The organism is Streptomyces sp. XH2 (assembly GCF_049725035.1).
Classification (GTDB): Bacteria; Actinomycetota; Actinomycetes; order Streptomycetales; family Streptomycetaceae; genus Streptomyces; species Streptomyces roseoverticillatus.
The window spans coordinates 327,094-381,342 of the sequence record NZ_JBMMMZ010000007.1 but is presented as its reverse complement, the minus strand read 5'-3'; the positions used below and the strand labels follow the sequence as shown (position 1 = coordinate 381,342).

Below are 54,249 nucleotides of genomic sequence, written 5' to 3'. Positions count from 1 at the left end.
ACCGAGCGCACCCCGACCATCGGCGACCCCGTCACCGACCACGTCGAGGGCTGGCGCCGGGCCATGCGGGAGGCCGGCAAGTCCCTGGAGGGCCGGCTCTTCCCGGCCCCGTACAACCGCTACGACGCCTACAAGGTCGCCTTGGAGCTGCTCTCCGGCCCCGACCGCCCCCCGGCCCTGCTCTGCGCCACGGACGACCAGGCCATCGGCGTGCTGCGCGCGGCCCGCGAGCTGCGCATCGACGTGCCGGGCGAGCTGGCGGTCGCCGGCTTCGACGACGTCAAGGAAGCCGCCCTGACCGACCCGCCGCTGACCACGGTCGCCTCCGACCGGCAGGCCATGGCCCGCTCGGCCGTGGACCTCGTCCTGGACGACTCGCTCCGGGTGTCGGGCACGCGCCGCGAGCGGCTCAAGCAGTTCCCGTCCGCGCTGGTGGTGCGGCGGTCCTGCGGCTGCGGCGGCGACTGACGCCGCAGGGGGCGTGCCGCGCCCGCCCGGGCCGGGGTTGACCTTCACACCGGTGTCAGGCCCTAGCGTCGGCGCGTGGGCAGCCGTTCCCGCGCTGCCGCCCGTACCGCAGGAGTGACACCCATGGCCTCTTCCGTCACCTCTTCAGACCCCTCTTCCCCCTCTTTCGCCGTCCAGCGCGACGGCCGCGCGGCGACCGTCGCGGACCTGGCGCCGCTCGCCTTCGCCGGATACGCCCACTTCACCGCGATGCAGGTGCGCGGGGGCCGGGTCCGGGGCCTCGACCTGCACCTGGACCGGCTGCGGTCCGCCTCGAAGGAGCTGTTCGGCCGGGCGCTGCCCGACGACCGGGTGCGGTCCTGCCTGCGGGCGGCCCTGGAAGGCGGCCCGGCCGACCTCTCGCTGACGGCCACGGTGTACTCGCCGGCGGGGGAGTTCACCGTGGCCGACCCGGAGGCGGAGCCCGAGGTGCTGGTCCGGACCGGTCCGGCCGCGTCCGGCCCGCGGGGCCCGCTGGCGCTGGCGCCCGTCGAGCACGAACGGTTCCTCCCGGCCGTGAAGCACGTGGGGGAGCCGGCCAAGACGCACCTCCTGCGCCGGGCCGCCGACGGGGGGTTCGACGACGCCGTCTTCGTCGACCGCCGGGGCCGGCTCAGCGAGGGCACGATCTGGAACCTGGCCTTCTGGGACGGTTCGGCGGTGGTGTGGCCCGCGGCCGAGATGCTGGCCGGCACGACGATGGGCATCCTCCGCCGGCAGCTGGACCGCCTCGGCGTCCCCCAGCGCGTCCGGGAGATCACCCCGGCCTGCCTGCCGGGGCTGGCCGGGGCCGTGGTCATGAACTCGTGGACGCCGGGTGTGGCGGTGCACCGGATCGGCCCGGTGGCCCTGCCGCCGGCACCGGCCTTCGTGGACCTGCTCCACCGGGCCTACGCGGCGGAGCCGCTCACTTCGCCCTGAGGGCGGGGGCGGGGCGGGCGCCGGCCGGGCCCCCGGCCCTCCGTCAGCTCTCCGTCCGGTACATCAGGTCCGTCTCGTGGATCTGGAAGCCCAGCCCCTCGTACACCGCCACCGCCGCCGCGTTGTCGGCGTCCACGTACAGCATCGCCGTGGGCAGGCCCTGGGCCGCCAGGTGGCGGAGGCCGAGCGTGGTGAGGGACTTGCCGAGGCCGCCGCCCTGGGCGCCGGGGGCCACGCCCAGGACGTAGACCTCGCCGAGGCCCTCCTCGGCGTGGACCTTCGTCCAGTGGAAGCCGATGACGCGGCCGTCCTTCTCGGCGAGGAAGAAGCCCTTGGGGTCGAACCAGTCCGCGGCCTTGCGGTCGTCGAGGTCCCGCTGGACGAGCGAGCCCTGCTCGGGGTGGTGGGCGAAGGCCGCCGCGTTCACGGCGAGCCACTCGGCGTCGTCCTCGCCGGGGCGGAAGGTCCGCACGGTCACGCCCGGGGGGAGCACCGGCTCGGGGAGGACGAGGTCGTGCAGGGGGCGGCGCATCTGGCGGAGCTCGCGGAAGAGGCTCATGCCCAGCACCTGCGCGAGGTGCCGCGCCGCCGGGTGCCCGCCGTGCGCCCACACCCGCAGCCGCTTGCCCGACTCGTGGAGCAGCGCCGAGCCGAGCGCCCGCCCGTGCCCGCGGCCCCGGTGCGAGGGGTGCACGACGAGCTCGCCCGCCGGCGCCTCGACGGGGTCGCTGTCCTCCAGCTGGCCGTAGCCCACGAGCAGTCCGTCGTCCGTCCGCAGCAGGACGTGCCGGACGCCGGGCCGGCGCCCCTTCAGCTGCAGCCGGCCCTGCTCGGAGACGGCGGGCTGCCCGTCGGTCTCCGCCGCTTCGGCGATCAGCCGCAGCACGTCCTGCGCCGGTCCGGGCCCGAGTTCGTCCAGGACCTCGACCGTCCGCTGCCCGTTCGCGTTGTTCGTGACGTCGCTCATGGTGCGAGCCTACGACGCGGGTGACGGCGAATCGGCACAGCCAACCCTCCTGACGTTCTACGCGGGTTGATCTACGCTGCGGCAGACCACTTCGTCCACCTCTCGTACGCAGACATGCACAAAGGGGAACACATGCACGCGACGCCGCCACGCAAGCGCCTGGCGAGACGGCTGACCGCGACCGCCGCCGCGCTCGCCGCCACCGCCGGTGTCCTGGCCACCGCCGTCCCGGCCGACGCCCGTACGCACGGCCGGACGGTTGACGTCCAGCTGCTCTCCTTCAACGACCTGCACGGCAACCTGGAGCCGCCGCAGGGCTCGTCGGGCACGGTCACCGAGGCCCGGCCCGACGGCACGACGAAGGCCATACCCGCCGGCGGCGTCGAGTACCTCGCCAACTCGCTGCGCACCGCCCGCAAGGGCCACGAGTACTCGATCACCGCGGCGGCCGGTGACCTCATCGGCGCCAGCCCGCTGATGACCGGCCTCTTCCACGACGAGCCGACCATCGAGGCGATGAACAGGATCGGCCTCGACGCCACCTCCGTCGGCAACCACGAGTTCGACGAGGGCCGCGCCGAGCTGACGCGCATGCAGCGCGGCGGCTGCCACCCGAAGGACGGCTGCGCCGAGCCGGGCAAGACCTTCAAGGGCGCCCGCTTCCCCTACCTCGCCGCGAACGTCCTGGACGAGAAGACCGGCAAGCCGATCCTCAAGCCGTACACGGTCTGGCAGCACAAGGGCGTGAAGATCGGCATCATCGGCCTCACCCTGGAGGGCACGCCGGACGTCGTCACCGCCGAGGGCGTCAAGGGCCTGAAGTTCGCCGACGAGGTCGAGACGATCGACAAGTACGCCAAGGAGCTCGACCGCCAGGGCGTGAAGTCGATCATCACCCTGGTCCACGAGGGCGGCATGCCGGCCTCCGGCGCGTACAACTTCGACTGCGACACCCCGGGCGCGGGCGCGGGCATCTCCGGCCCGATCGTGGAGATCGCCAAGAAGGTGACGCCCAAGGTCGACGCCTTCGTCACCGGCCACACCCACCAGGCCTACGCCTGCACCATCCCGGACCCGTCCGGCGCCCCGCGCACGGTCACCTCGGCCGCCTCCTTCGGCCGCCTGTACACCGACACCACGCTCACCTACGACCGGCGCACCAAGGACATCGTCCGCACCCCGGTCAAGAAGAGCGCGTACGGCAAGCCCGCCGCGAACAACCCGCGCACCGCGAACCACGTCGTGGACCGCAACCAGTCCAAGGCCGCGGACATGACCGCGCTCATCGACCACTGGAAGAAGCTCGCGGCGCCCGTCGCCGACAAGCCCGTCGGCTACATCACCGCCGACATCAACGGCCGCGGCTCCGAGGAGTACGAGAAGCCGCTCGGCGACGTCATCACCGACGCCCAGCTGGAGGCCCTCGCCCCGGCCGACAAGGGCGGCGCCCAGATCGCGTTCATGAACCCCGGCGGCATCCGCTCCGACCTGGCCTTCAAGGCGTCGGGCGGCGAGGGCGACGGCGTCGTGACGTACGGCGAGGCGTTCACCGTCCAGCCCTTCACCAACATGATGCAGAGCAAGGACCTGACCGGCGCGCAGGTCATCGCGGCGCTGCAGCAGCAGGTCAGCGGCCCGAACGAGGCCCAGCCGAAGATCCTGCAGATCAGCAAGGGGCTGACCTACACCCTGGACCTGACGAAGAAGGGCGCCGACCGCGTCGTGGCCTCGTCGGTCAAGCTGAACGGCACCGCCATCGACCCGGCGAAGACCTACCGCGTCGCGGGCAACGAGTTCCTGATGGGCGGCGGCGACGGCTTCCCCGCCTTCAAGGAGGGCACGAACAAGCGCGTCGGCGCGTCCGACCTGGACGTCTTCAACGCCTACCTGACGGCCCACTCGTCGAAGACCGCCCCGCTGGCCCCGCCGGCGGCCGACCGCATCACGGTCATCAAGTAACCCGCAGGGAGGAGACGGCCCCGGAGTGCGCCGGGGCCGTCCGTCCGTTCCTTCACGACTGCTGCCGGATCAGGTCCTCCAGGGACCCCTCGGGGACCTCACCCGCCGGCGTCAGCTTGTCGACCGCCTGCGGCAGCGTCCGCGCCAGCTCGTCCGCCGCTTCCTCCGGGCTCACGCCCGCCTGCTGCGCCACGTGGTCGAGCGCCTGATAGGGCAGCGCCTGGGCGACCTCGGGCCCGCTGACCTCCTGGTTGGCCCCCTTGCCGACCCACGAGTCGGTCTTCTCCCCGAGGCCGCCCTCCTTGAGCGTGTCCAGCAGCGCGCCGAGCGGATTGCTGCCCGCGCCGTGCGTCCCGGCACCGCCGAGCGAGGTGAGCAGCGCCCCCAGCAGGCTGCCGCCCTTGCCGGCCTCCCCGCCGCCGAGCAGCCCGCCCAGCAGACTCCCCAGGTCATTGCCCATCGCCGCCTCCTCCTCGATCGCCTCGGTCACCTCGGTACGAGAGCCTTACCCCCGGATGTCCGCCCCAGGGGCGCGGCCCCGTAGATTCACCCGTTCACCTGCCCTCCAGCCCGCGGACGATGCCCAGGATCAGGTCCCGGGACGGCGCCTCGCCGAGGGCGACGGACTCCATGCGGTCGAGCACCATGCGGTAGCGGTCCAACTGGGCGGCGGCGTCGACCAGTTCCGAGCCGTGCTCGCGGTCGACGTGCACGGTGTCCAGCTGCGGCACCGGGCCCACCGCGAACAGCGTCGACTGCCCGGAGCCGGGGAACGCGCCCGCGTCGAAGGGGATCACCAGCACCTTGATGTGCTCGCGCTCGCTCATGCCGAGGATGTGCCGCAGCTGCGCCCGTGCGACCGCGGGCCCGCCGAAGCGCATCCGCAGCGCGGCCTCGTGGACGATGGCCGTGTACGGGGTGGGGCGTTCGCGGTAGAGGACGGCCTGCCGCTTGATGCGGTGCGAGACGCGGTGCTCGACCTCCGGCGGGCTCAGGGGCGGCACCACCTGGCGGAAGATCTCGCGGCAGTGCTCGGCCGTCTGCAGCAGCCCGGGCAGGTGGGCGACGTACGAGGCGCGCAGGGCCACGGCGTGGTGTTCCAGTTCGGCGAGGTCCAGCAGCCCGGCCGGGAGGATCTCGCGGTACTCCTCCCACCAGCCGCGTTTGCGCTCGCCGGCCATGTCGATGAGGGCGGCGACGAGGGCCTCGTCGGAGCACGAGTAGTTGCGCGCGAGGGCGCGCAGGCGCTCGGCGCTCACTCCGTAGCGGCTCGCCTCGATGTTGCTGATCTGGGCCTGGTTGGTGCCCAGGAGCCGTCCGGCCTCGGTCGATGTGAGCCCCGCGCGCTCGCGCAGCTTGCGCAGCTCGGCACCGAGCCGGAGCTGACGCGCCGTCGGGCTGTTCCTCACCGGCATCTCTCGCCTCTCCCGCGCGTCACCCACACGGGTGCTTGCTGAAGTAGTTCTGCCGACGCCGCTAAATACCTTTGGCCGAACGGCGTACGGTGGTGAGCCGCGCCACTCACCCGCTCGCCCCCGCTTCGCTCGTCAGAGGAGCCGGCATGGCCACGGTATCGCCGCAGACCCCTTGGTCGTACACGCTCGACCTGCCCGACGACCCGCGGTCCGCCGCCGTCGCGCAGTCCGCCGTCCGCGCCGTCCTGGAGGCGTACGCCCTGGCGGAACTGGCCGATGAAACCGCGGGGTTGGTGGCGAAGCTGCTCGCCCCGGGCCGCCCGGGCTACCGGAGCCCGGGCGCACCCACGTCGCTGCGGCTCACGCAGGTGCCGCCGCTCGGGGTGGGGATCACGGTGTCGTACGGCCGGGGGCGGGAGGTCACCACGGTCGCGTGGTCGTCGTCCCGGTTTCGCGGAGCGCATGACATGCCGACCACGCTAGACGGCCCGCTTGCCCCCACAGGGGCGAAGGATCCGGGAACCGCCGGAAATGATGGTGACCGCACCGGTATTGACGGGCAGGGCCACGCAATCGTGTGTTCATCGGGACTTCATGCAACGCAACCGTAAAAGTGAAGGCCGAAAATTCAATCTACCTTGCAAAAACATGACAGAGGGACAGGTCACACCCTGATCCATTGAACAGACCGTACGGTATGTGCTTGTGTGTGCAACGGCTGCCGTGCCGCGGAGGGGAGCACGGCGGCCCCGCCGACCCGAGGAAACCGTACGGTCATGCAGTCCGCCATGAATGCCGCCATGAAGTCCGCCCTGGCATCCCGGGCGCTCGGCAGCGCCGCGTACTACGTGATCTCGCCGTTCCTCGCCATCTGGCTGCACGGCACCCTCGGGATCCCCGTCGGGGTCGCGGCGGCCGCCGTCGGCGTGCACCTGCTGAGCATGCGGGCCGGCGCGGTCTACATGCAGTTCGTCGTCGTGCGCTTCCGCCTCCGGGCCGTCCTCGTGGGCGGCTATCTGGTGGCGGGCGCGGTCATGCTCGTGCCCGCGGCGCTGCGCCTCGACGACGCCGCGTCCTGGCTCGCCGTCCTGGCCGTGAACGGCACCGCCGTCTCGTGCGCCAACGTCGGCACCAAGGCGCTCATCGCGGGCGGGTGCGACGAGACCACCCGCCTCGCCGCGTTCGGCCGGCTGAACGCGGCGATCAACGGCGGGGCGGCGCTCGGACCCGTGGCCGGAGGCTGGCTGATGTCCGCCACCGGCCGCGCGTTCCCGCTGATCCCGGCCGGAGCGTTCGCCGTGGCTGCCCTGCTGGCCGCCCGCGCGCCGGGCGACGTGACGGCCGCACCGCCGGAGAAGGGCGCGGCACGCTTCGGGCTGCCCAGCCGGCAGGTGCTGCTGTGGTCGTGCGTGACGGCGACGCTGTGGCTCGCGTACGCGCAGTTCGCCAACGTGCTGCCGATGTACGTCGGGACGTCCGTCTCGCCGCGCGTCATCAGCATGCTGTTCCTCGTCAACGCGGTCCTGATCGTGCTGTTCCAGGGCGTCGTGGCCCGGCGCATGCAGAGCCTCGCGAGCCGGCGCGGCGACCGGGCCGTCATCGCGCTCGGCATGGTGCTGCTGGCGGCCGGGCTCGTGCTGTTCGTGCCCGGCCGGGGGCCGGCCTGGCCCGTCGTCTTCGTGGGCGCGGCCGTGTTCACGTTCTCCGAACTCGTGTGGTCGCCCGCGGCGGACAGCATCATGGCCCGCAAGGCCGAGGGGAACAGCTTCGCCGCGTTCGGCTTCGCCGGGCTGGTGTGGGGCATCGCCGAGTCCGCCGGCGGCGCCGTCGGCACGGCCGTGGCGGGCGGCTCGGACAGCGCCTGGACCGGCGGAGCGCCGTTCCTCGTGGCCGCGGCCCTCACGTTGATCACAGCAGTGGCCGTGGCGGCGGCCCCGCGCAGCCGCACGCCCCTTCCAGCGGACCCGACCGTCCGCACCGTCCAACCCCGCCGTACCGATCGAGCCGATCGTGCCGATCACACCGACCCCGTCAAGAAATGAGACCGGCACCATGGCCGATCGAGCAGACCACATCGTCATCGTCGAAGCCCTCACCAGCGGCACCGGCCTGCGCCTCGTCGAGGCCGCCGTCCGCCGCGCCGCCCGCGTCACCTTCGTCACCCGCGACAAGGGCCGCTACGCGAACGACCCGCTGCGCCACCTCCTGGACTCGGGCCCGATCGAGGTCCACGTCCGCGAGACGCGCTCCACGGAGGAGCTGACCGAGCTCTTCCAGGAGCTGCGCGGCAGCGGCGAGTTCACGCTGATCGCCCCCAACGAGCAGTACCTGCTGCCCGCCGCCACCGCGGCCGAGAAGCTGGGCATACCCTTCCTGCCCACCGCCTCCGTACTGCTGACGCAGGACAAGCACGCGTTCCGGCAGGCCTGCGCCGCCGAGTCCGTCCCGGCGCCGCGCAGCACCGCCGCCCCGGACGTCGACAGCGCCCTCGCCGCGGCCGAGGCCACCGGCTACCCCGTCGTCCTCAAGCCCTCCATCAGCACCGGCAGTTACGGCGTGGTCTCCGCCGCGGACGCCGACGAGCTGCGCTGGCACTTCCCCGAGGTGCGCGACGAGTCCGACGGGCAGGGCGGCGTGCCGCTCGTCGAGGAGTTCCTCATCGGCCCGGTGGTCAGCGCCGAGGTGCTCTACTCCGGCGGCGTCCCGCACGTCCTCGGCATCAGCGACCGCATCATGAGCGAGCTGCCGTACTTCATGGAGCTCGCCATCCGCTTCCCGGTCGACCTCTCCCCGGAGGCCCACGAGCGGATCGAGCGGATCTGCGCCGACCTGGCCCGCCTCATGTCCTACGAGAACGGCCCCGCGCACATCGAGTTCGCGCTCACCGCCGACGGCCCCAAGGTCGTCGAGTTCAACCCGCGCTTCGCGGGCCGCAACGTCTCCACGATGGTCTCCGCCGCGCTCGACTGGAATGTCTTCGACGGCGTCATCGCCTCGTACCTGGGCGAGCCCGTCAACGCCCCCGCGCCCGTCGGCGCCGCCGCCGAACAGGCCCTGTACGCCAAGCGCGGCGGCCGCTTCGAGGACGTCGCGGGCCGCGAGCTGGCCGACCGGGTCCCCGGGCTCCGGGACATCCGGATCACCGCGCGGGCCGGCGACGTCCTGCCGGACGCCAAGGACCAGCGGAGCGAGTACGGAACGCTCTGGTGCACCGGCGCCACCGCCGACGAGGCGGGCATCCGCGCGGCGTCGGCCGCGGGGTACCTCCGGCCGGTCTTCGGAGACGACGCGTAACGCCTGACCGGCGGAGCGCGGGATGCACGGCCCCGGACTCCGCCGGACCTCGCCGCAGTACGCGGAAACCGCACGGCCCCACACTCCCGTCGCATCCCTGACGGGTCGTTCCACCGGCGCACACCCCCGCGCCGTCACTCACAGTAACCGCCATCTCGCACGACGAAATGAGTACGTACGTGAGCACCTCCCAGCGCCCCCTCATCGACCTCTACAGCGACACCATCACGCTCCCGACCGCCGCCATGCGCACCTTCATGGCCGAGGCCCCGGTCGGTGACGAGCAGAAGGGGGAGGACCCCAGCGTCAACGAACTCACCGCCGTGGCCGCCGGGCTCCTCGGCAAGGAAGCCGCCGTCTTCCTGCCCTCCGGCACCATGTGCAACGAGATCGCGCTGGCCGTCCACTCCCGGCCCGGCGACGAGATCCTCGCCGACGCGACCGCGCACATCATCAACTACGAGGTCGGCGGCCCGGCCGCGCTCAGTGGCATCAACGTCCGCGCGCTGGAGGGCGAGCGCGGCGTGTTCACGGCCGAGCAGTTCCGCGCGGCCATCCGCACGCCCAGCCGCTACGCGCCCGCGACGACCGGCGTCGTCATCGAGCAGACCTCCAACGCGGGCGGCGGCACGGTCTGGCCGCTGGAGCGCATCGAGGAGATCACGGGCATCGCCCGCGAGCGCGGCATGTGGACCCACATGGACGGCGCCCGCCTGCTCAACGCGTCGGTGGCGAGCGGCATCCCGGCCCAGACGTACGCGCAGCACTTCGACTCGGTCTTCATCGACCTGAGCAAGGGCCTCGGCGCTCCGGTCGGCGGACTCCTCGCCGGCACGAAGGAGTTCATCGACAGCGCGTGGCGGCTCAAGCAGCGCTGGGGCGGCGCCATGCGCCAGGCCGGCGTCATCGCCTCGGCGGGCGTCTACGCGCTCCGCCACCACGTGGACCGGCTGGCCGACGACCACGCCAACGCCCGCCTCCTCGCGACCGAGCTCGCGAAGATCGAGGGCCTGGTCGTCCACCCGGAGCACGTGGAGACGAACATCGTCCTCTTCGACGTGTCGGCCACCGGCCTGACGGCGGCGGAGTTCGGGGCGCGCACGATCGAGGAGCACGGCGTACGGGTGTCGGTCTTCGGCCCGACGACGGTCCGCGTGGTGACGCACCTGGACGTGACGGCGGAGCAGATCCCGGCGGCGGTGAAGGCGATAGCCGAGGTCACGGCGAGCGCGCTCGCGGCCTAGCGACGGCAGGGTCCTACAGCGCCGGCGGAGCCACCGGCGCCCCGGGGAGGCGGACGGACGCGACCGTTCCGCCTCCCTGCGCCGGCCGCAGCGCCACCTCCCCACCCGCCTGCCGCACCGTACGCGCGACGATCGACAGCCCCAGCCCGCTGCCCGGCATGCTGCGGGCGGACGGGGACCGCCAGAAGCGGTCGAAGACGTGGGGGAGCTCGTCCGGCGCGATGCCGGGCCCGTGGTCGCGAACGGTGAGCTCGCCGGTGGTGCCGGAGAGGGCGACCTCGACCGCTCCGCCGGGCGGACTGAACTTCACGGCGTTGTCGAGCAGGTTGACCAGGGCGCGTTCCAGCGCAGCCGGCTCGGCCCGCACGTACCAGCTCTCCAGCCGCACTCGGAACGACAGTCCGGCCCCCCGCAGCCGGGCCCGCTCGACGGCCCGCTCCGCGGCCTCGTGCAGGGCGATGACCTGCACGGGCTCCGTGCCGGGCCCCGCGTCGGGCCGGGAGAGTTCCTGCAGGTCGCCGATGAGGGCGGCCAGCTCGGCCATCTGGGCCCGCACGCTGGCGAGCAGCTCCTTGCGGTCCTCCGGCGGGATCGCGCGCCCGGTCTCCTCGCTCCGCACCAGCAGGTCGATGTTGGTGCGCAGGGAGGTGAGCGGGGTGCGCAGCTCGTGCCCGGCGTCGGCGATGAGCTGCTGCTGCCGGTCGCGGGAAGAGGCGAGGGCGGCGGTCATGGCGTTGAAGGAGCGCGAGAGGCGGGCGATCTCGTCCTCGCCCTCGACGGGGATGCGGACCGCCAGGTCCTCCGTGCGGGCGATGTGCTCGACGGCGCCGGTGAGCCGGTCGACGGGCCGCAGTCCGGCGCGGGCGATCCAGGCGCCGGCGGTGGCGGCGAGGAGGACGCCGACGCCGGCGGTGATCGCGAGGACGACGGCGAGGGAGCCGAGGGGCCGGTCGATCTCGCTGCGGGGCTGGGCGATGGAGACGGCGGTGCCGGGCCGGGGCCCGGGCGAGGTCGCGACGCGCATCTCCGTGCCGTCCTGGGCCTGGGCGTCGTGCAGGGCCTGCCCTTGCTGCCGCTGGGCGACCAGCAGGTCCTCGGTCTCCACCTTGATGGGCGACTTGCCGATCGTGGAGCAGACGAAGCCTTCGCCGGTGATGATCTGCACGGTGTAGGGGCGGAAGAGGGTGGAGGGCCCGCTGGGGACGGATCCGCAGTTGCGCAGCAGCGTCATCACGGTGGCGTCGTCCGCGCGGACGTTCGTCAGGGTGGTGTCGCGCTGGTGCTCCAGTTCCTGCCGGGTGACCAGCCAGCAGGCGGCGGCCGCGGCGGCGACGGCGACGGCGACGGCGGCCGCGGTGAGCAGGGCCAGCCGGGAGCGGAGCGGCAGCCGCTGGAATCTCGCGATCACTGGAATCTCACGATCATTCGGCGCTGTCCGTGCGCAGGACGTAGCCCACGCCGCGCACGGTGTGGACCAGGCGCGGTTCGCCGCCGGCCTCGGTCTTGCGGCGCAGGTACATGACGTACACGTCGAGGGAGTTGGACGAGGGCTCGAACTCGAAGCCCCAGACGGTCTTGAGGATCTGCTCGCGGGTGAGGACCTGCCGGGGGTGGGCGAGGAACAGCTCCAGGAGCGTGAACTCCGTGCGGGTCAGTTCGACGGCCCGGTCGCCGCGCGTGACCTCGCGCGTGTCGAGGTTCATGCGCAGGTCGGCGAAGGAGAGGGTGGCGGAGGCGGCGGTGGGCGCGGCCGTGGCGTAGGAGCTGCGGCGCAGGAGGGCCCGGATGCGGGCGAGCAGCTCGTCGAGCTCGAAGGGCTTGACGAGGTAGTCGTCGGCTCCGGCGTCGAGGCCGGTGACGCGATCGCCGACGGTGTCGCGGGCGGTCAGCATGAGGATGGGCACGGTGACGCCTGAGGCGCGCAGGCGGCGGGCGGCGGTGAGGCCGTCCATGCGCGGCATGAGGACGTCCAGCACGATCAGCTCCGGGTCGTACGAGGCGACCTTCGTGACCGCGTCGAGCCCGTCGACGGCCAGCTCGGTGGCGTACCCCTCGAAGGCGAGGCTGCGGCGCAGGGCCTCGCGGACGGCGGGCTCGTCGTCCACGATCAGGATGCGGGCGGGCTGGTCGCCGTGGTCGGCGGGGCTCATCGGCGGTACCTCACGGGTGCGGTCTTGCTTCGGTCAGGGCGCTTCTCGGCCTTCAGCGTCGCACGGCCGTGTGCTCAGCCGTTGCCGCCACCCGCGCCTCCGGCCCGGAGCTTGGCGAGGTCCGCCTTGACGGTGTCGACGGGGATGGCGAAGCCCAGGCCGACGCTGCCCGCGGACTCACCGGTCCCGCCGCCGGAAGCGGGCGCGTACATCGCCGAGTTGATGCCGATGATCTCGCCGTTCATGTTGATGAGCGCGCCGCCGGAGTTGCCGGGGTTGAGGGAGGCGTCGGTCTGGATGGCCTTGTAGGTGGTCTTGGAGGAGCCGGTGTCGCCGTTGTACTGGTTGCCGCCGAACTCGAAGGGCCACTGCGGGACGCCGCGCTCGCGCTGCTGCCCGCCGCGTCCCTCTTCCTTGGAGACGGTCACGTCGCGGTCGAGGGCGGAGACGATGCCGCTGGTGACGGTGCCGGTGAGGCCCTCGGGGGAGCCGATCGCGACGACCTCGTCGCCGACCTTGACGCTGCCGGAGCTGCCCAGGGTGGCCGCCTTCAGGCCGCTCGCGCCCTGCACCTTGATCAGGGCGAGGTCCTTGTCGGGGTCGGTGCCGACGACCTTGGCGGTCTTCTTGCTGCCGTCGCTGAAGGCGACCTGCACGGTGTCGGCGCCCGCGATGACGTGGTTGTTGGTGATGATCTCGCCGTCGCCGGTGATGACGACGCCGGAGCCGGTGGACTGCCCGCTGGTGGTCGACGCCTTGATCTCCACGATGCTGGGGCTCACGGCCTTCGCGACGGCGGCGACGCCGCCCGCGCTCTTGGACGAGGCGTTCTGGACGGGCGTGGAGTGGCTGGTGCTGTCGCCGCGGCTGGTCAGCTCGCTCACCAGGGCGGCGGACCCGCCGCCCACGATCGCGGCGACGATCGCCACGGCGGCGAGCAGCGTGCCGGTCCTGCGGGCGCGGGGTGCGCCGCCGCGGCCGGGCTCCGGGGCCCCCGGCTGCGGCTCGGAGAACCCGGCGTAGCGGCTCCCGCCGCCGTTGCCACCTCCGGACCCGTCTCCGTCCCCGGGCCAGACGGTCACACCACTGGCCGTGGTGACCGGCTGCCGCGGCGGGTACGCGGGGGGCTGCGGATACGCGTAGGGCTGCTGCGGCTGGGGTTCCTGGGCGCCGTAGGGGCGAGTGTCGTCCGTCATGCCGACGACTCTGGGGCCCGTACATGAAAACTGTCTGAGGGAGCACTGAAAACGGGCCGAGAAGTCTGTTCGGTCGGTATAAGGCTCTCGCGGCGGTTCAGGCCGGCAGCGCCCAGCCCGGCCCGTCCGGTGACCCGAGCCAGACCCGCTGATGGCGGGGCGTGACAGTCAGCCCGAACTCGTCCTGCGGTGGCTCCCCGGCCTTCCGCCACGTGCCGATCGCCTCTTCGACGGCGTCCCACAGCCGCAGCGGGCCGCCCTGGCGGACGAGGTAGCCGTCCTGCCCGTCCGGTACGAGCGTGGCGAACGACTTGCCCGAAAGGTCGACCAGGTGGTCCAGCATCGGGCCGTCGTCCGTGGCCATGCCCAGGTACTGGGCGCCGGGGACGGCGAGCTGAGCGACGAACTGAGGTGTCCAGTCGCTCAGCACCTCGGGCCCGACGCGTGCCGGCCTTTCCTCGGCGGCCTGGACGAGGAGGCCGGAGACCCCGGTGAGCGAGGGCGCGGCCTGCGAGCGGGCGATCATGAATGACACCGTGCCGGGCAGGAACCGGCCCTCGGCCCTGCCGCCGTCGCCGACGGTCAGCCGGACCAGGCCGGAGCCGTACAGCCACCCGGACACGGTCGTCACGATGGTGCCCCCGGGGCGGACCTGCTCCAGCCATGCCTCCGGGATGCTGCGCACCGAGCAGAACGCGATGAGCTTGTTGTAGGGCGCGTTGCCCGGGCAGCCGAGCAGGCCGTCTCCCGTGATGACGGCGGGGTCGTACCCGGCGGCCTTGATCCCGGCGCGGGCGCGTTCGGCGGCGGCCTCGTCGGTCTCGATGCCGGTGACCTGCTCGCTGCTCAGCCGCTCGCACACCAGGGCCGTCGAGTAGCCGGTGCCCACGCCCACGACCAGGACCCGGTCGCCGTTCCGGGGGTCCAGGTCCTGGAGCATGCGCACGAGCAGGCTCGGCAGGGTGGACGACGAGGTCGGGTCACCGAGGACCGGGCCTTCGACGTCCCCGGGGTGCACGTGGCCGTCGAGCTGGGTCACGAGCGTGTGATCGGTGTAGACCTCGTGCAGCCACGCATCCGCCTCGCCGGGTCCGGGGACGACCGGGGCCCACAGGGTGCCCTGGGGCGTCTCGGCGCGGCGGAAGAACGCGCGGGTGAATTCGTGCCGGGGGACGGTCTCGACGACCGCCCGCCAGGCCGCCGACCGCAGGTGCCCGCCGCGTTGCAGCTGCTCGGCCAGCTTCTTGCGCTGCTCGGCGGCGCGGACCTCGTCCACCGCGACGGGGGCGTGCTCGGTCATGCGGGGGTTCCCTTCTCCAGCAGGTCGGCCAGGGCGGCGGTAATGGCCCCGGTCGTGTGGTCATCGACGAACGCCCACTGTCCGTTGGGGTTGCACTCGTAGAAGCGCCACACCCCGTCCCGGCCGAGGGCGAAGTCGAACGCGCCGAAGGCCAGCCCGAAGGCGTGCAGGTAGGTGCGGATGCCGGTCCGGACCGGGCCCGGCACGTCGATGGGGTCGTAGGTGATCCGGTCGTAGTCCCATCGCCAGTCCAGGTGATCGCCGTCGATGGTGATGCGGGTGGCGAACAGCTCGTCGCCGACGGCGGCTATCCGTACGTCGGCGGTCTTGCCGACGACCTGCTGGAACAGGTGGGGGCAGGCGGCCACGCCGTCGCCGATCTCGCCGGCGTCGACGGGACGCACCCAGATCGTGCGCAGCTCGCCGCCCTGGCGGTACTCGGTGGAGCGCAGCGGCTTGTACACCACCGGGCCGTGCTCCTTCGCGAAGGCGCGGGCGGCGCCGGGGTCGTTCGTGATCAGGGTCGGGGGGACTTCGAGTCCGGCCCGCAGGGCGGTGGTGATCTGGCGGGGCTTGTACTCGGCGCCGGAGTTGCGGTGCGGGTGATTGACGTACAGGCAGTGGGGGAGGGCCGCCAGGAGGCCGCCGAGACCGTGCCGGACCTGGGCGGCAGCGAATTCCCGGTCTTGGCCGTCCAGGCCGCCGGGGGCCGTGTAGCGGGACGGGCGCCGGTGGTAGACGGCCCTGGCGTCCCCCAGTTCCAGGAAACGAGTCGGGGTGCTGAGCGGGCCGTGCCAGGTACGGCCGGTGCCCGCGTGGGCGGAGAACGTCACGTCGCCCGGCCTGCCGGGGTCGAGCCGCACGACCGGGACATCCCGGCCGTGCAGCTCGGTGATGACGTGGTCCGCCGTCAGGTCGTCCAAGGCGGTGAGGACGACGACCGGACGAGGAGAGGCCATCGGTCAGTCCTGGTCGCTTTCCTGGTCGTGGCCCTCGTCGCTGTTCGACGGGCCGCTCCCGTCGCCCTGGCTGGTGCGGGTCTTGGTCTCCTTGCCGGTGCCGGTCCCGTGCTTGCCCATCTCCGCGGCCCGTCCTTGGGCGTCCCGGTAGACGGTGGTCTGCGAGATGGGGTCCAGGGCCACGGCAGTGCCGGCGGCGGGGACCAGCGTCGGGTAGGGCTCCATGCGGGTCAGGCCCCACGGCCGGACGGTGCTGTCCATGAGCGCTTCCTTTCCTCGATCGCTTGCGGACTGGTGTCCGTCCCGGTCCTGATCGCGCAAAATCTGTGCGCCTGCCGGGCCGGTACGGCGGGATGTGGCTGATGTTTCCCTGCGGCGGCGCGAGGCCCGTCACTCATACCAAGTCAGCGGGACCACCGGGTTGATCGGCCGCGCTGCGAGCCGCGGGGAGTTGACCCTGACCGACGCACTCAGCCGCTCCGCGTCCGTCGCGGGCCGTACGACCTCCGGGGCGGCTTCCCACTCGCACCCGCCGCGGGGCGGGCGGAGCTGGAGCCGCGGGCCCTCGTGGCCCATCACCTGACCGACTTTGCCCCAGCGGGTGTCGACTACGAACGTGCCCGTCCGGGGTACGTGACCGTCGGAGCGGTCGGATGCGGTCATCGGCGCACCTCGCAGCCATGGGGCCGGGTGAAGAGGTCGTGCATTGCTGGCGCTCCTTGTCCGTGTCGGCCATGCCCGCGAAGCGATTGCGCGGTGCCCGAGTACTTGCACCGTAGAGGCGCTATAACGGTGCGTAGGCACGCGGATTGCGTGCGTTGCGGACCTGAATCGCGAGGGCCGGATGGATACGAGGGGCATCGGTCGGCGCATCGCCTACTGGCGTGGTCGTAGAAACCTGACGCAGACCGACTTCGGCGCGCTCATGGGCCAGTCACGCCGCTGGGTACAAGATCTCGAAGGCGGCCAGCGGCAGCAGGACCCGAGGCTGTCGGTGGTGGAGCGCGCGGCCCAAGTGCTGCGAGTCCCGCTGGAGCTCTTGTTGTCCGATGAGGCCGTCGGCGGTGGCGCGTGCGCCGATGCGGAGGAGATCGAGGCGATCAGAGAGGTTCTTCAACGCCACGAGGTCATCACCGGCACCTGTGCGGACGACGGGCGGGAGCCCTTGCCTGTTGAGGTGCTGCACCGGAACCTGGCCTACGGCCGCGCGGCGTTTCAGGCGGGGCACTTCGCGAGTCTGGGGCGTCTGGTCCCGGAGCTTCTGGCCGACGCGAACCGGGCAGCTGCTCGGCATGAAGGGAGCGAGCAACTTGCCGCCTTCGCCGTGCTGTCACTGTCTCTGGAGCTGGCCGAGGCCGTGGCCGTGAAGTACGGCGACGGAGCCCTGGCGTGGCTGGCCGGACATCAGGCGGTCGCAGCGGCCGAACGGTCCGGTGCGCCGGTCATCATGGCCTCGGCGGCACGGCACCTCGCAGATGCAATGACCCACCATGGGCAAGCGCGAGCGGCCGCTGCGTTCGCGGTGGCCGCGGCCGACCGATTGGAGGCGGAACTCCTCGTCCGCGGACCGGATGGGCTGAGCGTGCTCGGCATGCTGTACCTCAAAGCAGCGATGGCGCTCGCCGCGGCCGGTGAATCCGCCGACCGAGACTCCGCATCGGCAGCCGCGGCTGTTCCCTCGTTGCTCGACCAGGCAGACGAACATGCCGCGCAGCTGGGCAACGACGGCAACGCCGTCTGGACCGCTTTCGGGCCGACCAACGTCCGCCTCTACCGGGTCGCCGCGCACGTCCGTCTGTCCCAGGGGGCCGAAGCGGTGGCTGTTGCACACGGCATCCCCGGCCCGGCTCGGGCAGCTCTTCCGCGTGAGCGCCGTGCCCACCATCTCGCCGATCTCGCCCGCGGCTACACCCAGGCCGGCCGTCGGGAAGAGGCGGTGAACACACTTCTGGAGGCGGAGCAGGAGGCGCCCGAGGAGGTCCGCTGCCGTCCGCACTCCCACGCGCTCGTCGAGGATCTGCGGCTTCTCGGAGCCGGGTCGGCCGAGGGGCGCTTGCGAGCGCTGGCCGGACGTTGTGGACTGCCGGAATGACGAATCGGACGCTCTATCTGATCGCTTGTGCCGCCCCGCCCGCCCGGCGTCTCGACGTCGCCGTCCGGGCCGCCCAGGCCGCCGGCTGGGATGTCTGCCTGATCCTCACCCCGTCTGCCCACCGGTGGGTCACGGAAGACGCCCAGGGAGAATTCGAACGGCTCGGTGAGCTGACCGGCCACCCCATCCGCCACCAGTACAAGTTGCCTTCGCAAGAGGATGTCCTGCCTGCGCCCGACGCGTTGCTCGTCGCTCCGCTGACCGCCAACACCTTCAACAAGTGGGCAGCCGGAATCAGCGACACCCTGGCTTTGGGCCTCATCACCGAGGGGATTGGGCTCGGTCTCCCCATCGTTGCGCTTCCGCACTGGAACGATGCCCAAGGGCGGCACCCTGCTGTCGCTCGTAACGTCGAGACACTGCGGGCGGCCGGTGTCACCGTGCTTCTCGGCGAGGGTGGCTTCGTCCCCCACAAGCCGAAGCAGGGAAACCTCGATGCCTACCCGTGGCAGGCTGCCATCGATGCCCTTCCGGCCTAGCTGCCCGGCAGGGGCGTCAGCAGCGCGCAGCGTAAGGGATGGGCGGAGCGGAACGCCCTGACCAGCAACGTGATTCACCCGGTGGGGGCGGTAGTTGGCCGCAGTGGCGTGTTCGTGCGTGTTTGCGGGCTACGGTGCGCGCATCGGGTTGCTTCGTCAGGAACCGAGGCGACCCCCGGCGGTGCAGCAACACCGGCTCGGGGGTCTACACCCGCAAGGAGAAAGCCGCTCCTAGGAATGCTCAAGCATGCTATCCCTCCTGCGTCCTTCTTCACGCAGGTCTCCAACGAAATCCTCCGCCACCCCCGGCTGTCCTCCGACGCCGTCCGCCTCCTGACCTGGCAGTTATCGCTGCCGGACGGTGCGAACGAACCACTGTCGAAGACCGCGGAGCGCGCAGGGATCAAGAAGATTGCGTTCCTTCGGGCGAAGCGCCAACTCCTCGGCGAGGGTTACCTGCACGAGTGGCGGCTGCAGGGTGAGGGTGGGCGGTGGTCGACCACGCAGCTGGTGTCGAGCGTGCCGTTGTCCGCGGAGGAGGCGCTGGCCGTGCGGGACGGAGGGCGGCGGCCGACGGGCGGGATTCCGGCCGCCGGTGAGCCGACCGGTCGGGCCGTCGGCCGTTCCCCGGAAGACAACAACGGTGAGGACAACTGCCACCCTCCCTCCCCGGCGGTGGAGGAGGCGGCTGAGGGGGCGGTCGAGGCGCGAGGAGCCCGCGCGCTGGCCGCGGTCGTCCGGAACGAGCGGCGGCTGAGGTTGTCGGCGCCGGACGTGGCCCGGCTGGCGCCGCTGGCGGGGGAGTGGTTCCGGCGGGGCGTGCCGATGGCGGAGTTCCGGGAGGCGCTGACCGCTCACCTGCCGCAGGTGGTGCACCACCCGGCGGGCCTGGTCAGGGACCGGTTGCTCCGTAAGATGCCGCAGCCCCCGACGTTCGCCGAGCAGCGTGCCTCGATGCCCCAGGGCGCCGGAGCGGCGCCGTCCCGGGTGGCCGGGATGCGGGAGTGCGGCGGCGATCACGTCCAGCCGAGGCTGTTCCGGCCGGTGGCGGACGAGACCTTGTGCCGGGAATGCTGCCGTGCCGCGGCTGATACGGCAGACCCCGCGGTCGCGGCGGCGCTCCGGGGAGCGGGCGCCGTGCGGGCGGCCCTGCGTGAGGGTGGTGCTCCGGCAGCAGTGAGCCGGGCTCCGTCTGGCAGGCCGTGCCCTGGAGGACCAAGGTGAGCGGGCAGCTGAGCGGCTCCCACGGCCCGCTGATCCCGATGCCGGAGCTGACGCCCGATGCCCTGCGGGCCGCGGTCTCCGAGATCGCCCCCAGTCGTGTCCCCGCCCTGACGCGGCACTTGTTCGAGGCCGCCATCAACGCCCAGAAGACCGGCAGCCTCGCCCCGTTGCGGGCCTTCGTCCACTCCTGGGCCGTATTCGTCGCCATCGAGCGGCAGCCCGAGCGCGCTGCCAGGCTCCGCGAACTGGAGCGGATCGTGGACGAGGGAGAAGCCGACCCCGCCGAGGCGCTCGCCGGGGTCCAAGCCATCCGCGAGACGGCCGAGAGGGAAGCCGGGCTGTGAACGACTGGCGCGTACAGTCGGCTCTCCCAGCCTCCCCGTACGCCGCACAGGCTCCGTTTGACAGGCCGCCGCCCCGTCCCGCACCCTTTCACTAGTCAAGTAGTGAAAGGGGCCCGCGTGGTCGAGTTCCGCATCGACCGGCGCAGTGGGGTCGCCACGTACCTGCAGATCGTCCAGCAGGTCAAACAGGCCCTCCGGCTGGGGCTGCTCGCGCCCGGGGACAAGTTGCCCACGGCCAAGGAGGTCGTCGCGGCCACGGCGATCAACCCCAACACCGTCCTGAAGGCCTACCGCGAGCTCGACCGCGAGGGGCTCGTCGAGGCGCGCCCGGGGCTCGGGACGTTCGTGCGGCGGTCGCTCGCCCGGCCGCAGGCCGCCGCCGGGTCGCCGCTGCGGGCCGAGCTCGCGGACTGGATGCACCGCGCCCGCGAAGCCGGCCTCGAACGGGAGGACGTAGCCGCGCTGCTCGCCTCCGTCCTGGAGGAGGGGTACGAGGAGAAGGACGGCGGGGCCGCGGGGACAGCAGAGCGCGAAGTGAAGTAGCGAGACCAAGTGGGGGAGCGCATGACCGGTCTGACCTTCCAACCCGAGCGGACCGCCCTGGAGGCCGTGGGCCTCGGCGTGCGGTTCCGGCGCCGCTGGGCGCTGCGGGACTGTTCCTTCCGGCTGCCCGCGGGCCGGGTCTGCGCGCTCGTCGGGCCCAACGGCGCGGGCAAGTCCACGCTGCTGTCGCTCGCCGCGGGGCTGCGCCGCCCCACCGAGGGCTCGTTCACCGTCTTCGGCGGCCGTCCCGGCGCCGCGGACGTGCGCCCGCGCGTCGCCTACCTCTCCCAGGACAAGCCGCTCTACCCGCGGTTCACGATCGCCGACACCCTCCGCATGGGCCGCGAGCTGAACCCCGGCCGCTGGGACCAGGCCGCCGCCGAGCGCACGGTCGCCGACGGCGGGCTGTCGTCCGGGGCCCGCATCGGCGACCTCTCCGGCGGTCAGCGCACCCGCGTGGCCCTGGCCCTCGCCTTCGGCAAGCGCCCCGAAGTCCTGCTGCTGGACGAGCCGATGGCCGACCTCGACCCGCTCGTGCGGCACGAGATGACGGCGGCCCTCATGACCCAGGCCGCCGAGCACGCCACCACCGTCGTGATCGCCTCCCACGTCCTCGCCGAGCTCGAAGGGGTCTGCGACTACCTGCTGCTGATAGCCGACGGCCGGGTGAGGCTCGCGGGCGAGGTCGAGGACCTGCTCGCCGCGCACACCGTCCTCGTGGGCCGGCACGAAGGGCCGGACCTGCCGCGGGAGTTCGCCATGCACACCGTCGTCGAGGCCCGCGCCACGGGGCGGCAGCTGACCGCCCTCATCCGGCCCGACGGCCCGGTCGCCGGGCAGTGGCGGGCCGCCGAGCCCTCCCTGGAAGAGCTCCTCCTCGCCCACCTGCGCACCCCCGGCGCGCCCCCGCTCCTCGCCCCCAGCGCCGAACCGCGCCGCGCGCTCGGGACGGCGGCGTGAGCGCCACGACCACCGGCCGTCCCCGTCCTGCCACCGCGTCCGCATCCGCATCCGCGAGCGCCTCGGCCGTACGCCCGCCCCGGGCCCTCGGGCTCGCCTGGGTCGTCTGGCGGCAGCACCGCACCGCCGCCCGGATCGCCCTCGCCGTCCTCGCCGCGCTCTGCGCCGAACTCCTCTGGCTGCGCGGCGCGATGACCGGGTACGTCGCGGAGCACGGCCTGTCCGCCCCCTGCCCCGCCGAGGGCGACTGCACCGCGTACGCGGCCGCCGTCGACGGCTTCAAGCTCCGCTACGGCGACTTCCTCGGCTGCAACGCCCTCCTGCTGGAGTTCCTGCCGCTCTTCGCCGGCATGTTCGTGGCCGGTCCCGTGATCGCACGCGAGCTGGAGAGCGGCACGTACAAGGTGGCGTGGACGCAGTCCGTCTCGCCGCTGCGCTGGTTCGCCGCGAAGCTCGGCCTGCCGGTCGCCGCCCTGCTCGCGGGGGCGTCGGTGCTGTCCGCCGTGTTCACCTGGACCTGGCGGCCCGTGGGGCACCTCGACGACGGCTGGCTGGTGGACGGCACGCGCTGGTACGAGGCGTTCGACGCGCTCGGCCCCGCGCCCGTCGCGGGCGTGCTGTTCGGCGCCGCGCTCGGGGCGCTCGCCGGCCTGCTGGTCAAGCGCACGCTGCCGGCCATGGCCGTGACGGCCCTCGCGTGCCTGCTGCTGTCCTGGCCGCTGACAGCCGTCCGTCCGCATCTGGCGGATCCGCTGACGGAGACCCGGACGTCGTACCTGGAGGTCCGCCCGTTCGCCGGCAAGGACTCCTGGGGTTACGAGCGCGGGACGATCACCGCCTCGGGCAGGCGTCTGCCGGAGGACACGGACTGCCACATGGCCCCCGTGCCCACGGACTGCCTCGCCCGGCACGGTGCTGCCGGCTACTACCTCGACTACCACCCGCCCGCCCACTTCCGGCGCCTGGCATGGACCCAGGCGGGGCTCGTGGCGGCCGCGGCGGGCGCGTGCGCGGCGGGGGCGCTGTGGCGCGTGCGGCGGCTCTGCCCGTGAGGCGGGGCCCCTGAGGTGGGGCTCAGCCCTTGCGCGGCGGCGCCGCGCTCCTGACGCCAGGGGCGCTGCCCCGACACGACGGCTCCGCCGCCCCCGAAGCCGGGCCCTGCCGCCCGCGCCCAGGCGCACTCCCGCCCCATCGGGTGCCCGCGATCCGCCCGCGATCCGCCCGCAATCCGCCCGCAATCCGCCCGCAGTCCGCCGGACAGGACGCCCACACGCCATGTGGACGTTACCCATGATTCAACCGCGGTTGCGAGCCTTGCGGAATGCAGCCCGCTGTGCCCCCCGCACCCGCTCGAAGGCTCCGCGCCGCCCCCGACGCGCCCGGCGTCGACGCGCCCGGCCCGCCTCCGGCGCGGCACCATGGGAACATGACCCAGTCGTCCCGCGCACAGGCTCACGACCAGCAGCACGGCGACCGCAGCGACGACGTCACCGGCCGCCGTGCCCGCACCGGCCGCAGCGACCGCACCGTCCCCGCCGACCGTCTCGCCGAGGCGTACGGGAACCCGCAGCCTTCCGTCGGCTCCATCGCCGCGCACCGGCCCTTCGCCGTCGCCGGCCCCACCGCCTCCCCGGGCCTGGAGCCCGACCTGGACGCCGACCTCGGTCCGTACCCGTACGGCCACGACGTGTACGACGACGACGGCTACGGGCACGACGGTTACGGCCACGACGGCTACGGGCACGACGGCTACGGCTCCCGCCCGGCCCGCGAGCCCGGCCAGGGGGACGCCGGCGACGGCCCCCAGGGCGACGGGCCCCTCCCGCAGGGCCGCTTCCTGGACCGCGAGCGCAGCTGGCTGGCGTTCAACGAGCGCGTCCTGGAGCTGGCGGAGGACCCGGACACGCCCCTCCTCGAACGCGCCAACTTCCTCGCGATCTTCGCGAGCAACCTGGACGAGTTCTTCATGGTGCGCGTCGCCGGCCTCAAGCGCCGCATCGCCACCGGCGTGGCCACCCGCTCCGCCTCCGGGCTGCAGCCCCGCGAGGTGCTGGAGCTGATCTGGACCCGCTCCCGCGAGCTCATGGCCCGGCACGCCGCCTGCTACCAGCAGGACGTCGCCCCCGCGCTCGCGGAGGAGGGCATCCACCTCATCCGCTGGAACGAGCTGACCGACAAGGAGCAGGGCCGCCTCTTCACCCTCTTCCGGCAGCAGATCTTCCCCGTGCTGACGCCGCTGGCCGTCGACCCCGCGCACCCCTTCCCGTACATCTCGGGGCTCTCCCTCAACCTGGCCGTGGTCGTCCGCAACCCGGTCAGCGGGCACGACCACTTCGCGCGGGTCAAGGTGCCGCCGATCCTCTCCCGCTTCCTGGAGGCCTCCCCGCAGCGCTACGTCCCCCTGGAGGACGTGATCGCCGCGCACCTGGAGGAGCTCTTCCCCGGCATGGAGGTGCTCGCGCACCACATGTTCCGCGTGACGCGCAACGAGGACCTGGAGGTCGAGGAGGACGACGCGGAGAACCTGCTGCAGGCCCTGGAGAAGGAGCTCATGCGGCGCCGCTTCGGCCCGCCCGTACGGCTGGAGGTCGAGGAGACCATCGACCCGTACGTGCTCGACCTCCTCGTCCGCGAGCTGAAGATCTCCGACGCCGAGGTCTACCCGCTGCCCGGCCCGCTCGACCTCACCGCGCTCTTCCGCATCGCCGCCCTGGACCGGCCCGAGCTCAAGTACCCCAAGTTCGTGGCCGGCACCCACCGTGACCTCGCCGAGGTCGAGTCGGCCTCCGCGCCCGACATCTTCGCCGCCCTGCGCGAGCGGGACGTGCTCCTGCACCACCCCTACGACTCGTTCTCCACCTCCGTGCAGGCGTTCCTGGAGCAGGCCGCCGCCGACCCGGACGTCCTCGCCATCAAGCAGACGCTCTACCGCACCTCGGGCGACTCGCCCATCGTCGACGCCCTGATAGACGCGGCCGAGTCGGGCAAGCAGGTGCTCGTCCTCGTCGAGATCAAGGCGCGCTTCGACGAGCAGGCCAACATCAAGTGGGCGCGCAAGCTGGAGGAGGCGGGCTGCCACGTCGTGTACGGGCTCGTGGGCCTGAAGACGCACTGCAAGCTGTCCCTGGTCGTGCGGCAGGAGGGCGACACCCTGCGCCGCTACTCGCACGTCGGCACCGGCAACTACCACCCCAAGACCGCCCGGCTGTACGAGGACCTCGGCCTGCTCACCGCCGACCCGCAGGTCGGCGCCGACCTCTCCGACCTCTTCAACCGGCTCTCCGGCTACTCGCGCCGCGAGACCTACCGGCGGCTGCTCGTCGCCCCCAGATCGCTGCGGGACGGGCTCGTCGCCCGGATCGCCAAGGAGGTCGCGCACCACGGCGCCGGGCGCCCCGCGTCCATCCGCATCAAGGTCAACTCGATGGTCGACGAGACCGTCATCGACGCCCTCTACCGCGCCGCCCGCGCCGGCGTGCCGGTCGACGTGTGGGTGCGCGGCATCTGCGCCCTGCGGCCCGGCGTGCCCGGCCTCTCGGAGAACATCCGCGTCCGCAGCGTCCTCGGACGCTTCCTGGAGCACTCGCGGGTCTTCGCCTTCGGCAACGGCGGCGAGCCCGAGGTGTGGCTCGGCAGCGCCGACATGATGCACCGCAACCTCGACCGCCGCATCGAGACGCTCGTCCGCGTCACCGACCCCGCGCACCGGGCCTCGCTCAGCCGCCTGCTGGAGACCGGCATGTCCGACTCCACCGCCTCCTGGCACCTCGGCCCCGACGGCGGCTGGACCCGGCACGCGACCGACAGCGACGGGCAGCCGCTGCGGAACGTCCAGGAGATGCTCATAGACGCCCGGAGGCGCCGGCGTGGCTCAGCGACCCCATGACCCGGCGCCCACGGACACGAGCGCGGATACGGACACGGGCACAGACACAGACACAGACACAGATGTTGACGCGCTTGCCGCGTCCGACGCGCTTACCGCGCTCACGAACACCGCCGCCGGGGGGCAGGACACGATGACGACGAAGTACCCGGCCGTGCGCACCGCCGCCGGTTCAGCCGGCTCAGCCGGTCCGGCCGGTTCAGCTGTTTCCACCGCGACCGGTCCCGCCGGCCCCGCGGGCTCCGCCGACACGGCGACCGCCGGGGACGTCCTGGCCGGCTACCTGCACGGCCAGGCGGTGGAGTTCCTGCGCAGCCTGCGCCTCCACGGCGAGAGCGGCTCCGACGCCGACGAGGCGGGCGAGGCGGCCCGGCTGCTGCGCCGCTCCGCCCGGCGCATCGCCGGCGCCCTCTACGTCTACCGCCCGCTGACGGACACCGACTGGACGGACCAGATCCGTACGGAGCTGGTGTGGCTGTCGGAGCTGCTGGGCCGGGAGCACGCCTACGCGGCGCGGCTGGCCCGGCTGCGGGGGGCGCTGCACCGGCTGTCCGGGCCGGAGGGCGGCGGGGGAACGGGCGCAGGCCTGACGGTCGGGGCCGCCCGGGCCGGCGCCCTGCTGGAACGGCAGCTCACGCTCGCCCGGACGCGCGCCCACTCCGCGGCCCTGCAGGCGCTCGGCACCTCGCGCTTCCACGCCGTCGCCGACGCCGCGGCCCTGCTCGCCTCCGAGGTGCCCCTCGACCCCGGTGCGCGCGGCATTCCGGCCCGCGAGGCCCTGCCCCGGCTCGCCGAGCAGACCCAGCGGCGGCTGGCCGAGGCCGCGGACGCGCTCCCGCTGTCCGTCGCGGGCCACCCGTACAACGCCGAGGCCCTCGCCCACGGCCTCGCCGCCGCCCCGAGCCCCGACGGGCCGCCCGCCGAGGGGCGGCAGGACGCGCCCTGGCACCAGGTGCGGCGGCTCGTACGGCTGCGGCGGTACGCGCAGGAAGTGCTCGACGAGCACCTCCAGACCGAGACCGAGCCCTCCCTCTCCGTACGCCTGCTCAGCGCCGGTCAGGCCCTCGACCGGCACCGCGACGCCGCGGAGGCCGCCGCGGCCGCCGCCGCGGCCGCCCGCACCCCCCGCATCGCCCCGGCCACCGCCTACGCCCTCGGCATCCTCCACGCCGACCAGCGCCACGAGGTGGAGGCGGCGCGCTTCGCCTTCGGGCGGGTCTGGCAGCGGGTCACGGTGGCGGCGCCGTCATGACGACGGAAGCGCCGCTGTACGCGGCGGGCTGCGTGCTGTGGCGGCGGGGACAGGGCGCCGGCCTGGAGATCGCCCTGGTCCACCGGCCGAAATACGGCGAATCGTAGCATCGTCAACTCACGTGCACTACGGTCGAGTTCATGCTGGACACTCGCAATCCGTCGCGCCCGTCCAAGACCTTCTCCCGCTCGTACGTCGCTCCCGCCCTCCAGGCCCATCTGGATGCCGGCGGGAGCGTCGACGAATGGCTCGCCGGACGGACGCCCATCGCATCCATGGCCCGCATCTCCGCGGACAGGCTCACGGGCGACGCGATCGGCGTCGGCCGCCAACACAAGAACAACACCCGTAATGCCGCATTACACAACTGCGCGGTGGTCGTGCATTACGAGGACAACAATCTGACCGCCGCCAAGAGGGAGGTCGAACGTCCCGCATTCCTGCAGATGGTCAAGGACATCACGCACGGCCACGAGGAAGAGACAGGGATCCCGCTGCGCGGATGCATTGCAGTCGAGAGGGAGCGGGTGTACCGCCTTCCTCGGGATTTCATCGCCTTCCAGGACGCGCTGGTCATGGTTGGTGACGGAATCTTCATCGAAGGCAGTCAGATCCTGGATCTGGTCAACGATGACGGGACGTTCATTGCGGGTCTGGTGACTTCCGGGACCGGTGAGCAGGAAGTAAAGAAAATCCGCAAGCGCACCGTGAGGAATGCTGCTGACAGGGCGGAGGAGGGGAAGTCTTATGGCGGTCCCCGCCGGTTCGGCTGGCTCGGGGCGTCCAAGGATCCGTACCGCCTGGGGAACAAACATCGGAATGATGAGGAGTGGCCCTACCTCGTCGAGATGGTCAAGCTTCGCTATGGCGGGACATCGTGGCGGAGTATCACGGCGACGATGAGGAGGAAGGGGGTCAAGACTGCTCGGGGCGGTAACTTTTCGGAGCAGGGGGTGAAGTTCCTGGTCACCAACCCGGCATGGTGGGGCGGGAGGGTCCTGAACGGCGAACTGGTGACGGACGAGTCGGGGGAACCGGTCATCGGTGAATGGGACCACGCCCGTGAGGAGGACGGATGCACGTACGAGATGTGGAAGAGCATCATGGCTGACGTCCGTGCCAACCGGCTCCACCGGGGCATGAAATCAGCCGAGAGCATCACGCCCCCGGCCGAGGAACTCCGCACGCGGTCGTACAAATTCTCCGGATTCCTGCGATGCGGTCGCATCAACGAGCTGGATGAGGTCTGCTACTCCAAGCTCTCCGGGAACAAGGCCACCGGGAAAAACGCCAAATACGGTGACTACTATCGGTGTGGCGATCCGAACTGTAAAGGTGTCGGCCGAAGGGTCGCGCCGGTCGATAAATACCTTGAGGGGCTGATTCTGGCCTACCTGGACAAACACTTCTCCGGCACGACCCCCAAGGTGATTCCGTGGCGCGGTGCGGGGAAGCTGGAGGGTCTGCGCAACCAGCGCAAGAGCATCAAGGATTCGGTCGTGTCCGGGGAGGCTGAATGGGGCGACGTGCACGATATCCTGACGCGCCTGGAGCGGAATATCAAAACCCTCGAAAACGAGGAGCGCCAGCACCTGAAGGCAGAGGCGAAGCGAAACCTGCTGCGCGGCTGGAGCCGCGAGAAGTGGGAGGGAATGGAGTTGGAGGACCGCCGGGCAGTGATTGCCCAGGTCATCACTTCCGTAGTTGTGCTGCCTATCCCGGAGGGTGTCAGCGACAAGGCCCCGTTCAACCCCAACCTGCTCAAGATCTCGTGGCGCAAGGAAAGGCCTGCTACGACTGAGGATCAAGCTCCAGCAGGTGAGCCAGGGTCCGACGCTGCCTGACGCCGATCTCCGGGGCTGAGGCCAGTTGAGCCTCTATCCAGTCGCTCAACGAGACGGTCACCGGCCCGTTCCACGCCTCCGGCTGTGTGCCGGGGGCGTTGGCGTTCCCGCCCTCTTTCAGCGCCACTCCGCCTCGCTTTCCGCGGCCTCCCTGGAGAGGCACCGGTTCTGGGCGAGGTCTTCAGCGATGCCTGCGGCGAGGAGGGCGGCGCCGGGGGTGTGGCCGGAGCCGACGTATCGCCACAGGGCCTCGGTGTCGCCGTCCGGGGTGTCGGCGAGCGGCCCGCGTTGATGGTTGGCACGTTCGGTGCGGAGTGCTGTGTAGGTGGTGGAGTAGGTGCGGGATTTGGTGAGGATGTGGCCGCGATAGCCGAGGGTGTGGGTCCAGGCGCGGAGGCAGAGGGGTGCGAGTTCGGGGAGGCAGCCGAGGCGCCAGCAGGTGTGCATGAGGGTGCGGACGTGCGGGGGCGCGGGTATCGCGTCGATGTCGTCCGGGGTGCGGAGTCGATGGTCGGCGCCGGCTGCGGTGTCGGTGGCGCTCTTGGTGACGTACTTCGCGACGTAGGCGGCTATGGCGTCGTCGGCCAGGCCGTCGGCGTCGTCGAGGGCGGCGCGTAGGGGGCGGGTGTCGAGCTGGGTGCCCCAGCGGAGGTCATGTTCCCCGAGCATCGGGCTGTAGGGCGTCTGGACGGCGATGGAGGCGGCTGCGGTGTGCACGGCGGTCGTGAGTGCCTCGGTCGTGCCCCAGGGCGGGGGTGGGGTGTGAGGTCCGTCGGGTCCGTCGAGGCGTACGACGGCGTGGACGTGGACGGCGGCGCGGCGCTGGTATTCGGCGACTTTGGCGAAGGAAAGCCGGGCGTGCCTCGGAAAGTGAGACTGCGGGATGCCGGCGATGGTGGCGAGGTGTCGGCGGGTGGCGCGGGCGAAGCGGTCCCAGAGCTGTCCGGCGTGCGCGTGCCACAGGACGTGCCCCACATAGTCGTAGCAGGCGGGGCACAGGGGCTGGCCGACGAGGGGTTCGTCTCCGGTGTGGTGGGCGGTGCAGCTCAGGGGCGCCCCGTGGGGGCAGGAACCGGCGTCGCGGCGAGGACGGCAGCGCTCACCGTCGGCGGTGGCTCGGTGGACGGGGCCGAAGCTGGGGGCGGTGAGGGTGACGAAGAGCCGGGGGCGGTCACGTACGTCTTGGGGAACGGTTTTGCCGCCGGTGAGGCCTGCGCGGACGAGGTGGAAGGTGTCGCCGGCGTGGAGGCGGGAGCAGGGCGGGCAGACGGAGGCGCGGCGGTTGCGGCAGCGGACCAGGAGCCGCTCCCCGGGCTCGGTGCGGGTGTCGTAGTGGTGGAGGATCTCGCCGGTCGTGGCGTTGCGGGTGGTGGTGTGGCCGGTGAGGTGGACGGGGTGGGCGCAGCCGCCGGTGGAGGTGATCTGCTCCAGCAGGCGGGGCAAGAGCGGGTCTCCTGCGAGGCGGATGACGTCTTGGTCGACGGTGGGGAGGTGACGTAGGCGCGCCGCAGTGTCGAGTGCGGCGCGCCGGTCAGCGGGGGTGGTGAGGTCGGCGCGGATGGTGGGGGCCTCCCGGGGTGAGCCGCCGAAGCGGCAGGGCGAATGGGGCGTGGTGGGCCGGTGTCGTCCATGGCGTTGGCCTTTCTGCCGGGGGTGGGTGGTTCAGCGGATGGTGCCGGTGCCGCGGCAGCAGCGGCAGCGGCGCCGGCGGCCGGTGCAGGTCTTCTCGTAGCGCTCGCCCTTGCAGGCGGGGCAGCGCACGGGGCGCATGGGCATGGGCGGGGGTTCTCCTGGGGCTAGGTGCGGGTGAAGCCGGAGAGGAACCAGTTCAGGAGGCCGTTGATGGTGAGGATCACCGGGGTCTGTCCGATGTAGATGCCGAAGACGGCGATCAGGACGGCCTGCCACCAGCGCACGTCGCGGGAGCGGACGAGTAGCACGGTGATGGCACCGAAGATCAGGGCGAGGAAGAGCGCGGAGCCTTCACTGACCTCCATCGCGCCCCACCCCCAGCTCGTAGAGGGCCTTGTGGACGTCGAGGAGTTCGGGCGTGAGGTGAGCGTGGGTGACTGCGGCCTTGCGGGCTTCTTCGACCGTGGTCAGGTGCGAGCGCGCACGATCCCACCCGCCATCCGGCCCGGTGCACACAGCCACGCCCTTCTCCTCCGGAGTGATCGATTGAGCAACGGCGACGGCGTCCTTGTTGAGATCGCCGAGGGTCATCTCGGCGGTGCCGGGGTCGTTGACCCGGTGACAGATCCGGCCCGACAGCTGGGCACGTAGGGCGGTAACGCCGGGGCCGAGGTCGGAGCCCATCCGTTGCCCGGCAACGATCAGGTAGAGGCCGAGGGCCGCGCCGAGCTGAGCGATCCGCAGCAGCAGCACCGAGCACCGCTCCGCCTCCGCCTTCCCCTCCCGCGTGCCGTCCGACAGGTACAGCTCGGCGAGCTCATCGACCAGGGTCACGATGGGCACCGGCCGGACCTTCTCCGGGAGTTCCCAGATCGAGCGGACGCCGTGGCTGCGGCAGGCCTCCATGCGGAGCTGCATCCGGGCCACCAGGGCGTCGAGTACGGCGATGGCTTCCTTGCGGTTGGTGGCGAGGGCGGAGAGGCGGACGTCGAACAGGCCGAGCTCCATGCCGCCCTTGCAGTCGATGCCGACCAGGGCGACGGGTTGTGGGGCGAGTTGCGTCACGATCCGCGCAAGGAGGGTGGACTTCCCGGACTGCGTGGCCCCCACGATCAGCCAGTGGGGCACCGTGCGGAGGTTCATCACCCAGGCTCTGCCGGATTCGCAGATGCCCAGCAGCGCTGACAGCAGCGGCACTCGGGCCGAGGCGAGACCAGGCTTCTGCAACGGGTCGCCGGCCGTGGCCAGGAGGTGGACCAGGCCACGCTCCGGTGACGTGACCCGCACGGCGTGCACGCGCCAGGCGTGAGCCAGGGCGTCTGCGGCTTGGATGAACGGGGTTGGTGTCTGGCCCGGGTGGAGCCGGACGATCAGGCTCAAGCCGGTGCGGGTGGCTTTGGGGAAGGAGATCCTTGGTGCCACCGGCCGCAAGGCTTCGCCCTTGACGATCAGGTCACCGACCAGGCCGCGGGCCGGGCGGGGCGAGACGGCCAGGTCGTTGAGGACAGCGACCTTCCGCCAGGTCCGCACGACGCGTAATGCGGTGACCGGGTAGCCGGTGAGGTACCAGAACCACACCGGGTACCGCTCCCGCGCGTACGCCCCGACGACCACGGCCCAGGCGAGGGCGGCGAGGAGGAACGCGAGGGTGAACGGTCCCATCACGCACCGCCCGTCTTGCTCGTCGAGGTGCTCGTAGTGGCCGGTGCTGCGGCGGGGGCGGGGGTGATGGCGGCGGCGCGGAAGGCGATCCCGTGCCGGTCACCCATCGCCCAGGCGAACGCCTCCAGCCCGGTCAGCCGCACTTCGACGCCTTCCACGACGCCCTTCGGTTCGCCGGCCACGGCGACCTCGATCACGGAGACGCGGCGGCCGTCCTGGCGGACCATGACGCCGACGGTGTAGATCGTGTTGCCCTCCCGGTCGCGCTTGACCTCCCTCTTCTCCTCCAGGCCGGTCATCTTCGGCTCGGGTGCGACCGCGCATCGCAGTACGCCGAGCCGGGTTGTGTCCACAGGTATGGACTGCATGGGTTGGGCCTCCTAGGCCACTCAGGGACGCCCCTCGCGATCACGAGAGGACGTCACTCGTCCTTACGAGCTATGAGTGTGGAGCCCTATCGGCCCGCAGCGCAAGTACTTATGCTGACGAGTGATGACGCTCGTGTGATGTCGCTAGCAGGATGAGACGAAAGGCTCGTATATGTCGGAGATTCAGCGCCCCGGGGCGCTCTACCAGCAGGTGGCAGCAGCCATCCGGGACGCGATCCTTGCCGGGGAGTTCCCGCCCGGGGCCCCGCTTCCCTCCGAGGCCCAGCTCATCGAGCGGTACAAGGTCTCGCGCCCGACCGTCCGCAACGCCGTCGCCGCCCTCCGGGCCGAGGGCCTGATCGACGTCCAGCACGGCAAGGGCAGCTTTGTCCGCGCCACCGCCCAGCCCGTCCTGACCGTCGAGCGCCGCATCACCCGCACCAGCGCCGGGCACTTCGCCACGCACGACGGGGCGGAGTGGGAGCAGGCGCAGGAGCCGAGCGTTCACCGCACGCAGACCACCGCCGCCACCGGCCGGATGCTGGGGTTGGGGGAGGGGGAGGAGATGTTCGGGTGCGACCGGACCCTGACCGACCCCGCCACCGGAACCCGCGCGCTACACCGGGTGCTGATCCCGCTCGCCACCGCCGAAGGCACTCCCCTGGCTCAGGCCCCGGACACCGAGCCGGCCGCCGCCTACGAGCTCCTCGCCGAGGCCGGGCACACGCTGACGTGGACCGAAACCGTCCAGGCACGGATGCCCCTGCCCGATGAGCGCGCCGCGCTGCAGATCCCCGACGCGACCCCGATCCTGCACACCACCCGCATCACCCACGGCACCGACAACCAGCCCTTGCTCCTGGAGGAGCTGCGCGTCAGCGCCGACCGCGCCCAGGTCGCCTACCGCATCACTGCCGACAAGACGCCCGCACGCCGCGCCCGCGGGTGACCCGTTGAGGGGGATCGGTCGAAATCTTCTTCACTTCCTCAAGGGCGCGCCGTTGGCGCGCCGGGCGGCCGGGGGCGCCCCGGCGGGCTGCGGCCTGGCGGCCGGTCCCGCCGGACGCGCCACCGCCCACGCACACCACAGACCCGCCACGGCGTGAAGAGACGGCGAGCACCCCGGGCCCGGCGGCACGACGCCGGGCAATTCGACTTCCCGACGGTTACCAGCCGCGGTCAGCAGGGGCAGACCGGGAGCCGGCCGATCGTCGGCTGCGGACCGCGGGGGCTTCATGGTCGGTGGCTTGGCTCGCTTCGCGTGACACCGCCGTCGCTGTCTGCGGGAGGGGGACAGCAGCATCGCCGCGGAGTCTCGGGCGGTACTGGCCGTGACGTGGGAAAAAAAGACATCGGTAGCTTGGCTGAGACCGGGATATGGCGCAGGTGCACACGTGGCGGGTGATCGTCCGGCCGCCCCGCCATCGTGGCTGACTGTCGGTGGTGCAGGCCGACATGGGCCACGGCAGACGATGTCTTATTGGCATGCATGCTGGGCGCGGCTGCCCTAGGTCAAGGCTACTTTCGGCGGCATGCACCCCTGGTTCATTGGGGCCGGTTCGTCTCTCGGAAGTGGTCGAGACGAAGCCCCGGGCCGGTCTCGGCCGGGGCTTCGAGTCCGCTGGGGTCAGCGGCGGGCGAGGGTGCAGTCGCTGCCGGCGTTCGCCGGGCTGACGTCGGCGGCTTGGGTGAGCAGGAGGTTGCAGGCCGCCTCGCTGACCGTCGGGAGGCCGGTTGCGCCGACCCTGCAGGCGAGGTCCCCGACGCTGGTGTTGCGGGCGGGGGTGGCGGCTGCGAGCGAGTTGGAGCAGTCGGTGCCGCTGGCATGGGCGGCCGGGGCTGCGATGACCGCTCCTCCGGCGGCCAGGACCAGGGTGCCGAGAGCGGCGGCGAGACGGGTGCGGATGCTTACGGCCATGGGGGTGTCCTCACTGAAGTGGGGGCGAGTCCGGAGCAGGTGGCCGGACTGCAGGGCGATCGGTCACGTCCCGGTGGAGTGACGGCAAGGCAACTGTTGTCGCCTCGGGTGGCGAGCGGTGACTCGGTCCGAGCTGCGTTCCGGACGCCTCATCACGTGGGCATGGGCCGGAACAGCACTGACCGGAAGTGCAGATCCTCGCCCTCGCTTTCTCCGGGCTTGAGGGTGACGAGCTTGGCTTCCTTGCAGTCGTCATCCGGGTAGAGATCGGCATAGGTTTGGGTGCCGACGTTCTCCGGGGAGAACCCATAGTTGGTCGATTCGGCTCCGAGGATGTCGAGGAAGACGCACTCGTTCAGATCCCGTTCCTGAATGTTTGTCGAGTGGTTGCCGTCCTTGTCGTGGTAAGAGAACGAAATGCCGGTCTGGGGCGCCGCGTGCGCGGAACCGGGGACGGAGAAGACCAGGGCGAGAGCGCTCGCGAGGGCGAGCAGCGTGGGACGCGCACGCATGGGGGTTCCCTTCGGCGGTGGGCGCGGGCTGCGCCAGGTCCATGGTGCTGGCATCCAGACCGGAAATAGGCCGATAGGGCCGTTCGGGGGATCAATCCACCCGCCAGCGTGAACCTGGGGAGCGTCGAGTCGCGTTGACGTCGCAGAACGCTGGCCATGGCACAGCGCTGTGTACGCCCGTCGGCCTCGGCGGCCCGGGGGGGGGGCACCCGACCGCCAGCGTTGAGGCGCCTTATAAGCCATCCACCTCCACCCGGCCTCGCCGACTGCAGCCCGCTGGGTGGCACGGCTACGCGCAGCGGCATACATGGCGGGTGATCGGCCGACCGTCGGCTTCGTCGTTGCGCGCGTTAAGGAGGCTGGTAGCGGGGGGAGAGGTGGGGGGCGCGGCTTCGGTGGTCGAGCTGTGCGGCCGGTGGGAGGCCGGGCGCCGTACTCGCGCCGTCGCGGATGCGGGAGCGTGAGGAGACCGCGCCTTCCGGCCGTGGCTGATGGGTCGCGGCAGCTGCCGCGATGTGGCTGAGCCCGGCATGGGCGCATTCGCTCAGCTGATCACCATCGCGGCTGAGCGTCCGGCTGCCCTTGGCCGGTGGCTGAGGCTCAAGCCGCCAGCGGTTCCGGACCGTCCCCGCGCACGAGCTCCGCCACCGCGCGCACGGTTTCCGCCGACCACACCAGCCGGACCACCCCCGACCCGTCCGCGGCCGAACGCGCCGTAGCCCGCGCGCCGTCCAGCGGCACCCCAGCCGCGGTCAGCACCGCCACTAAGTCCGCCGCCGCGTCCGTCGCCTCACGCCAGCCGGCTACGTAGTCCACCCCGCGCACCCACGTCACGTCATCCGGGTCGAACTCCTCGACGTCGAACCCCATCTGACCCATATCCCTTCATTGCGAACTGGACTGGCACCACGAGGGGTTCATCGCACTGACACACGGCGACCACCCCGGTACCATCGGCACCGGGGATCTTGATTGGTCTCCTGCCGGACCACCTCAATGCTTTCCAGGCGCGGGGGTGGTCCGGTTTTGCGTTGTGCGGTTGTTGTGCGCGGCCCTGCTCCGGTTGGTCGCTGACAGTGGAGCAGGGCCGCGGGCGGTGAGGCGACCAGCACCGCCTCCCCTCGGGGTGTGGGGGGAGCCGCAGCGCCCACAGCGGACCGGCGAGATCGCCGTGCGCGCCGTCCCCGAGGGAATCAGAGGGCGAAGGCTGCCGGACCCTCCCGAGGTGAGGCAGCCCCCGCCCCGTCTATGGGGGCGCCCGCCCTTCCCGCTCGCCCCGGCCGTTCACGGAGCATCCCGGTACATGTCATCGGCCACGCCGGGATCAACATGGAACTTGATCAAGGCCCATTGGTAGAACCAGTACCAGCTCTCATCCACCCGTCGAAAGACGCGCAGTGCGACCCTTCGGGCTGTCGATGTCAGTGTCATTACGGCCTTCTCCACGTGTAGCCCGTCGCGTGCGGTCCGGCCCTGGCTGCGTACGTCGCTCAAGGCCGGACCACCGGCAGCGGCTGAAGCAGGCAACCGCCTCCGAACCCATCCGAGGCGAGGAAGCCCGCGCCCCGTCTACGGGGGTGCTTGCCCGCCCCGTTGTCGCCGAACTACGCGATCAAGGATCCGCCGCAGCGCGGCTTCGCTCTCCTCCCGCGTCACCGGAGGCAGGCGCAGACGAAGGCCTTTCAGCGTCTCGTCCAGCCCCGGCTCCAAGAGGCGCCTCCGGGCCGCCTTCATCGCCTCAACTGACGCCAGTACGGCGACGTCTCGACTTCGTCCGTCGGCTGCAGGCGCAGGGGAGATCCGGTCTTGAAGACCAGCACGAACTCCGTACCGCGCGACGTCTCCAAGCTGCGGATGTCCTTGATCTCGCGGATGTCGCCGCTGAGGCTCACCATGTCGCCGCACTGCAGCTGCGTCGCCTTCAAGCGTGCCATCATTCGCCCCTCTCGTGAGTGCCGTTGCCGAGGTCGTCAGAGTCGAGATCGAAGCGGCAGACCACGGTCTTCCCGCCCTGCTCCCCGGGCGCCCACCACAGGGCGTCAGCCAGGTTCTGAACCATCAGCAGGCCTCGCCCCGAGTCGGGAAGCACAGCCTCAGGGAGGTCTCCCACCAGCGCAGGGGAGAAGACCTCCCCCATGGGGAGCAGAGGGGGGCTGGAGTCCTCATCGGTCACTTCGATGAAGGTCCACTTGGGCCAACCCCGGAAGGCGACGTCTACGCGCCTCGGGGCACCGGGCTTGGCAAGGCACTCGTCCGGGGTGGTGTGCTGGACGACGTTGGCGATGAGCTCCGAGACGACCGACCTGGCGTCATCCGCCCGGCTGTGCAGCCCCCAGTCCTGGAAGGTGGTCCGCGCCATGTCGCGCGCCGCCTTCGCTGCATCGGGGGACTCGGCGAAGAGCGTCAGCGCCCGGAAGCGCTGCGCGAGTGCGACTGATCTTGTCTCGTTCGAATCGAGTACCGGGAGGGCCCTCGCCGAACGGGACAGCCGTGTTGGGTCCATCACTGGCCTCCGAAGTCACGGAAGTTCGACTGATGGGACCGTAGGACCGGAGGCCTTGAAATGACCCGGAAAAAAATTCCGGGTTAATCGATTAACTTGCCCTGCTCGCCTACTCCTTGACCACGCCGAGCTTCACGGCCAGCTCTCGCATGTCTCGTCGCCGGCTGCGCTCGTCGAGCCTCTGGGCAAGATCACGGGCGAACTCGTGCGCTCGGATCTGTTCCGGGGCCTTCTCGAACGCCCACTTCAGGTGATTCACGGCATCGTCAGTCCGCCCGGCTTCCCCGAACGCCCTGGCGATGTCGAGCCCTAGACGTGCTTGGCGCTCGACGGGCAGGCCAACCCCGACTCCCCTCATGCCGGAAGCTATCTCGACAGCCGCCCCGATATCCTCGAACTCCAGTGCCGTTGCTAGCCGGTGGATCTTGACGTTGGCAGGCCCGAACCCCGTCCACAGCTCATTGTGATCAGCGCCAAGCCGGTCGGCGGCTTCCTGCGCCTTGCCCAACAGTTCTTCTGTGAGCGAGCGGTTGCCATCCTGAGCGAGCCGGGCCGCCGCTACGGCACCGTTCAGGAACAGCGTCCCGTACACGGACAGCGCCAGGGGGGACGTCTTCCACCAGCCCGAGGGAACTTCGTCCGGCGCCGCCAGAGTGACGTTCACTGCATCTTCCGGCAGGCCCGCCCCTAGTTGCACGTGTGCAACTCCGCGCCGCAGAGCCAGCAGGACGGCCGGATCACCCAGCTCACTGGCCGTGATGTCCCCCTGGTCGACAGCGTTCCACGCCAGGTTGGTCTCCCCGAGCTTCCGGAGGTAGACGGCAGCCAGGTGCAGGGTCAGTGCGAACTCACGAAGGGCTTGATCTTTCTGTGCCCCGGTCGAGTAGGTGTGGACCGCGAGGCGTGAGTCAGCCAGGAGGCCGGGAAGCTTGGAGCCGAGGTTGGCGTATTCCGAGGCCTGGTAAAGGTCCCACGCTTGGTTGACCTGCACTGATACCTGTGCGAGGCGGGGAACCTCCCGGTTGTCGAATAAAGACCCGGACAGCCGACGCGACTGCATGAGTGCGGCACGGATGTTCGGCACACTCGCCCGATGCCCGTCGTGGTCCTCCAGGAGGGTCGGTGATCCTTGGAGGTCTTCCACGTGGACCCGCAGGGCTGTAGCGATATCCGTCAACCTCTTGACGCTGTTGACCGTGAGACGGTCAGCTTCAACCCGGTACACCCAGTCCTCGGAGCGATGCAGCAGATGCCCGAGCTCCCACTGGGTCAGCTTCCGCCGCTTCCGGTAGAACCTCACGCGCTGGCCGAACGTGAGGTGATCAGTCATGCCCCGCATCGTCGCCCTCCCCGGCTACGTCGGGTCGAGTGTCACACGCTGCCCCATGCAACGACAGGCGATACCAGCACTCCGAGGCAAGAGGTTGACTCACTAGGCTCACCGCATGACGGAGACAGAGCAGGACCGGCGCCCGGCCCGCCCCCGCATGGCAGCGGGCGCGTTGTTCTTCAACGACAAGGGGCACGTGCTCTTGGTCCGCCCCTCGTACAAGCCCAAGTGGGAGATCCCCGGCGGATACATCGAGGAGGGGGAGTCCCCTCTGGCCGCGTGCCGCCGCGAGGTGGAGGAGGAGCTGGGGATCACGCCGGCTATCGGCTCGCTCCTGGTCGTGGACTGGGCGCCGAACGAGGCCGAGGGTGACAAGGTCCTGTACGTCTTCGACGGCGGCGAACTGCGGCCGGAGGACCTGAAGGCGCTCAAGCCCGACGGTGACGAGGTACTCGCGGCTGAGTTCCACCCAGCCGACGCGGTCGATCAGCTACTCATTCCGAGGCTCGCCCGCCGCGTGAAGCGAGCGATCAACGCGCGGCATGAGGCTCACCCTCTGTACTTGGAGCACGGCGAACAGCCGGCGGGTCAGACGACTCCCGCTGGAACGTCAACGCCCCTGGCCCATTGAGGCGCCAGGGGCGTTCGAGGAGAAGTACTTGATCATCTGATCGGTAGTGCCGCGCCGGCTACGCCGCGGATTCTGTCGGCGCGCCGTTGAACAATGCCGTCAGATTGCCTCGCTGCTCCTGGGTCGGCTCAGGGGCCTTCTCCAGTTCCGCAGAGATCCAGTGGTCCAGCTCGACCGTCGACCGGCCTTCCCAGACGGGTTTGCCCTCTGTGGTCATCAGCTCTCCTCGCTGGTGTCGAGACGGACGGAGTCCAGGGCGGCGATCAGCTTCCTGTCCCGGTCGTGAGTGAGCTTCCTGCCTGCCTCGTCGGGCGCGAGCCAGACCAGTCGGCTCACCTCGCGGTTGGGTACGAACTCACCGCTCACCGCCCGCGCGGCCCAGTAGCGGACCTCCTTCGGGCGCCCCTGCGCGTCGATGTACCGAGCGGTGGGCAACGCGGCTCCGAGCTCGCAGGCCATGCCGGTCTCCTCCAGCACCTCCCGCACGGCCCCGTCACGGGCGTCCTCGCCGCGCTTGAGCTTGCCCTTCGGGAGCGACCAATCTGCCCATTTCGGTCGATAGACCAGGGCGAGCTCGATGCCCTCCCCGTCGGGGGAGTGGCGCCACAGGACGCAGCCTGCAGCCTGGACTGTCGGCACCTCTTCCATGGATCCCATCCTGCCGGACCTCGACAATCGTGGCCCTGACCTGCAGTTTTCTGGATCGTTATTAAAGTTCATACGACGATTGGTCGCATCCGAAAGGCAAGCTCAAGCGCGGCGAGGACGCGCTGCGGGGCGCCCTGCGCGAGGTCCGCGAGGAGACGGGCATGGAGTGCGAGCCGGGTGCGGTGCTCCCCACCGCCTGCTACGTGGTGGCCGGCCGGCCGAAGGAAGTGCGCTACTGGGCGGCGCGCGCCACGGGAGGCACGTTCGTGCCGAACAAGGAGGTCGACCTCATGGCGTGGCTGCCGCCGGGCGAGGCGAGGGAACGGTTGACCGAGCAGCGGGACAAGGAACTGCTGGACGCGTTCCTCGCGCAGACCGGCGCGTCCGGGCGCGGAGCCGGGGGGCCGGCGCACCACTGAGCGTGCCGGTCCACGGGCCCGGGACGGAGCCCCGGTCTCACCCGCGCGGCGCGAGGGCGTCCCACCGAAGCGTGACCTCCCCCTGCCGCCAGCGGCGCACGCCGTCCACCACCGGCCAGTCCGCCCGCAGCGCGGACACCGTACGGATCCACCGCTGCCGGGAGCTCAGCGCGGCGTACGGCGCGGCGGCCGCCCACGCCCGGTCGAAGTCGCGCAGGAACGCGTGCACCGGCTCGCCGGGGACATTGCGGTGGATGAGCGCCTTCGGGAGGCGTTCGGCCAGGTCGGAGGGGGTGTGCAGGGAGCCGAGCCGGGTCGCGAAGGTGACGGTGCGCGGGCCCTCGGGGCCGATCGCGACCCACACGTGCCGCCGTCCTATCTCGTCGCACGTGCCCTCCACGAGCAGCCCGTCCGGCGCGAGCCGCGCCCGCAGCCGGTCCCAGACGGCGGTGACGTCGTCCTCGTCGTACTGGCGCAGCACGTTCGCCGCCCGTATCAGCGCGGGCCGCCGCCCGCCGTCGAGCGGTATCTCGAAGCCGCCGTGCCGGAAGGACAGGCCGTCCCGGGCGTACGGCTGGGCGCCCGCGACGCGCGCGGGCTCGATCTCTATGCCGACGACCTGCGCGTCCGCCCGCACCGTGCGCAGCCGCCCGAGCAGCTCGACCGCGGTCCACGGCGCCGCGCCGTAGCCGAGGTCGACGGCGACGGGGTCGGTGCTGCGGCGCAGCGCGGGACCGTGGGCGTCGGCCATCCAGCGGTCCATGCGGCGCAGCCGGTTCGGGTTGGTCGTACCCCGGGTCACCGCACCGACGGGGCGGCTGGTCTGAGGAGGGGTGCGTACGGCCATGCCTTCGAGCGTAAGCGCTGCTCAGCGCGGACGGTGCCGCGCGGGGGAGGGCAGGACGAGGGCTGGGTCACTCTTTGGCAAAGCGGAAATGCGACTCCGTCCGGCGGCGTTGCACCGTTGACAAGGTGACACACCGCACATACGCCCCGCACACAAACCCCTCACGCTGACGGAGGACACGCACGGTGAGCCAGTACGCATCCAGGCTCGGCGCCCGCCGCGGCCGCGCGCTCGGCAACCTCGCGGGCACCCCGCTGCGGCGCCTCGGCGCCTCGCGCAAGCCCCGCCGCATCGCGATGCTCAGCGTTCACACCTCGCCGCTCCACCAGCCCGGCACCGGCGACGCCGGCGGGATGAACGTGTACATCGTGGAGCTGGCCAAGCGGCTCGCCGCGATCAACATCGAGGTCGAGATCTTCACGCGCGCCACCACCGGCGCCCTCCCGCCCGCCGTCGAGCTGGCGCCCGGCGTCCTCGTCCGGCACATCGACGCGGGCCCGTACGAGGGGCTGGCCAAGGAGGAGCTGCCGGCCCAGCTGTGCGCCTTCACGCACGGCGTGATGCAGGCGTGGGCCGGCCACCGGCCCGGCCACTACGACCTCGTCCACTCCCACTACTGGCTCTCCGGCCACGTCGGCTGGCTCGCCGCCGAGCGCTGGGGCGTCCCCCTCGTCCACGCCATGCACACCATGGCCAAGGTCAAGAACGCCGCCCTGGCCGCGGGCGACACGCCCGAGCCCGACACGCGCGTCATCGGCGAGACCCAGATCGTGCGCGCCGCGGACCGGCTCATCGCCAACACCGACGGGGAGGCGCAGGAGCTGGTCCACCACTACGACGCCGACCCCGGGAAGGTCGCCGTCGTCCACCCGGGCGTCAACCTCGACCGCTTCCGCCCCGCCGACGGGCGGGCGGCGGCCCGCGAGCGGCTCGGCCTGCCCGCCGACGCCCTCGTCCCGCTCTTCGCCGGCCGCATCCAGCCCCTCAAGGCCCCCGACGTGCTGCTGCACGCGGTCGCCGAGCTCCTCGACCGGCAGCCGGCGCTGCGCTCGCGCATCGTGGTGCCGGTGGTCGGCGGCCCCAGCGGCAGCGGGATGGCCAAGCCCGAGGGGCTGCAGAAGCTCGCCGCCCGGCTGGGCATCGCCGACGTCGTCCGCTTCCGCCCGCCGGTCGGCCAGGAGCAGCTCGCCGACTGGTACCGGGCCGCGTCCGTCCTGGTCATGCCGTCCCACAGCGAGTCGTTCGGACTGGTCGCCGCCGAGGCCCAGGCCTGCGGCACGCCCGTCCTCGCGGCGGCCGTCGGCGGTCTGCCCGTGGCCGTGCGGGACGGCGAGAGCGGCTTCCTCGTCGACGGCCACGACCCCGCCGACTACGCCGCCGTGCTGGGCCGCTTCGCCGGCGAACCGGGACTGGCCGGGCGGATGGGCGAGGCCGCGGCCCGCCACGCGCGCCGGTTCGGCTGGGACACGGCCGCGGCCGCCACGGCCGAGGTGTACACCGAGGCGATGGCCGAGCGGCGGCGTCGCCTACGCTCGTCGCATGTCTGACGCGAAACCCGACGCGAAGTCCGTCATCGAGCAGACGTTCCACGAGGCCGGGCTCGAATGGGAGAGCCCGGCCGACGGCACGTACGTGGTGAAGCTGCCCGGCACGCGCAAGCTCTCCACGACCGTCTCCCTGGTCGTCGGCAAGCACTCCCTCTCCGTCAACGCCTTCGTCGTGCGCCGCCCCGACGAGAACCACGAGGGGGTGCACCGCTGGCTCCTGGAGCGCAACACCCGGCTGTACGGGCTGGCTTACGCGATCGACCAGCTGGGTGACATCTACCTGGTCGGCCGGCTGCCGCTGGCCGCGGTCACCCCGGACGAGATCGACCGGCTCCTCGGCACGGTGCTGGAGAACGCCGACGGCAGCTTCAACACGCTGCTGGAGATGGGCTTCGCGTCCGCCATCCGCAAGGAGTACGCGTGGCGGACGGCGCGCGGGGAGTCGACGAGAAACCTGGAGGCGTTCGCCCGCTTGACGTCGCATCAGCCGGAGGGGGAGGCCGGGGGAGGGCCCACGGACTCGTGACGCCGCGCTGCCCGCTCCGCTGACCGGGCGCCGGGAAGTTCTCCGCCGCGACGGCGGGCCTGGCCGGCGTCGACACCACGACGGCGCACCCGGCGGTGCCGGCCTACGCCGCGGTGACGGGCGCTCTTTCCGGCGACCCGCCGGGGGTTTCTCCCGCCGCGACGGCGGAAAGCCACCGCGGCGCAGCCCGGCGGTGCCGAACCGCGCCGCCCCCAGCCAGGGCCTACGCCGACGCCCCCGCCGGATCCGCCGCCGAGGCCCGTACGCCGGGCTCCTCCGGAGCCGCCTCCGCAGCCGCTCCCGGAGCCGCTTCCGCAGTCGCCCCCGGAGCCGGCTCCGCCGCCGTGTCCGCCTTCGCCCCCGTCGCGAGACCCGCCGCCGGAACCCTCCGCATCAGGAGCCAGTACCCACCCGCAGTCACCGTCCCCACCACCGCGCACCCCGCCCACAGCGCATCCGCGCCGAAGCGGTCGATGACCGTGCCGCCCGCGACCGGCGCGATCAGTGAGGCGGTCGCCCACGACAGGGTGTACATGCCCTGGTAGCGGCCGCGCCCGTGCACCGGCGAGAGGCGGGCGACCAGGCCCATCTGGATGGGCGAGTTGATGATCTCCGCGAGCGTCCACACGCACACGGTCAGCATGTACACCGCGAGCGAGCCGGCGAAGGCGGTGAGCCCGAAGCCGTAGCCGCCGAGGAGGGCCGCGAGGACCATCAGCATCCGCTGGTCCCGGTGCTCGATGAAGCGGGTGACGGGGATCTGGACGGCGACGATCAGGACGCCGTTGACGGCGATGGCCATGCCGAAGTCCTTCGTGGAGAACCCGCCGTCCGCCATCGCCACCGGCAGGGCGACCTGGGACTGCAGGAAGACCACGGCGAGGAGGAAGGACAGGCCGACCACGGCCATGAAGCGCCCGTCGCGCAGCACGGTGCCCATGCTGACGGCCGGCTCGCCGGCCTTCGCCGCGCCGCCGCCGTCCGCCGCGGCGTCCGGCCGCGTCTCGGGCAGCTTCACGAAGACCAGCACCGCGCAGAGCATCGTCATCGCGGCTTCGCCGAGGAAGCCGATCAGGTAGCTGTACTCGGCGACGAAGCCCGCGGCGACCGACGAGATCGCGAAGCCGAGGTTGATCGCCCAGTAGTTCAGGGCGAAGGCCCGCACCCGGTCCTCGGGGGCCACGATGTCCGCCATCATCGCCTGCACCGCGGGGCGGGAGGCGTTGCTGGCCATGCCGACGACGAACGCGACGACCGAGATGGCCACCGGGTCGGTCATGAAGCCCAGCACCGCGACCGACACGGCGGTCGAGGCCTGGGCGATCAGCAGGGTGGGCCGGCGGCCGAGCCGGTCGGTCATCACCCCGGAGCCGATGGACGAGACGACGCTGCCGAGGCCGAGCAGGGCGCCGACGAAGCCGGCGAACGAGGCGGAGTGGCCCTGGTCGGCGGTGAGGAACATGGCCAGGAAGATGGAGACGAAGGCGCCCAGCCGGTTGACGAGGGTGGAGGCCCACAGCCACCAGAAGGCCCGGGGCAACCCCGAGACACTCTCCTTCGCGGCTCGTCTGACGCTCGCGACGGACATTCCGGATCCCCCCATGTGTAAGTGTCGAACGCGCTAAGCGCAAGTTACACACACCTGAGGTGCACCTGCCATCGGATTGCCGTTCGCCGTCAATCGACGGCGGTCCCGGCCGTGCGCACGGCAGCGCGCACGGCACCACCCACGCGGTCGATTACGCTCATGGGCATGGCCGACGCACCGTACAAGCTGATCCTCCTCCGCCACGGCGAGAGCGAGTGGAACGCCAAGAACCTGTTCACCGGCTGGGTGGACGTCAACCTGAACGAGAAGGGCGAGAAGGAGGCGGTCCGGGGCGGCGAGCTGCTCAAGGACGCCGGTCTGCTCCCCGACGTGGTCCACACCTCCCTGCAGAAGCGCGCCATCCGCACCGCGCAGCTCGCCCTGGAGGCCGCCGACCGCCACTGGATTCCGGTTCACCGCTCCTGGCGGCTGAACGAGCGCCACTACGGCGCCCTGCAGGGCAAGGACAAGGCCCAGACCCTGGCCGAGTTCGGCGAGGAGCAGTTCATGCTCTGGCGCCGCTCCTACGACACCCCGCCGCCCGCCCTCGAGGACGGCTCCGAGTTCTCCCAGAGCGAGGACCCGCGCTACGCCTCCATCCCGCCGGAGCTGCGCCCGCGCACCGAGTGCCTCAAGGACGTCGTCGTCCGCATGCTGCCGTACTGGTACGACGGCATCGTCCCGGACCTCCTCGCCGGCCGCACGGTCCTCGTCGCCGCGCACGGCAACTCGCTGCGCGCCCTGGTCAAGCACCTGGACGGGATCTCCGACGCGGACATCGCGGGCCTGAACATCCCCACCGGCATCCCGCTCGCCTACGAGCTCGACGCCGACTTCCGCCCGGTCACCCCCGGCGGCACGTACCTCGACCCGGAGGCCGCCAAGGCCGCCATCGAGGCCGTGAAGAACCAGGGCAAGAAGAAGTGACCCCGGCCCCCTGACGGGGGCTCATGGGACGGCAGGCCCCCTGCCGGCGTGTAAAAGCGCTGGTGGGGGGCCTCTTGCTGTGGCGAACGGGTTGCCTGGTCACCGAATGGAGCAAGACGGATACGGTGCGGATGCGGCGCGCGGGTCTTCAGGTGAGCCTCGGAAGCAAGGAGGTAACACCATGCATTCAATCCGCTCCGCCATATGCGGTGCAGCCACTGTCGTCGCCGTCGTTGCGGCGCCCGTCGTCCCCGCCTACGCCCTCGGGGGCAGCATCGCCCCGACGACGGGCGAGGCCGCCGCGGTCCCGGCGACGGGCCACTGCGGCGACGACGACCACGGTCGTCACGACCATGACCACGGCCACGGCGGTTGCGGCCGCCACGACCACGACGGCTGGGGCGACCACGACCACGGCCGCGGCGACCACGACGGCCGTCACGACGACGGCTGGGGTGACCACGACGACGGTTGGGGTGACCACGACCACGGGCGCGGTGACCACGACCACGGCCGGGGTGACCACGACCACGGGCGCGGCGATCACGACCACGGCCGGGGTGACCACGACCACGGGCGCGGTGACCACGACCACGGCCGGGGTGACCACGACCACGGGCGCGGTGACCACGACCACGGCCGGGGTGACCACGACCACGGGCGCGGCGATCACGACCACGGCCGGGGTGACCACGACCACGGGCGCGGCGATCACGACCACGGCCGGGGTGACCACGACCACGGCCGGGGCGACCACGACCGTCCGCACCACTCCTCCCACGCGGGTGGTGGCGCCACGGCGCTCGCGGCCTCCACGGAGTCGACGGACGCCCCCGTGCTCATCCTGGCCGGTACCGCGACCGCCGGTCTCATCGGCGGCATGATCTGGTACCGCCGCCGCGCCGCCGGCGCCGTCAAGTAGTGACGGGGAGCGAACGGGCGTCATGTCAGAAGCGCGTGCAGGTGGCCGTAACCGCCTGCTGACGAGGGTGGCCTGGGCAGCCTTGCTGGTGGTCCTGTGCCTGATCGGCAACGACAGGGCCGACGAGCCGGAGCCCCCGGCCCCGAGCCGCCACAGCACCGCGGCCAAGAGCCACCCCCACGCGCACGGCCTGCCCCCGGCACACGATCCGTTGCCGGGGGCCGGCCCCCAGACCCTGGAGGTCAAGGTCCTGGGCCTCAAGGCCCCGGTCGAGAGCCACGGCCTCGACAAGCTCGGCGGCGTCGAGCTGCCGCCGTACGAGCGGGCCGACGCGGTCGCCTGGTACAAGGACGGCCCCTCGCCGGGCAGCGAGGGCCCCGCCGTCATCGTCGGCCACGTCGACACCGAGAAGGCCCCGGCCGTCTTCGCCGGGCTCAGCGTCCTCAAGCGCGGCGCGAAGATCCACGTGACGCGTACGGACGGGATCGTCGCCGAGTTCACGGTCGAGGACATCGCCGTCGTCCCCAACGACCCCTTCGACGCCGACAAGGTCTACGGCCCCCTCGACACCGACCGGGCGGAGCTCCGGCTGATCACCTGCGGCGGCGACTACGACCGCAAGAAGCACCTCTACAGCGCCAACGTCGTCGTCAGCTCGTACCTGACCGGTGTGGCGCAGGCACCGCAGCCGCAGCAGACGCCGCAGCAGCAGCCGCCCCAGCAGCAGCCACCACAGCAGCCCCAGCCCCAGGAGCAGCCGCAGCAACAGCAGCCGCCGCAGCAACAGCAGCCGCAGCAGCCGCCCCAGCAGCCTCAGGCTCCCACCCAGAAGCCGAGCCCGGCCGCCCCGGCGCCCCCCGGCCCCGGAACCGGGGAAACCGGCGAGACGGGCGAGAACGAAGCGGACCCCGAGGAAGAGTGAGCCGCGGCAGCGCGAGAGGACCCCCGGCCGGAGCACCGGCCGGGGGTCCTTCCCGTGAGTGACATGCAGGGTGAGGAGCTAGCTGCAGCTGCCGCCGCACTGGCAGGAGCCGCCGGACTGGCAGCCGCAGCTGCAGCCGGGGCCGCACTGGCAGCCCGAGGCCGGTGCCTGAGGGGTCTGGGTCATGTGCGCGTACCTCCTCGAAGGGTGGTTGCCTGCCCCCAGTCAATGGCCGCCCGATCCGTCCGTCAATGCCCCTCGCGTACGTACGTACGGGCGCACGGAGGGCGCGTGGAAGCACTCGGGGCGGGTCGCCCGACCGGGTGCACACGCCCCCGCTCAGGCGTCGCCGTCCCCGCCCGTCCGGCCCTCCGACTGCGTCAGCTCGTCCGCGTGCTCGCCCGTGACCAGGTAGACCACCCGCTTCGCCACCGACACCGCGTGGTCCGCGAACCGCTCGTAGTAGCGGCCCAGCAGCGTCACGTCGACCGCCGTCTCGATGCCGTGCCGCCAGCGGTCGTCCATCAGGTGCTGGAAGAGCGTGCGGTGCAGCAGGTCCATCGCGTCGTCGTCCTGCTCCAGCTGCAGCGCCAGGTCGACGTCCTTGGTGATGATCACCTCGCCGGCCTTGGCCATCAGCCGCTGCGCCAGCTGGCCCATCTCCAGGATCGTCGCGTGCAGGTCGCGCGGCACCGCCGTGTCCGGGAAGCGCAGCCGCGCCAGCTTGGCGACGTGCTGGGCCAGGTCGCCCGAGCGCTCCAGGTCCGCGCTCATGCGCAGCGAGGTGACCACGATCCGCAGGTCCGTGGCGACCGGCTGCTGCCGCGCGAGCAGCGCGACGGCGCGCTCCTCCAGGTCCCGCTGGAGGTCGTCCACCTTCGCGTCCGCCGCGATCACGGACTCCGCGAGCTTGAGGTCCGCGTCCAGGATCGCCGTGGTGGCGCGCCCGATCGCCGACCCGACGAGCCGGGCCATCTCCACCAGGCCCTCGCCGATCGAATCCAGCTCCTCGTGGTACGCGTCCCGCATTGCCTGACCTTCTCTCTGCCGAGTGAAACAGTGGGCCGAGCCGTATGGCCGTCCACGCTCCCACGTTCTGGCCGGAACGCGACGGCTGCGGCGCCCTGGAGTGAACCGGTACCGACGCCAAGGTGAACTCTCGGCAACGTGTGTTCGAGGCGGCACCCATTTGGCTGTGGACGGTCCGCACCACCCGCATAACCTGGACTCATGAACGTGGACGCGGCCCTCGCCGCAGCGGCAGCGCTCGCCGGACTGTGCACCGGCGTGATCGCCATGCTCGCGTTCCGCTGGAGCGAGCGCGACCAGGCCCGCCCGACCCGCAGCTCCCTGCACACCGACGCGGTGCTCCCGCCCGGCGTCGACACCGTGCTCTCGGTGCTGCGCTCCTCGGCCGTGGTCCTGGACGAGGCCGACGCCGTGGTCAAGGCCAGCTCCGCCGCGTACGCCCTCGGGCTCGTCCGCGGCGGGAAGCTGGCCGTCGAGCCCATGCTGCAGATGGCCCGCGACACCCGGCGGGACGGTGAGATACGCCAGGTCGAGCTCGACCTGCCCCGGCGCGGCACCGGCCGCGGCGAGGCCCTCGCGGTCTCCGCCCGCGTCGCCCCGCTCGGCTCCCGGCTCGTCCTGCTGCTGGTGGAGGACCTCACCGAGGCCCGCCGCATCGAGGCCGTCCGCCGCGACTTCGTCGCCAACGTCAGCCACGAGCTCAAGACGCCGGTCGGCGCCCTCTCCCTGCTCTCCGAGGCCGTCATGGACGCCGCCGAGGACCCCGAGGCGGTCCACCGCTTCGCGGGCCGCATGCAGATAGAGGCCACCCGGCTCACCAACCTCGTCCAGGAGCTCATCGACCTCTCCCGGGTGCAGAACGACGACCCGCTGGAGGACGCCGAGCCCGTCCGCGTCGACGAGCTCGTCGCCGAGGCCATCGACCGCTGCCGCCACCAGGCCTCCACCAAGCAGATCACCATGGCCGCCGGCGGCACCGCCGACCTGCACGTCTGGGGCAACCGCGGCCAGCTCGCCGCCGCCCTCGGCAACCTCGTCGAGAACGCGGTCAACTACAGCCCCGCCCGAACCCGCGTCGGCATCGCCGCCCGCCACATCGCGGCGCCCGGCGGCGCGCTGATCGAGATCGCCGTCACCGACCAGGGCATCGGCATCTCCGAGAAGGACCGCGAGCGGATCTTCGAGCGGTTCTACCGCGTGGACCCGGCCCGCTCGCGCGCCACCGGCGGGACCGGCCTCGGCCTCGCCATCGTCAAGCACGTGGCCGCCTCGCACGGCGGGGAGGTCACGGTCTGGAGCGCCGAGGGCCAGGGCTCGACGTTCACCCTGCGACTCCCCGAGGCGGGCGCGGTCCGTGACCGCGACCGCAGCCCCCACCATCCCGTTGTCGAACACCTTCCCGCCCCGGAGGTCCTTCCGTGACCCGAGTGCTCGTCGTCGAGGACGAAGAGTCCTTCAGCGACGCGTTGTCCTACATGCTGCGCAAGGAGGGGTTCGAGGTCGCCGTCGCGGCCACGGGGCCCGACGGGCTGGACGAGTTCGAGCGCAACGGCGCCGACCTGGTCCTGCTCGACCTCATGCTGCCGGGCCTGCCCGGCACCGAGGTCTGCCGGCAGCTGCGCGGCCGCTCCAACGTCCCGGTCATCATGGTGACCGCCAAGGACAGCGAGATCGACAAGGTCGTCGGCCTGGAAATAGGAGCCGACGACTACGTCACCAAGCCCTTCTCCTCGCGCGAGCTCGTGGCCCGCATCAGAGCGGTGCTGCGCCGCCGCGGCGAGCCGGAGGAGGTCACGCCGGCCGCGCTGGAGGCCGGCCCGGTCCGGATGGACGTCGACCGGCACGTCGTCACGGTCTCCGGCGCCAAGGTCGACCTCCCGCTGAAGGAGTTCGACCTCCTGGAGATGTTGCTGCGCAACGCGGGCCGCGTGCTCACGCGCATGCAGCTCATCGACCGGGTCTGGGGCGCGGACTACGTCGGCGACACCAAGACCCTCGACGTCCACGTCAAGCGGCTCCGAGCCAAGATCGAGCCGGACCCGGGGGCGCCCCGGTACCTGGTGACGGTCCGCGGCCTCGGCTACAAGTTCGAGCCGTAAACGCGTACGAGCCCGGTGACCGCGCATTCCGCCGGACCCTCACCGCCGTGGTGTCCCGCCGCTGCGGCGGGAGAGAGTGTGCTGCCGCACGGTCTTTCTTCCGCCGCGACGGCGCTCAGCCCGAGCGGCGGAGTCCGGCGGTGCCGTGCCGGGCTCACCCGTACGAGCGAAGGGCCCGGAAGCGTTTCGCTTCCGGGCCCTTCGTCCTGTGGTCAGTGACCGGCGGGCTGCTGGGCGCCCTGGGACGCCTCGCCCGAGGGCCGGCCCGCGGCGCCGCTCGGCTTGCCCGCCGCGCCGGACGGGGTGCCCGCCGGGGCGGAGGGCTCCCCGCTCGGCTTGGCGCCGCCCGGCTTCGCGGCCGGCGTCGGCGCGGCCTCGCTCGGGCCCCAGTCCTTGAAGTAGCTCGTCGCCGGGACGACGAACGCCCCGATCCGCACCTCGCCGGTGTTGCTGAAGTCGAACGCCAGGCGCTGCTGCTCGCCGTCCTTGATGGCCTCGCGGCCGTCCGGCAGGACCGCCGAGGCGTTGCCCTTGCCGCCCAGCAGCACGGAGCCGCCGGCCGGGACGACGACGTCGCCGGAGCCCTTGGCCGCGGTGAGCTTCACCTTGGCGCCGTTCTTGCCGGGCAGGGTGATCGCGCGGAGCGTCTGGTCCTTGCGGCCGTTGTTGAAGACCTGGCCGGTGATCACGGCCGGGCCCTTCGCGGTGAGGTCCGGCTGCGTGATCACGTTGACGTTCTGCAGCTTGATGTCGCCGACCGAGGTGGCGGCGTTGTCCGGCTTCACCTCGAGCGTCTGCGCGCTGTTGCCCGCCGCGCAGGCGGAGAGCGGGGCGATCGAGAGCACGAGGGCGGTGGCGGCGAGGGCGCCGCGTCGAAGGCTGCTGCTCACGGCGGCGGCATCTCCTTGGACGATGAGAGGTGTAAGCGGTGCAAGCGGTGTAAGCGTGGTGTCAGCGCGCTTAGGTTACCGACCCCCTCGGAGGCGGCCGCACCCGACCCGCCCCCATGGTCAACTTCGGCCCTGTCCGGCGCACGGCCGAATATCGACGGTGCGCGCCCCGCGCGGATGTCCGCGGGCGCCGGTGCGCATTATCGGTGCGGAATGCGCGGGCGTGCGGAAGGCCTTCCTGAATTGATCAAGTTCGCGGTGATCAATTCCGGATTCCGGTCGGTGAACGCGCCCGGCACCCCGAACGGAGTAGCGGAAGTCGGCCGGGCGGAGCCCGGCAAAACGGGACGTTCGACCGCTCGCGAGCGGCTCTCCACGCGTGTAACGTGCCCGTTTCGCCTTGCCCGAAGAACCGCTCCCACCTGCGAATACCCGCTTCCGGAACCCCTCCGCAGCACGTCCCGGTTGCTGTTGTCAAGCCCCGAGATATGCCCTGACCTGCGAAAACGCCATTCAGAACGGGGAGTTCCCGTGTTAGACTGGATAGCCACGGAAGGGGTACCTGTCACATGACGTTCAAGGTTGGCGACACCGTGGTCTATCCCCATCACGGGGCCGCGCTGATCGAGGCCATCGAAACTCGCCAGATCAAAGGCGTGGACAAGACCTACTTGGTGCTGAAGGTCGCCCAGGGTGACCTGACGGTTCGGGTGCCGGCGGACAATGCGGAGTTCGTCGGTGTGCGCGATGTGGTCGGCCAGGATGGGCTGGACCGGGTCTTCGAGGTGCTCCGCGCACCGTATGCGGAAGAGCCGACGAACTGGTCCCGCCGCTACAAGGCAAATCTCGAGAAGCTCGCGTCGGGCGACGTGATCAAGGTCGCCGAGGTCGTGCGCGACCTGTGGCGCCGCGAGCGCGAGCGCGGTCTGTCCGCCGGTGAGAAGCGCATGCTGGCCAAGGCGCGCCAGATCCTGGTGAGCGAGCTCGCCCTCGCGGAGAACACCAACGAGGACAAGGCCGAGGCCCTGCTCGACGAGGTCCTCGCGTCCTGAGGCCGTTACGAGCCGACGGCCTGCATGCCGATGCCCTCGCGTCCCGACGCACAGGTGCCGGACGTGAAGACCGTACGTACGGGATGCACCGGACGTAAAGAAGTGCCGCGGTGCCCGCGCGGTGACGCAAGTCATCCGCCGGGCGCTGCGGCATCTCTGGATGCGGGCACGCGCACCCGCCGTGCTGAAGAGTGCCGGGCCCGGGCAGCCGGCCCGCCCAGCTGTCACGGAAGGGGCTGGTCGGGGCTTGTTGCCCGGCACTCCCCAGGCCATACCCAATCCGGCCGAGGAAGCAAACCTGAACGCGAACGCAATGTCTGATCGAGCCCCTGCCGTCACTCCTTCGCGCACCGCCGCCGTGATCCCCGCCGCAGGCCGCGGGGTCCGGCTCGGCCCGGGCGCCCCCAAGGCCCTGCGGGCCCTGGGCGGCACCCCCATGCTCGTCCACGCCGTCCGGGCGATGGCCGCCTCCCGCGCCGTCTCCCTCGTCGTCGTGGTCGCCCCGCCGGACGGCGCCGCAGAGGTCCGCGCCCTCCTCGACGACCACCCCCTCAGCGGCCACGACCGCGCCGAGGTCCTCGTCGTCCCCGGCGGCGGCACCCGCCAGGAGTCCGTCCGCCTCGGCCTCGCGGCCCTCCCGGCCGACGTCACCACCGTCCTCGTGCACGACGCCGCGCGCCCCCTGGTGCCCGTCGACACCGTCGACGCCGTGATCACCGCGGTGCGCGAGGGCGCGCCCGCCGTCGTCCCCGCGCTGCCGCTCGCCGACACCGTCAAGCAGGTCGAGCCCCGCACGGGCGCCGCGGAGGGCGAGCCCGAGCTCGTCACCGGCACCCCCGAGCGCGCGCTCCTGCGGGCCGTGCAGACCCCCCAGGGCTTCGACCGGCGCACGCTGGACGCCGCCCACGAGAAGTTCGCCGACCTGGAGGGCGAGGGCGCCACCGACGACGCCGGCATGGTCGAGCGCCTCGGCGCCCCCGTCGTCCTCGTGCCCGGCCACGAGGAGGCCTTCAAGGTCACCCGGCCGCTGGACCTCGTCCTCGCCGAGGCCGTACTCGCCCGCAGGAGGGCCAACGATGGCTTCTAGCCCGCTCCCCGCCCTGCCCCAGGTGGGCATCGGCACCGACACGCACGCCTTCGAGGAAGGCCGCGAGCTGTGGTGCGGCGGCCTGCTGTGGCCCGGGGAGACCGGCCTCGCCGGCCACTCCGACGCCGACGTCGTCGCCCACGCCGCCTGCAACGCCCTCTTCTCCGCCGCCGGCCTCGGCGACCTCGGCGCCCACTTCGGCACCGGCCGCCCCGAGTGGGCCGGCGCCTCCGGGGTCACGCTGCTCACCGAGGCCGCCCGCATCGTGCGCGAGGCCGGCTTCGTCATCGGCAACGTCGCCGTCCAGGTCGTCGGCGTCCGCCCGCGGATCGGCAAGCGCCGCGAGGAGGCCCAGAAGGTCCTCTCGGAGGCCGTGGGAGCCCCGGTGACGGTCTCCGGCGCCACGACGGACGGCCTGGGCTTCCCGGGCCGCGAGGAAGGCCTCACCGCGGTGGCGACGGCCCTGGTGGTCCGGGCCCAGGCTTACTGAGCCCAAGAAACGAAAAAGCCCGTCCGGCGTTCGAGGACACCGCGCGTCAGCGCGCCTCCGCCTGGTGACGCCGCGGAAGGTCGTGGGGTCAGATCGACCCCACG

The 54,249-nt window shown here is 71.9% G+C and carries 55 protein-coding genes and 1 pseudogene (1 of these 56 only partly in view); 29 read left to right on the top strand and 27 right to left on the bottom strand.

What is annotated here, in order from left to right; genetic code table 11:
* Both ACOTKD_RS16975 and ACOTKD_RS16970 read left to right on the top strand, forming a co-directional pair.
* Positions 1 to 468, top strand: partial view of a LacI family DNA-binding transcriptional regulator gene (locus ACOTKD_RS16975; RefSeq protein WP_424889778.1) — the final stretch only. 561 nt of this gene lie to the left of the window's left edge; only the last 468 of its 1,029 coding nucleotides appear in the window; its start codon lies beyond the left edge, outside the window; it ends in the stop codon at positions 466 to 468.
* Between the two features lie 123 nt (positions 469 to 591).
* Positions 592 to 1,428 (top strand): aminotransferase class IV family protein, encoded by an 837-nt coding sequence (locus ACOTKD_RS16970; protein WP_424889777.1) that lies wholly within the window; start codon positions 592 to 594, stop codon positions 1,426 to 1,428.
* Between the two features lie 43 nt (positions 1,429 to 1,471).
* On the opposite strand, the gene mshD is transcribed toward ACOTKD_RS16970, so the two are convergent.
* Positions 1,472 to 2,395 carry a mycothiol synthase gene (mshD, locus tag ACOTKD_RS16965; protein WP_424889776.1) on the bottom strand — a complete coding sequence of 308 codons (924 nt, stop codon included), beginning with the start codon at positions 2,393 to 2,395 and terminating at the stop codon, positions 1,472 to 1,474.
* A 132-nt stretch (positions 2,396 to 2,527) separates the two neighbouring features.
* Between mshD and ACOTKD_RS16960 the strand changes: the two genes are divergently transcribed.
* Positions 2,528 to 4,354 (top strand): bifunctional metallophosphatase/5'-nucleotidase, encoded by a 1,827-nt coding sequence (locus ACOTKD_RS16960; RefSeq protein ID WP_424889775.1) that lies wholly within the window; start codon positions 2,528 to 2,530, stop codon positions 4,352 to 4,354.
* A gap of 52 nt (positions 4,355 to 4,406) precedes the next feature.
* Here the strand turns inward: ACOTKD_RS16960 and ACOTKD_RS16955 are convergent, their stop codons facing one another.
* Both ACOTKD_RS16955 and ACOTKD_RS16950 read right to left on the bottom strand, forming a co-directional pair.
* Positions 4,407 to 4,844 (bottom strand): YidB family protein, encoded by a 438-nt coding sequence (locus tag ACOTKD_RS16955; RefSeq protein ID WP_424889774.1) that lies wholly within the window; start codon positions 4,842 to 4,844, stop codon positions 4,407 to 4,409.
* A gap of 64 nt (positions 4,845 to 4,908) precedes the next feature.
* On the bottom strand, positions 4,909 to 5,769 hold the full coding sequence (locus tag ACOTKD_RS16950; protein ID WP_424889773.1) for a helix-turn-helix domain-containing protein: 861 nt from the start codon (positions 5,767 to 5,769) through the stop codon (positions 4,909 to 4,911).
* 146 nt (positions 5,770 to 5,915) lie between these two features.
* Between ACOTKD_RS16950 and ACOTKD_RS16945 the strand changes: the two genes are divergently transcribed.
* The 4 genes from ACOTKD_RS16945 to ACOTKD_RS16930 all read left to right on the top strand — a co-directional run bounded on the left by ACOTKD_RS16945 (position 5,916) and on the right by ACOTKD_RS16930 (position 10,307).
* The gene (locus ACOTKD_RS16945; protein ID WP_424889772.1) at positions 5,916 to 6,380 is read left to right on the top strand and encodes a hypothetical protein; all 465 of its coding nucleotides are present in this window, start codon (positions 5,916 to 5,918) and stop codon (positions 6,378 to 6,380) included.
* A gap of 165 nt (positions 6,381 to 6,545) precedes the next feature.
* Complete coding sequence (locus ACOTKD_RS16940) at positions 6,546 to 7,811, top strand: MFS transporter (protein ID WP_424889771.1); 1,266 nt, start codon at positions 6,546 to 6,548, stop codon at positions 7,809 to 7,811.
* Between the two features lie 10 nt (positions 7,812 to 7,821).
* Positions 7,822 to 9,063 (top strand): ATP-grasp domain-containing protein, encoded by a 1,242-nt coding sequence (locus ACOTKD_RS16935; protein WP_424889770.1) that lies wholly within the window; start codon positions 7,822 to 7,824, stop codon positions 9,061 to 9,063.
* Between the two features lie 179 nt (positions 9,064 to 9,242).
* Complete coding sequence (locus ACOTKD_RS16930) at positions 9,243 to 10,307, top strand: threonine aldolase family protein (protein WP_424889769.1); 1,065 nt, start codon at positions 9,243 to 9,245, stop codon at positions 10,305 to 10,307.
* 13 nt (positions 10,308 to 10,320) lie between these two features.
* Here the strand turns inward: ACOTKD_RS16930 and ACOTKD_RS16925 are convergent, their stop codons facing one another.
* From ACOTKD_RS16925 to ACOTKD_RS16895, 7 genes are all read right to left on the bottom strand, one after another.
* Complete coding sequence (locus tag ACOTKD_RS16925; RefSeq protein ID WP_424889768.1) at positions 10,321 to 11,715, bottom strand: sensor histidine kinase; 1,395 nt, start codon at positions 11,713 to 11,715, stop codon at positions 10,321 to 10,323.
* 13 nt (positions 11,716 to 11,728) lie between these two features.
* Positions 11,729 to 12,457: a response regulator transcription factor gene (locus tag ACOTKD_RS16920; protein WP_424889767.1), complete on the bottom strand. Its 729-nt coding sequence runs from the start codon at positions 12,455 to 12,457 to the stop codon at positions 11,729 to 11,731.
* A gap of 74 nt (positions 12,458 to 12,531) precedes the next feature.
* Positions 12,532 to 13,653 carry a S1C family serine protease gene (locus ACOTKD_RS16915; RefSeq protein WP_424889766.1) on the bottom strand — a complete coding sequence of 374 codons (1,122 nt, stop codon included), beginning with the start codon at positions 13,651 to 13,653 and terminating at the stop codon, positions 12,532 to 12,534.
* Between the two features lie 97 nt (positions 13,654 to 13,750).
* Positions 13,751 to 14,953: an ATP-grasp peptide maturase system methyltransferase gene (gene tgmC, locus ACOTKD_RS16910; protein WP_424889765.1), complete on the bottom strand. Its 1,203-nt coding sequence runs from the start codon at positions 14,951 to 14,953 to the stop codon at positions 13,751 to 13,753.
* The gene (gene tgmB, locus ACOTKD_RS16905) at positions 14,950 to 15,912 is read right to left on the bottom strand and encodes an ATP-grasp ribosomal peptide maturase (RefSeq protein ID WP_424889764.1); all 963 of its coding nucleotides are present in this window, start codon (positions 15,910 to 15,912) and stop codon (positions 14,950 to 14,952) included. Before tgmB ends, tgmC begins: the two co-directional genes overlap by 4 nt.
* Positions 15,913 to 15,915: 3 nt before the next feature.
* Positions 15,916 to 16,173 carry a putative ATP-grasp-modified RiPP gene (tgmA, locus tag ACOTKD_RS16900; RefSeq protein ID WP_424889763.1) on the bottom strand — a complete coding sequence of 86 codons (258 nt, stop codon included), beginning with the start codon at positions 16,171 to 16,173 and terminating at the stop codon, positions 15,916 to 15,918.
* Positions 16,174 to 16,302: 129 nt separating this feature from the next.
* Complete coding sequence (locus ACOTKD_RS16895) at positions 16,303 to 16,575, bottom strand: hypothetical protein (protein ID WP_424889762.1); 273 nt, start codon at positions 16,573 to 16,575, stop codon at positions 16,303 to 16,305.
* A gap of 181 nt (positions 16,576 to 16,756) precedes the next feature.
* On the opposite strand from ACOTKD_RS16895, the gene ACOTKD_RS16890 reads away from it, so the two are divergent.
* The 10 genes from ACOTKD_RS16890 (at position 16,757) to ACOTKD_RS16845 (ending at position 28,596) form a co-directional block, all read left to right on the top strand.
* Complete coding sequence (locus ACOTKD_RS16890) at positions 16,757 to 18,004, top strand: helix-turn-helix domain-containing protein (RefSeq protein WP_424889761.1); 1,248 nt, start codon at positions 16,757 to 16,759, stop codon at positions 18,002 to 18,004.
* Positions 18,001 to 18,543, top strand: a complete 543-nt coding sequence (locus tag ACOTKD_RS16885; protein WP_424889760.1) for a flavoprotein — start codon at positions 18,001 to 18,003, stop codon at positions 18,541 to 18,543. Before ACOTKD_RS16890 ends, ACOTKD_RS16885 begins: the two co-directional genes overlap by 4 nt.
* Positions 18,544 to 18,780: 237 nt before the next feature.
* A complete protein-coding gene (locus tag ACOTKD_RS16880; protein WP_424889759.1) occupies positions 18,781 to 19,767 on the top strand; it encodes a hypothetical protein in 987 nt (328 codons plus the stop codon).
* Positions 19,764 to 20,111, top strand: coding sequence for a DUF6247 family protein (locus ACOTKD_RS16875; protein ID WP_424889758.1), 348 nt, complete (start codon positions 19,764 to 19,766; stop codon positions 20,109 to 20,111). Before ACOTKD_RS16880 ends, ACOTKD_RS16875 begins: the two co-directional genes overlap by 4 nt.
* A 117-nt stretch (positions 20,112 to 20,228) precedes the next feature.
* Positions 20,229 to 20,654, top strand: coding sequence for a GntR family transcriptional regulator (locus tag ACOTKD_RS16870; protein WP_424889757.1), 426 nt, complete (start codon positions 20,229 to 20,231; stop codon positions 20,652 to 20,654).
* Between the two features lie 21 nt (positions 20,655 to 20,675).
* Positions 20,676 to 21,614, top strand: coding sequence for an ABC transporter ATP-binding protein (locus ACOTKD_RS16865; protein ID WP_424889756.1), 939 nt, complete (start codon positions 20,676 to 20,678; stop codon positions 21,612 to 21,614).
* Positions 21,611 to 22,666, top strand: coding sequence for a translation initiation factor IF-2 (locus ACOTKD_RS16860; RefSeq protein ID WP_424889755.1), 1,056 nt, complete (start codon positions 21,611 to 21,613; stop codon positions 22,664 to 22,666). Before ACOTKD_RS16865 ends, ACOTKD_RS16860 begins: the two co-directional genes overlap by 4 nt.
* Positions 22,667 to 22,935: 269 nt before the next feature.
* A complete protein-coding gene (locus ACOTKD_RS16855; protein ID WP_424889754.1) occupies positions 22,936 to 25,500 on the top strand; it encodes an RNA degradosome polyphosphate kinase in 2,565 nt (854 codons plus the stop codon).
* Between the two features lie 133 nt (positions 25,501 to 25,633).
* Complete coding sequence (locus ACOTKD_RS16850; protein ID WP_424889753.1) at positions 25,634 to 26,752, top strand: CHAD domain-containing protein; 1,119 nt, start codon at positions 25,634 to 25,636, stop codon at positions 26,750 to 26,752.
* Positions 26,753 to 26,892: 140 nt separating this feature from the next.
* Positions 26,893 to 28,596 carry a recombinase family protein gene (locus ACOTKD_RS16845; protein WP_424889752.1) on the top strand — a complete coding sequence of 568 codons (1,704 nt, stop codon included), beginning with the start codon at positions 26,893 to 26,895 and terminating at the stop codon, positions 28,594 to 28,596.
* A 117-nt stretch (positions 28,597 to 28,713) separates the two neighbouring features.
* Here ACOTKD_RS16845 and ACOTKD_RS16840 read toward each other — a convergent pair whose 3' ends face one another.
* The 4 genes from ACOTKD_RS16840 to ACOTKD_RS16825 all read right to left on the bottom strand — a co-directional run bounded on the left by ACOTKD_RS16840 (position 28,714) and on the right by ACOTKD_RS16825 (position 32,258).
* Positions 28,714 to 30,156 (bottom strand): replication initiator, encoded by a 1,443-nt coding sequence (locus ACOTKD_RS16840; RefSeq protein WP_424889850.1) that lies wholly within the window; start codon positions 30,154 to 30,156, stop codon positions 28,714 to 28,716.
* Positions 30,157 to 30,392: 236 nt separating this feature from the next.
* On the bottom strand, positions 30,393 to 30,593 hold the full coding sequence (locus ACOTKD_RS16835; RefSeq protein ID WP_424889751.1) for a hypothetical protein: 201 nt from the start codon (positions 30,591 to 30,593) through the stop codon (positions 30,393 to 30,395).
* Positions 30,580 to 31,890: an FtsK/SpoIIIE domain-containing protein gene (locus ACOTKD_RS16830; protein ID WP_424889750.1), complete on the bottom strand. Its 1,311-nt coding sequence runs from the start codon at positions 31,888 to 31,890 to the stop codon at positions 30,580 to 30,582. The genes ACOTKD_RS16835 and ACOTKD_RS16830 overlap by 14 nt, the downstream gene beginning before the upstream one ends.
* Entirely contained in the window at positions 31,890 to 32,258 is a 369-nt protein-coding gene (locus ACOTKD_RS16825; RefSeq protein WP_424889749.1) for a hypothetical protein, read from the bottom strand. Before ACOTKD_RS16825 ends, ACOTKD_RS16830 begins: the two co-directional genes overlap by 1 nt.
* Positions 32,259 to 32,430: 172 nt before the next feature.
* On the opposite strand from ACOTKD_RS16825, the gene ACOTKD_RS16820 reads away from it, so the two are divergent.
* On the top strand, positions 32,431 to 33,207 hold the full coding sequence (locus ACOTKD_RS16820) for a GntR family transcriptional regulator (protein WP_424889748.1): 777 nt from the start codon (positions 32,431 to 32,433) through the stop codon (positions 33,205 to 33,207).
* A 678-nt stretch (positions 33,208 to 33,885) separates the two neighbouring features.
* On the opposite strand, the gene ACOTKD_RS16815 is transcribed toward ACOTKD_RS16820, so the two are convergent.
* The 6 genes from ACOTKD_RS16815 to ACOTKD_RS16790 all read right to left on the bottom strand — a co-directional run bounded on the left by ACOTKD_RS16815 (position 33,886) and on the right by ACOTKD_RS16790 (position 38,521).
* A complete protein-coding gene (locus tag ACOTKD_RS16815) occupies positions 33,886 to 34,176 on the bottom strand; it encodes a hypothetical protein (RefSeq protein ID WP_424889747.1) in 291 nt (96 codons plus the stop codon).
* A gap of 152 nt (positions 34,177 to 34,328) precedes the next feature.
* Positions 34,329 to 34,688: a hypothetical protein gene (locus tag ACOTKD_RS16810; protein ID WP_424889746.1), complete on the bottom strand. Its 360-nt coding sequence runs from the start codon at positions 34,686 to 34,688 to the stop codon at positions 34,329 to 34,331.
* Between the two features lie 600 nt (positions 34,689 to 35,288).
* Positions 35,289 to 35,567: a hypothetical protein gene (locus ACOTKD_RS16805; RefSeq protein WP_424889745.1), complete on the bottom strand. Its 279-nt coding sequence runs from the start codon at positions 35,565 to 35,567 to the stop codon at positions 35,289 to 35,291.
* A gap of 851 nt (positions 35,568 to 36,418) precedes the next feature.
* Positions 36,419 to 36,613, bottom strand: a complete 195-nt coding sequence (locus tag ACOTKD_RS16800; protein WP_424889744.1) for a hypothetical protein — start codon at positions 36,611 to 36,613, stop codon at positions 36,419 to 36,421.
* 8 nt (positions 36,614 to 36,621) lie between these two features.
* Positions 36,622 to 37,191 carry an ATP-binding protein gene (locus tag ACOTKD_RS16795; protein ID WP_424889743.1) on the bottom strand — a complete coding sequence of 190 codons (570 nt, stop codon included), beginning with the start codon at positions 37,189 to 37,191 and terminating at the stop codon, positions 36,622 to 36,624.
* 109 nt (positions 37,192 to 37,300) lie between these two features.
* Positions 37,301 to 38,521: a helix-turn-helix domain-containing protein gene (locus ACOTKD_RS16790; RefSeq protein WP_424889742.1), complete on the bottom strand. Its 1,221-nt coding sequence runs from the start codon at positions 38,519 to 38,521 to the stop codon at positions 37,301 to 37,303.
* A gap of 115 nt (positions 38,522 to 38,636) precedes the next feature.
* Here ACOTKD_RS16790 and ACOTKD_RS16785 point away from each other — a divergent pair, with 115 nt between their 5' ends.
* Complete coding sequence (locus tag ACOTKD_RS16785) at positions 38,637 to 39,152, top strand: NUDIX domain-containing protein (RefSeq protein WP_424889741.1); 516 nt, start codon at positions 38,637 to 38,639, stop codon at positions 39,150 to 39,152.
* Between the two features lie 58 nt (positions 39,153 to 39,210).
* Here ACOTKD_RS16785 and ACOTKD_RS16780 read toward each other — a convergent pair whose 3' ends face one another.
* Positions 39,211 to 39,369, bottom strand: coding sequence for a hypothetical protein (locus ACOTKD_RS16780; protein ID WP_424889740.1), 159 nt, complete (start codon positions 39,367 to 39,369; stop codon positions 39,211 to 39,213).
* A complete protein-coding gene (locus ACOTKD_RS16775; protein ID WP_424889739.1) occupies positions 39,369 to 39,800 on the bottom strand; it encodes an NUDIX hydrolase in 432 nt (143 codons plus the stop codon). The genes ACOTKD_RS16780 and ACOTKD_RS16775 overlap by 1 nt, the downstream gene beginning before the upstream one ends.
* 71 nt (positions 39,801 to 39,871) lie before the next feature.
* Between ACOTKD_RS16775 and ACOTKD_RS16770 the strand changes: the two are divergent.
* Positions 39,872 to 40,219 (top strand): annotated as a pseudogene (locus ACOTKD_RS16770) (NUDIX hydrolase); the annotation flags it as partial.
* A gap of 37 nt (positions 40,220 to 40,256) precedes the next feature.
* Here ACOTKD_RS16770 and ACOTKD_RS16765 read toward each other — a convergent pair.
* Positions 40,257 to 41,066 (bottom strand): class I SAM-dependent methyltransferase, encoded by an 810-nt coding sequence (locus tag ACOTKD_RS16765; protein WP_424889738.1) that lies wholly within the window; start codon positions 41,064 to 41,066, stop codon positions 40,257 to 40,259.
* A gap of 185 nt (positions 41,067 to 41,251) precedes the next feature.
* Here ACOTKD_RS16765 and mshA point away from each other — a divergent pair, with 185 nt between their 5' ends.
* Both mshA and ACOTKD_RS16755 read left to right on the top strand, forming a co-directional pair.
* Positions 41,252 to 42,613 carry a D-inositol-3-phosphate glycosyltransferase gene (gene mshA, locus ACOTKD_RS16760; protein WP_424889737.1) on the top strand — a complete coding sequence of 454 codons (1,362 nt, stop codon included), beginning with the start codon at positions 41,252 to 41,254 and terminating at the stop codon, positions 42,611 to 42,613.
* Entirely contained in the window at positions 42,606 to 43,139 is a 534-nt protein-coding gene (locus ACOTKD_RS16755; RefSeq protein ID WP_424889736.1) for a YbjN domain-containing protein, read from the top strand. The genes mshA and ACOTKD_RS16755 overlap by 8 nt, the downstream gene beginning before the upstream one ends.
* A 223-nt stretch (positions 43,140 to 43,362) precedes the next feature.
* On the opposite strand, the gene ACOTKD_RS16750 is transcribed toward ACOTKD_RS16755, so the two are convergent.
* Positions 43,363 to 44,727, bottom strand: coding sequence for an MDR family MFS transporter (locus ACOTKD_RS16750; RefSeq protein ID WP_424889735.1), 1,365 nt, complete (start codon positions 44,725 to 44,727; stop codon positions 43,363 to 43,365).
* A 165-nt stretch (positions 44,728 to 44,892) separates the two neighbouring features.
* Here ACOTKD_RS16750 and ACOTKD_RS16745 point away from each other — a divergent pair, with 165 nt between their 5' ends.
* Positions 44,893 to 45,654: a phosphoglyceromutase gene (locus ACOTKD_RS16745; protein ID WP_106674600.1), complete on the top strand. Its 762-nt coding sequence runs from the start codon at positions 44,893 to 44,895 to the stop codon at positions 45,652 to 45,654.
* 187 nt (positions 45,655 to 45,841) lie between these two features.
* On the opposite strand, the gene ACOTKD_RS16740 is transcribed toward ACOTKD_RS16745, so the two are convergent.
* A complete protein-coding gene (locus tag ACOTKD_RS16740; RefSeq protein WP_424889734.1) occupies positions 45,842 to 46,423 on the bottom strand; it encodes a hypothetical protein in 582 nt (193 codons plus the stop codon).
* A 175-nt stretch (positions 46,424 to 46,598) separates the two neighbouring features.
* Between ACOTKD_RS16740 and ACOTKD_RS16735 the strand changes: the two genes are divergently transcribed.
* Complete coding sequence (locus tag ACOTKD_RS16735; RefSeq protein WP_424889733.1) at positions 46,599 to 47,498, top strand: class F sortase; 900 nt, start codon at positions 46,599 to 46,601, stop codon at positions 47,496 to 47,498.
* Between the two features lie 339 nt (positions 47,499 to 47,837).
* Here the strand turns inward: ACOTKD_RS16735 and phoU are convergent, their stop codons facing one another.
* Positions 47,838 to 48,527, bottom strand: a complete 690-nt coding sequence (gene phoU / locus ACOTKD_RS16730) for a phosphate signaling complex protein PhoU (protein ID WP_424889732.1) — start codon at positions 48,525 to 48,527, stop codon at positions 47,838 to 47,840.
* 201 nt (positions 48,528 to 48,728) lie between these two features.
* Here phoU and ACOTKD_RS16725 point away from each other — a divergent pair, with 201 nt between their 5' ends.
* Positions 48,729 to 49,949, top strand: a complete 1,221-nt coding sequence (locus tag ACOTKD_RS16725) for a sensor histidine kinase (RefSeq protein ID WP_106674486.1) — start codon at positions 48,729 to 48,731, stop codon at positions 49,947 to 49,949.
* Complete coding sequence (locus ACOTKD_RS16720) at positions 49,946 to 50,626, top strand: response regulator transcription factor (RefSeq protein WP_031183999.1); 681 nt, start codon at positions 49,946 to 49,948, stop codon at positions 50,624 to 50,626. Before ACOTKD_RS16725 ends, ACOTKD_RS16720 begins: the two co-directional genes overlap by 4 nt.
* A 212-nt stretch (positions 50,627 to 50,838) precedes the next feature.
* Here ACOTKD_RS16720 and ACOTKD_RS16715 read toward each other — a convergent pair whose 3' ends face one another.
* Positions 50,839 to 51,516 (bottom strand): DUF461 domain-containing protein, encoded by a 678-nt coding sequence (locus ACOTKD_RS16715; RefSeq protein ID WP_424889731.1) that lies wholly within the window; start codon positions 51,514 to 51,516, stop codon positions 50,839 to 50,841.
* Between the two features lie 569 nt (positions 51,517 to 52,085).
* Here ACOTKD_RS16715 and ACOTKD_RS16710 point away from each other — a divergent pair.
* The 3 genes from ACOTKD_RS16710 (at position 52,086) to ispF (ending at position 54,145) form a co-directional block, all read left to right on the top strand.
* Positions 52,086 to 52,568 (top strand): CarD family transcriptional regulator, encoded by a 483-nt coding sequence (locus ACOTKD_RS16710; protein WP_003953493.1) that lies wholly within the window; start codon positions 52,086 to 52,088, stop codon positions 52,566 to 52,568.
* Between the two features lie 313 nt (positions 52,569 to 52,881).
* Positions 52,882 to 53,655, top strand: a complete 774-nt coding sequence (gene ispD / locus ACOTKD_RS16705; RefSeq protein ID WP_424889730.1) for a 2-C-methyl-D-erythritol 4-phosphate cytidylyltransferase — start codon at positions 52,882 to 52,884, stop codon at positions 53,653 to 53,655.
* The gene (gene ispF, locus ACOTKD_RS16700) at positions 53,645 to 54,145 is read left to right on the top strand and encodes a 2-C-methyl-D-erythritol 2,4-cyclodiphosphate synthase (RefSeq protein WP_106674483.1); all 501 of its coding nucleotides are present in this window, start codon (positions 53,645 to 53,647) and stop codon (positions 54,143 to 54,145) included. The genes ispD and ispF overlap by 11 nt, the downstream gene beginning before the upstream one ends.
* Positions 54,146 to 54,249: the final 104 nt, after the last annotated feature.

What these genes read in the sequence shown, in the direction of transcription:
- ACOTKD_RS16970 (WP_424889777.1), top strand. Translation starts at nt 592, where the DNA reads ATGGCCTCTTCCGTCACCTCTTCAGACCCCTCTTCCCCCTCTTTCGCC.
- mshD (WP_424889776.1), bottom strand. Translation starts at nt 2,395, where the DNA reads ATGAGCGACGTCACGAACAACGCGAACGGGCAGCGGACGGTCGAGGTC.
- ACOTKD_RS16960 (WP_424889775.1), top strand. Translation starts at nt 2,528, where the DNA reads ATGCACGCGACGCCGCCACGCAAGCGCCTGGCGAGACGGCTGACCGCG.
- ACOTKD_RS16950 (WP_424889773.1), bottom strand. Translation starts at nt 5,769, where the DNA reads ATGCCGGTGAGGAACAGCCCGACGGCGCGTCAGCTCCGGCTCGGTGCC.
- ACOTKD_RS16945 (WP_424889772.1), top strand. Translation starts at nt 5,916, where the DNA reads ATGGCCACGGTATCGCCGCAGACCCCTTGGTCGTACACGCTCGACCTG.
- ACOTKD_RS16940 (WP_424889771.1), top strand. Translation starts at nt 6,546, where the DNA reads ATGCAGTCCGCCATGAATGCCGCCATGAAGTCCGCCCTGGCATCCCGG.
- ACOTKD_RS16935 (WP_424889770.1), top strand. Translation starts at nt 7,822, where the DNA reads ATGGCCGATCGAGCAGACCACATCGTCATCGTCGAAGCCCTCACCAGC.
- ACOTKD_RS16920 (WP_424889767.1), bottom strand. Translation starts at nt 12,457, where the DNA reads ATGAGCCCCGCCGACCACGGCGACCAGCCCGCCCGCATCCTGATCGTG.
- ACOTKD_RS16915 (WP_424889766.1), bottom strand. Translation starts at nt 13,653, where the DNA reads ATGACGGACGACACTCGCCCCTACGGCGCCCAGGAACCCCAGCCGCAG.
- tgmC (WP_424889765.1), bottom strand. Translation starts at nt 14,953, where the DNA reads ATGACCGAGCACGCCCCCGTCGCGGTGGACGAGGTCCGCGCCGCCGAG.
- tgmB (WP_424889764.1), bottom strand. Translation starts at nt 15,912, where the DNA reads ATGGCCTCTCCTCGTCCGGTCGTCGTCCTCACCGCCTTGGACGACCTG.
- tgmA (WP_424889763.1), bottom strand. Translation starts at nt 16,173, where the DNA reads ATGGACAGCACCGTCCGGCCGTGGGGCCTGACCCGCATGGAGCCCTAC.
- ACOTKD_RS16895 (WP_424889762.1), bottom strand. Translation starts at nt 16,575, where the DNA reads ATGACCGCATCCGACCGCTCCGACGGTCACGTACCCCGGACGGGCACG.
- ACOTKD_RS16890 (WP_424889761.1), top strand. Translation starts at nt 16,757, where the DNA reads ATGGATACGAGGGGCATCGGTCGGCGCATCGCCTACTGGCGTGGTCGT.
- ACOTKD_RS16885 (WP_424889760.1), top strand. Translation starts at nt 18,001, where the DNA reads ATGACGAATCGGACGCTCTATCTGATCGCTTGTGCCGCCCCGCCCGCC.
- ACOTKD_RS16880 (WP_424889759.1), top strand. Translation starts at nt 18,781, where the DNA reads ATGCTCAAGCATGCTATCCCTCCTGCGTCCTTCTTCACGCAGGTCTCC.
- ACOTKD_RS16865 (WP_424889756.1), top strand. Translation starts at nt 20,676, where the DNA reads ATGACCGGTCTGACCTTCCAACCCGAGCGGACCGCCCTGGAGGCCGTG.
- ACOTKD_RS16855 (WP_424889754.1), top strand. Translation starts at nt 22,936, where the DNA reads ATGCAGCCCGCTGTGCCCCCCGCACCCGCTCGAAGGCTCCGCGCCGCC.
- ACOTKD_RS16850 (WP_424889753.1), top strand. Translation starts at nt 25,634, where the DNA reads ATGACGACGAAGTACCCGGCCGTGCGCACCGCCGCCGGTTCAGCCGGC.
- ACOTKD_RS16845 (WP_424889752.1), top strand. Translation starts at nt 26,893, where the DNA reads ATGCTGGACACTCGCAATCCGTCGCGCCCGTCCAAGACCTTCTCCCGC.
- ACOTKD_RS16835 (WP_424889751.1), bottom strand. Translation starts at nt 30,593, where the DNA reads ATGGAGGTCAGTGAAGGCTCCGCGCTCTTCCTCGCCCTGATCTTCGGT.
- ACOTKD_RS16830 (WP_424889750.1), bottom strand. Translation starts at nt 31,890, where the DNA reads ATGGGACCGTTCACCCTCGCGTTCCTCCTCGCCGCCCTCGCCTGGGCC.
- ACOTKD_RS16825 (WP_424889749.1), bottom strand. Translation starts at nt 32,258, where the DNA reads ATGCAGTCCATACCTGTGGACACAACCCGGCTCGGCGTACTGCGATGC.
- ACOTKD_RS16820 (WP_424889748.1), top strand. Translation starts at nt 32,431, where the DNA reads ATGTCGGAGATTCAGCGCCCCGGGGCGCTCTACCAGCAGGTGGCAGCA.
- ACOTKD_RS16815 (WP_424889747.1), bottom strand. Translation starts at nt 34,176, where the DNA reads ATGGCCGTAAGCATCCGCACCCGTCTCGCCGCCGCTCTCGGCACCCTG.
- ACOTKD_RS16810 (WP_424889746.1), bottom strand. Translation starts at nt 34,688, where the DNA reads ATGCGTGCGCGTCCCACGCTGCTCGCCCTCGCGAGCGCTCTCGCCCTG.
- ACOTKD_RS16805 (WP_424889745.1), bottom strand. Translation starts at nt 35,567, where the DNA reads ATGGGTCAGATGGGGTTCGACGTCGAGGAGTTCGACCCGGATGACGTG.
- ACOTKD_RS16795 (WP_424889743.1), bottom strand. Translation starts at nt 37,191, where the DNA reads ATGGACCCAACACGGCTGTCCCGTTCGGCGAGGGCCCTCCCGGTACTC.
- ACOTKD_RS16790 (WP_424889742.1), bottom strand. Translation starts at nt 38,521, where the DNA reads ATGACTGATCACCTCACGTTCGGCCAGCGCGTGAGGTTCTACCGGAAG.
- ACOTKD_RS16785 (WP_424889741.1), top strand. Translation starts at nt 38,637, where the DNA reads ATGACGGAGACAGAGCAGGACCGGCGCCCGGCCCGCCCCCGCATGGCA.
- ACOTKD_RS16780 (WP_424889740.1), bottom strand. Translation starts at nt 39,369, where the DNA reads ATGACCACAGAGGGCAAACCCGTCTGGGAAGGCCGGTCGACGGTCGAG.
- ACOTKD_RS16775 (WP_424889739.1), bottom strand. Translation starts at nt 39,800, where the DNA reads ATGGAAGAGGTGCCGACAGTCCAGGCTGCAGGCTGCGTCCTGTGGCGC.
- ACOTKD_RS16765 (WP_424889738.1), bottom strand. Translation starts at nt 41,066, where the DNA reads ATGGCCGTACGCACCCCTCCTCAGACCAGCCGCCCCGTCGGTGCGGTG.
- ACOTKD_RS16755 (WP_424889736.1), top strand. Translation starts at nt 42,606, where the DNA reads ATGTCTGACGCGAAACCCGACGCGAAGTCCGTCATCGAGCAGACGTTC.
- ACOTKD_RS16750 (WP_424889735.1), bottom strand. Translation starts at nt 44,727, where the DNA reads ATGTCCGTCGCGAGCGTCAGACGAGCCGCGAAGGAGAGTGTCTCGGGG.
- ACOTKD_RS16745 (WP_106674600.1), top strand. Translation starts at nt 44,893, where the DNA reads ATGGCCGACGCACCGTACAAGCTGATCCTCCTCCGCCACGGCGAGAGC.
- ACOTKD_RS16735 (WP_424889733.1), top strand. Translation starts at nt 46,599, where the DNA reads ATGTCAGAAGCGCGTGCAGGTGGCCGTAACCGCCTGCTGACGAGGGTG.
- phoU (WP_424889732.1), bottom strand. Translation starts at nt 48,527, where the DNA reads ATGCGGGACGCGTACCACGAGGAGCTGGATTCGATCGGCGAGGGCCTG.
- ACOTKD_RS16725 (WP_106674486.1), top strand. Translation starts at nt 48,729, where the DNA reads ATGAACGTGGACGCGGCCCTCGCCGCAGCGGCAGCGCTCGCCGGACTG.
- ACOTKD_RS16710 (WP_003953493.1), top strand. Translation starts at nt 52,086, where the DNA reads ATGACGTTCAAGGTTGGCGACACCGTGGTCTATCCCCATCACGGGGCC.
- ispD (WP_424889730.1), top strand. Translation starts at nt 52,882, where the DNA reads ATGTCTGATCGAGCCCCTGCCGTCACTCCTTCGCGCACCGCCGCCGTG.
- ispF (WP_106674483.1), top strand. Translation starts at nt 53,645, where the DNA reads ATGGCTTCTAGCCCGCTCCCCGCCCTGCCCCAGGTGGGCATCGGCACC.